72 protein-coding genes, 1 tRNA gene, 1 other RNA gene and 4 pseudogenes (2 of these 78 cut by a window edge) are annotated in these 56,126 nt (G+C 36.0%); 35 read left to right on the top strand and 43 right to left on the bottom strand.

Annotated features, from left to right (window positions below; all coding sequences use genetic code 11):
• Together ruvB and MIDI_RS06545 are read left to right on the top strand one after the other, a co-directional pair.
• Window positions 1-782: the 3' portion of a Holliday junction branch migration DNA helicase RuvB gene (gene ruvB, locus MIDI_RS06040; protein WP_013951710.1), read on the top strand. 238 nt of this gene lie to the left of the window's left edge; 782 of the gene's 1,020 nt are visible here — the last part of the coding sequence; its start codon lies off the left edge, out of view; its stop codon occupies window positions 780-782.
• Between the two features lie 187 nt (window positions 783-969).
• On the top strand, window positions 970-1,659 hold the full coding sequence (locus tag MIDI_RS06545) for a transglycosylase SLT domain-containing protein (protein WP_013951709.1): 690 nt from the start codon (window positions 970-972) through the stop codon (window positions 1,657-1,659).
• A gap of 410 nt (window positions 1,660-2,069) precedes the next feature.
• On the opposite strand, the gene MIDI_RS07595 is transcribed toward MIDI_RS06545, so the two are convergent.
• From MIDI_RS07595 to MIDI_RS06025, 4 genes are all read right to left on the bottom strand, one after another.
• Window positions 2,070-2,297 (bottom strand): transposase, encoded by a 228-nt coding sequence (locus MIDI_RS07595; RefSeq protein WP_237697371.1) that lies wholly within the window; start codon window positions 2,295-2,297, stop codon window positions 2,070-2,072.
• 72 nt (window positions 2,298-2,369) lie between these two features.
• Complete coding sequence (locus MIDI_RS10645) at window positions 2,370-2,915, bottom strand: transposase (RefSeq protein WP_052567748.1); 546 nt, start codon at window positions 2,913-2,915, stop codon at window positions 2,370-2,372.
• Window positions 2,916-3,063: 148 nt separating this feature from the next.
• Window positions 3,064-3,198 (bottom strand): hypothetical protein, encoded by a 135-nt coding sequence (locus tag MIDI_RS09985; protein WP_272940962.1) that lies wholly within the window; start codon window positions 3,196-3,198, stop codon window positions 3,064-3,066.
• A gap of 233 nt (window positions 3,199-3,431) precedes the next feature.
• A complete protein-coding gene (locus MIDI_RS06025; RefSeq protein ID WP_237697370.1) occupies window positions 3,432-3,641 on the bottom strand; it encodes a hypothetical protein in 210 nt (69 codons plus the stop codon).
• Window positions 3,642-4,205: 564 nt separating this feature from the next.
• Here MIDI_RS06025 and MIDI_RS06020 point away from each other — a divergent pair.
• The 7 genes and pseudogenes from MIDI_RS06020 (at window position 4,206) to MIDI_RS05995 (ending at window position 9,757) form a co-directional block, all read left to right on the top strand.
• The gene (locus MIDI_RS06020) at window positions 4,206-5,906 is read left to right on the top strand and encodes a hypothetical protein (protein WP_013951706.1); all 1,701 of its coding nucleotides are present in this window, start codon (window positions 4,206-4,208) and stop codon (window positions 5,904-5,906) included.
• Between the two features lie 103 nt (window positions 5,907-6,009).
• Window positions 6,010-6,441 carry an AAA family ATPase gene (locus tag MIDI_RS09980; RefSeq protein ID WP_013951705.1) on the top strand — a complete coding sequence of 144 codons (432 nt, stop codon included), beginning with the start codon at window positions 6,010-6,012 and terminating at the stop codon, window positions 6,439-6,441.
• A gap of 2 nt (window positions 6,442-6,443) precedes the next feature.
• Window positions 6,444-6,683: an AAA family ATPase gene (locus MIDI_RS09975; RefSeq protein ID WP_041185579.1), complete on the top strand. Its 240-nt coding sequence runs from the start codon at window positions 6,444-6,446 to the stop codon at window positions 6,681-6,683.
• Window positions 6,684-6,884: 201 nt separating this feature from the next.
• Window positions 6,885-7,022, top strand: a complete 138-nt coding sequence (locus MIDI_RS08790) for a hypothetical protein (protein WP_160162309.1) — start codon at window positions 6,885-6,887, stop codon at window positions 7,020-7,022.
• A 166-nt stretch (window positions 7,023-7,188) separates the two neighbouring features.
• Window positions 7,189-7,410: a hypothetical protein gene (locus MIDI_RS06005; RefSeq protein WP_041185578.1), complete on the top strand. Its 222-nt coding sequence runs from the start codon at window positions 7,189-7,191 to the stop codon at window positions 7,408-7,410.
• 596 nt (window positions 7,411-8,006) lie between these two features.
• Window positions 8,007-8,530 (top strand): annotated as a pseudogene (gene petA / locus MIDI_RS06000) (ubiquinol-cytochrome c reductase iron-sulfur subunit).
• 6 nt (window positions 8,531-8,536) lie between these two features.
• On the top strand, window positions 8,537-9,757 hold the full coding sequence (locus MIDI_RS05995) for a cytochrome b (protein WP_013951703.1): 1,221 nt from the start codon (window positions 8,537-8,539) through the stop codon (window positions 9,755-9,757).
• Window positions 9,758-9,775: 18 nt separating this feature from the next.
• Here the strand turns inward: MIDI_RS05995 and typA are convergent, their stop codons facing one another.
• The gene (gene typA, locus MIDI_RS05990) at window positions 9,776-11,596 is read right to left on the bottom strand and encodes a translational GTPase TypA (RefSeq protein WP_013951702.1); all 1,821 of its coding nucleotides are present in this window, start codon (window positions 11,594-11,596) and stop codon (window positions 9,776-9,778) included.
• 64 nt (window positions 11,597-11,660) lie between these two features.
• Between typA and MIDI_RS05985 the strand changes: the two genes are divergently transcribed.
• From MIDI_RS05985 to MIDI_RS08240, 5 genes are all read left to right on the top strand, one after another.
• Window positions 11,661-12,119: a cytochrome b gene (locus MIDI_RS05985; protein WP_013951701.1), complete on the top strand. Its 459-nt coding sequence runs from the start codon at window positions 11,661-11,663 to the stop codon at window positions 12,117-12,119.
• Window position 12,120: 1 nt separating this feature from the next.
• On the top strand, window positions 12,121-12,252 hold the full coding sequence (locus tag MIDI_RS10520; protein ID WP_148234211.1) for a hypothetical protein: 132 nt from the start codon (window positions 12,121-12,123) through the stop codon (window positions 12,250-12,252).
• Between the two features lie 422 nt (window positions 12,253-12,674).
• Entirely contained in the window at window positions 12,675-13,223 is a 549-nt protein-coding gene (locus MIDI_RS10640) for a transposase (RefSeq protein WP_041185503.1), read from the top strand.
• 72 nt (window positions 13,224-13,295) lie between these two features.
• The gene (locus tag MIDI_RS09970; protein ID WP_272940946.1) at window positions 13,296-13,427 is read left to right on the top strand and encodes a hypothetical protein; all 132 of its coding nucleotides are present in this window, start codon (window positions 13,296-13,298) and stop codon (window positions 13,425-13,427) included.
• On the top strand, window positions 13,385-13,630 hold the full coding sequence (locus MIDI_RS08240; protein WP_148234185.1) for an ankyrin repeat domain-containing protein: 246 nt from the start codon (window positions 13,385-13,387) through the stop codon (window positions 13,628-13,630). The genes MIDI_RS09970 and MIDI_RS08240 overlap by 43 nt, the downstream gene beginning before the upstream one ends.
• Window positions 13,631-13,861: 231 nt before the next feature.
• Here MIDI_RS08240 and MIDI_RS05965 read toward each other — a convergent pair whose 3' ends face one another.
• The 6 genes from MIDI_RS05965 to MIDI_RS10505 all read right to left on the bottom strand — a co-directional run bounded on the left by MIDI_RS05965 (window position 13,862) and on the right by MIDI_RS10505 (window position 17,755).
• Complete coding sequence (locus MIDI_RS05965; protein WP_013951698.1) at window positions 13,862-14,143, bottom strand: hypothetical protein; 282 nt, start codon at window positions 14,141-14,143, stop codon at window positions 13,862-13,864.
• Between the two features lie 17 nt (window positions 14,144-14,160).
• Window positions 14,161-14,727 (bottom strand): DMT family transporter, encoded by a 567-nt coding sequence (locus tag MIDI_RS05960; protein WP_013951697.1) that lies wholly within the window; start codon window positions 14,725-14,727, stop codon window positions 14,161-14,163.
• The gene (locus MIDI_RS05955) at window positions 14,717-15,538 is read right to left on the bottom strand and encodes a CvpA family protein (RefSeq protein WP_013951696.1); all 822 of its coding nucleotides are present in this window, start codon (window positions 15,536-15,538) and stop codon (window positions 14,717-14,719) included. The genes MIDI_RS05960 and MIDI_RS05955 overlap by 11 nt, the downstream gene beginning before the upstream one ends.
• Window positions 15,516-16,796, bottom strand: a complete 1,281-nt coding sequence (gene radA, locus MIDI_RS05950; protein WP_237697445.1) for a DNA repair protein RadA — start codon at window positions 16,794-16,796, stop codon at window positions 15,516-15,518. Before radA ends, MIDI_RS05955 begins: the two co-directional genes overlap by 23 nt.
• Window positions 16,726-16,896 (bottom strand): hypothetical protein, encoded by a 171-nt coding sequence (locus tag MIDI_RS09515; RefSeq protein WP_237697369.1) that lies wholly within the window; start codon window positions 16,894-16,896, stop codon window positions 16,726-16,728. Before MIDI_RS09515 ends, radA begins: the two co-directional genes overlap by 71 nt.
• Window positions 16,897-17,431: 535 nt before the next feature.
• Window positions 17,432-17,755: a baseplate hub domain-containing protein gene (locus tag MIDI_RS10505; protein ID WP_041185576.1), complete on the bottom strand. Its 324-nt coding sequence runs from the start codon at window positions 17,753-17,755 to the stop codon at window positions 17,432-17,434.
• A gap of 226 nt (window positions 17,756-17,981) precedes the next feature.
• On the opposite strand from MIDI_RS10505, the gene MIDI_RS05940 reads away from it, so the two are divergent.
• A complete protein-coding gene (locus MIDI_RS05940; protein ID WP_160162307.1) occupies window positions 17,982-19,415 on the top strand; it encodes a DASS family sodium-coupled anion symporter in 1,434 nt (477 codons plus the stop codon).
• On the opposite strand, the gene MIDI_RS09965 is transcribed toward MIDI_RS05940, so the two are convergent.
• From MIDI_RS09965 to MIDI_RS05930, 3 genes and pseudogenes are all read right to left on the bottom strand, one after another.
• Window positions 19,412-19,546 (bottom strand): DUF2460 domain-containing protein, encoded by a 135-nt coding sequence (locus MIDI_RS09965; protein ID WP_272940961.1) that lies wholly within the window; start codon window positions 19,544-19,546, stop codon window positions 19,412-19,414. The genes MIDI_RS05940 and MIDI_RS09965 overlap by 4 nt on opposite strands.
• 74 nt (window positions 19,547-19,620) lie before the next feature.
• Window positions 19,621-19,911 (bottom strand): annotated as a pseudogene (locus tag MIDI_RS09960) (DUF2460 domain-containing protein); the annotation flags it as partial.
• Window positions 19,912-20,017: 106 nt separating this feature from the next.
• Complete coding sequence (locus MIDI_RS05930; protein ID WP_041185575.1) at window positions 20,018-20,347, bottom strand: hypothetical protein; 330 nt, start codon at window positions 20,345-20,347, stop codon at window positions 20,018-20,020.
• 118 nt (window positions 20,348-20,465) lie between these two features.
• Between MIDI_RS05930 and MIDI_RS05925 the strand changes: the two genes are divergently transcribed.
• The 3 genes and pseudogenes from MIDI_RS05925 to MIDI_RS10500 all read left to right on the top strand — a co-directional run bounded on the left by MIDI_RS05925 (window position 20,466) and on the right by MIDI_RS10500 (window position 22,313).
• Window positions 20,466-20,542: transfer RNA gene (locus MIDI_RS05925), tRNA-Val, on the top strand.
• Between the two features lie 149 nt (window positions 20,543-20,691).
• Window positions 20,692-20,952: a hypothetical protein gene (locus tag MIDI_RS09505; protein ID WP_237697367.1), complete on the top strand. Its 261-nt coding sequence runs from the start codon at window positions 20,692-20,694 to the stop codon at window positions 20,950-20,952.
• Window positions 20,953-20,997: 45 nt separating this feature from the next.
• A pseudogene (locus MIDI_RS10500) lies at window positions 20,998-22,313 on the top strand (hypothetical protein).
• Window positions 22,314-22,335: 22 nt separating this feature from the next.
• Here MIDI_RS10500 and MIDI_RS05915 read toward each other — a convergent pair.
• On the bottom strand, window positions 22,336-23,142 hold the full coding sequence (locus tag MIDI_RS05915) for a DNA adenine methylase (protein WP_013951689.1): 807 nt from the start codon (window positions 23,140-23,142) through the stop codon (window positions 22,336-22,338).
• A 387-nt stretch (window positions 23,143-23,529) separates the two neighbouring features.
• Between MIDI_RS05915 and MIDI_RS09490 the strand changes: the two genes are divergently transcribed.
• The 4 genes from MIDI_RS09490 to MIDI_RS09475 all read left to right on the top strand — a co-directional run bounded on the left by MIDI_RS09490 (window position 23,530) and on the right by MIDI_RS09475 (window position 25,169).
• Window positions 23,530-23,880 (top strand): hypothetical protein, encoded by a 351-nt coding sequence (locus tag MIDI_RS09490; protein WP_237697364.1) that lies wholly within the window; start codon window positions 23,530-23,532, stop codon window positions 23,878-23,880.
• Window positions 23,881-24,092: 212 nt separating this feature from the next.
• Window positions 24,093-24,500: an ATP-binding protein gene (locus tag MIDI_RS09485; protein WP_041185574.1), complete on the top strand. Its 408-nt coding sequence runs from the start codon at window positions 24,093-24,095 to the stop codon at window positions 24,498-24,500.
• Between the two features lie 75 nt (window positions 24,501-24,575).
• Entirely contained in the window at window positions 24,576-24,929 is a 354-nt protein-coding gene (locus tag MIDI_RS09480) for an HD domain-containing protein (RefSeq protein ID WP_237697363.1), read from the top strand.
• Between the two features lie 39 nt (window positions 24,930-24,968).
• Window positions 24,969-25,169, top strand: a complete 201-nt coding sequence (locus MIDI_RS09475; protein WP_237697362.1) for a hypothetical protein — start codon at window positions 24,969-24,971, stop codon at window positions 25,167-25,169.
• Between the two features lie 36 nt (window positions 25,170-25,205).
• Here MIDI_RS09475 and MIDI_RS05895 read toward each other — a convergent pair whose 3' ends face one another.
• The 5 genes from MIDI_RS05895 to MIDI_RS05875 all read right to left on the bottom strand — a co-directional run bounded on the left by MIDI_RS05895 (window position 25,206) and on the right by MIDI_RS05875 (window position 27,334).
• Window positions 25,206-25,496: a conjugal transfer protein TraD gene (locus tag MIDI_RS05895; protein ID WP_013951688.1), complete on the bottom strand. Its 291-nt coding sequence runs from the start codon at window positions 25,494-25,496 to the stop codon at window positions 25,206-25,208.
• An 89-nt stretch (window positions 25,497-25,585) separates the two neighbouring features.
• Window positions 25,586-26,332, bottom strand: a complete 747-nt coding sequence (locus tag MIDI_RS05890; RefSeq protein WP_160162306.1) for an FAD-dependent oxidoreductase — start codon at window positions 26,330-26,332, stop codon at window positions 25,586-25,588.
• Between the two features lie 74 nt (window positions 26,333-26,406).
• A complete protein-coding gene (locus MIDI_RS05885) occupies window positions 26,407-26,760 on the bottom strand; it encodes a hypothetical protein (RefSeq protein WP_041185573.1) in 354 nt (117 codons plus the stop codon).
• Entirely contained in the window at window positions 26,714-26,905 is a 192-nt protein-coding gene (locus tag MIDI_RS05880) for an FAD-dependent oxidoreductase (RefSeq protein WP_013951686.1), read from the bottom strand. The genes MIDI_RS05885 and MIDI_RS05880 overlap by 47 nt, the downstream gene beginning before the upstream one ends.
• Before the next feature lie 192 nt (window positions 26,906-27,097).
• A complete protein-coding gene (locus MIDI_RS05875; RefSeq protein WP_013951685.1) occupies window positions 27,098-27,334 on the bottom strand; it encodes a hypothetical protein in 237 nt (78 codons plus the stop codon).
• Window positions 27,335-27,425: 91 nt separating this feature from the next.
• On the opposite strand from MIDI_RS05875, the gene rnpB reads away from it, so the two are divergent.
• The 7 genes from rnpB to MIDI_RS08780 all read left to right on the top strand — a co-directional run bounded on the left by rnpB (window position 27,426) and on the right by MIDI_RS08780 (window position 31,902).
• Window positions 27,426-27,797, top strand: an RNA gene (rnpB, locus tag MIDI_RS06560) — RNase P RNA component class A.
• Between the two features lie 28 nt (window positions 27,798-27,825).
• The gene (locus MIDI_RS08235; RefSeq protein WP_148234184.1) at window positions 27,826-28,110 is read left to right on the top strand and encodes a hypothetical protein; all 285 of its coding nucleotides are present in this window, start codon (window positions 27,826-27,828) and stop codon (window positions 28,108-28,110) included.
• Between the two features lie 7 nt (window positions 28,111-28,117).
• Window positions 28,118-28,417 (top strand): divalent-cation tolerance protein CutA, encoded by a 300-nt coding sequence (cutA, locus tag MIDI_RS05865; protein ID WP_013951683.1) that lies wholly within the window; start codon window positions 28,118-28,120, stop codon window positions 28,415-28,417.
• A gap of 173 nt (window positions 28,418-28,590) precedes the next feature.
• Window positions 28,591-30,486, top strand: a complete 1,896-nt coding sequence (gene dnaK, locus MIDI_RS05860) for a molecular chaperone DnaK (protein ID WP_013951682.1) — start codon at window positions 28,591-28,593, stop codon at window positions 30,484-30,486.
• A gap of 134 nt (window positions 30,487-30,620) precedes the next feature.
• Window positions 30,621-30,899 carry a DUF2610 domain-containing protein gene (locus MIDI_RS05855; RefSeq protein ID WP_013951681.1) on the top strand — a complete coding sequence of 93 codons (279 nt, stop codon included), beginning with the start codon at window positions 30,621-30,623 and terminating at the stop codon, window positions 30,897-30,899.
• A 373-nt stretch (window positions 30,900-31,272) separates the two neighbouring features.
• Window positions 31,273-31,434, top strand: a complete 162-nt coding sequence (locus tag MIDI_RS08785; RefSeq protein ID WP_160162305.1) for a hypothetical protein — start codon at window positions 31,273-31,275, stop codon at window positions 31,432-31,434.
• A gap of 324 nt (window positions 31,435-31,758) precedes the next feature.
• Window positions 31,759-31,902 (top strand): hypothetical protein, encoded by a 144-nt coding sequence (locus MIDI_RS08780; RefSeq protein ID WP_160162304.1) that lies wholly within the window; start codon window positions 31,759-31,761, stop codon window positions 31,900-31,902.
• Window positions 31,903-32,294: 392 nt separating this feature from the next.
• On the opposite strand, the gene MIDI_RS05850 is transcribed toward MIDI_RS08780, so the two are convergent.
• From MIDI_RS05850 to trxA, 7 genes are read right to left on the bottom strand one after another with little or no spacing between them, the layout of a single operon-like run.
• A complete protein-coding gene (locus tag MIDI_RS05850) occupies window positions 32,295-32,723 on the bottom strand; it encodes a hypothetical protein (RefSeq protein ID WP_041185570.1) in 429 nt (142 codons plus the stop codon).
• Between the two features lie 57 nt (window positions 32,724-32,780).
• The gene (locus MIDI_RS05845; protein ID WP_041185569.1) at window positions 32,781-33,092 is read right to left on the bottom strand and encodes an ankyrin repeat domain-containing protein; all 312 of its coding nucleotides are present in this window, start codon (window positions 33,090-33,092) and stop codon (window positions 32,781-32,783) included.
• Window positions 33,093-33,124: 32 nt separating this feature from the next.
• Window positions 33,125-35,044 (bottom strand): S9 family peptidase, encoded by a 1,920-nt coding sequence (locus MIDI_RS05840; protein WP_013951676.1) that lies wholly within the window; start codon window positions 35,042-35,044, stop codon window positions 33,125-33,127.
• Between the two features lie 20 nt (window positions 35,045-35,064).
• The gene (gene ftsA / locus MIDI_RS05835; RefSeq protein ID WP_013951675.1) at window positions 35,065-36,291 is read right to left on the bottom strand and encodes a cell division protein FtsA; all 1,227 of its coding nucleotides are present in this window, start codon (window positions 36,289-36,291) and stop codon (window positions 35,065-35,067) included.
• Between the two features lie 28 nt (window positions 36,292-36,319).
• The gene (locus MIDI_RS06540; protein WP_013951674.1) at window positions 36,320-38,047 is read right to left on the bottom strand and encodes a cell division protein FtsQ/DivIB; all 1,728 of its coding nucleotides are present in this window, start codon (window positions 38,045-38,047) and stop codon (window positions 36,320-36,322) included.
• 22 nt (window positions 38,048-38,069) lie between these two features.
• Entirely contained in the window at window positions 38,070-38,885 is an 816-nt protein-coding gene (locus MIDI_RS05825; protein ID WP_041185568.1) for a type I glutamate--ammonia ligase, read from the bottom strand.
• Window positions 38,878-39,201, bottom strand: coding sequence for a thioredoxin (trxA, locus tag MIDI_RS05820; RefSeq protein ID WP_013951672.1), 324 nt, complete (start codon window positions 39,199-39,201; stop codon window positions 38,878-38,880). The genes MIDI_RS05825 and trxA overlap by 8 nt, the downstream gene beginning before the upstream one ends.
• A gap of 278 nt (window positions 39,202-39,479) precedes the next feature.
• On the opposite strand from trxA, the gene MIDI_RS09955 reads away from it, so the two are divergent.
• On the top strand, window positions 39,480-39,608 hold the full coding sequence (locus MIDI_RS09955) for a hypothetical protein (protein WP_272940960.1): 129 nt from the start codon (window positions 39,480-39,482) through the stop codon (window positions 39,606-39,608).
• A complete protein-coding gene (locus MIDI_RS08990; protein ID WP_192805767.1) occupies window positions 39,593-39,799 on the top strand; it encodes a hypothetical protein in 207 nt (68 codons plus the stop codon). The genes MIDI_RS09955 and MIDI_RS08990 overlap by 16 nt, the downstream gene beginning before the upstream one ends.
• 266 nt (window positions 39,800-40,065) lie before the next feature.
• On the opposite strand, the gene zapE is transcribed toward MIDI_RS08990, so the two are convergent.
• The 8 genes from zapE to ykgO form a co-directional block, all read right to left on the bottom strand.
• The gene (gene zapE, locus MIDI_RS05810; RefSeq protein WP_052567743.1) at window positions 40,066-41,175 is read right to left on the bottom strand and encodes a cell division protein ZapE; all 1,110 of its coding nucleotides are present in this window, start codon (window positions 41,173-41,175) and stop codon (window positions 40,066-40,068) included.
• Window positions 41,176-41,204: 29 nt separating this feature from the next.
• Window positions 41,205-41,942 (bottom strand): 3-oxoacyl-[acyl-carrier-protein] reductase, encoded by a 738-nt coding sequence (gene fabG / locus MIDI_RS05805; protein WP_013951669.1) that lies wholly within the window; start codon window positions 41,940-41,942, stop codon window positions 41,205-41,207.
• Between the two features lie 22 nt (window positions 41,943-41,964).
• The gene (gene fabD, locus MIDI_RS06535; RefSeq protein WP_052567741.1) at window positions 41,965-44,712 is read right to left on the bottom strand and encodes an ACP S-malonyltransferase; all 2,748 of its coding nucleotides are present in this window, start codon (window positions 44,710-44,712) and stop codon (window positions 41,965-41,967) included.
• Window positions 44,713-44,813: 101 nt separating this feature from the next.
• The gene (locus MIDI_RS10495; protein ID WP_410517928.1) at window positions 44,814-44,933 is read right to left on the bottom strand and encodes an LpxL/LpxP family acyltransferase; all 120 of its coding nucleotides are present in this window, start codon (window positions 44,931-44,933) and stop codon (window positions 44,814-44,816) included.
• A complete protein-coding gene (locus tag MIDI_RS05795; protein WP_041185567.1) occupies window positions 44,929-45,708 on the bottom strand; it encodes a lysophospholipid acyltransferase family protein in 780 nt (259 codons plus the stop codon). Before MIDI_RS05795 ends, MIDI_RS10495 begins: the two co-directional genes overlap by 5 nt.
• A 20-nt stretch (window positions 45,709-45,728) precedes the next feature.
• The gene (gene metK / locus MIDI_RS05790; protein WP_013951665.1) at window positions 45,729-46,859 is read right to left on the bottom strand and encodes a methionine adenosyltransferase; all 1,131 of its coding nucleotides are present in this window, start codon (window positions 46,857-46,859) and stop codon (window positions 45,729-45,731) included.
• A 46-nt stretch (window positions 46,860-46,905) separates the two neighbouring features.
• On the bottom strand, window positions 46,906-47,580 hold the full coding sequence (gene lipB / locus MIDI_RS05785; protein WP_013951664.1) for a lipoyl(octanoyl) transferase LipB: 675 nt from the start codon (window positions 47,578-47,580) through the stop codon (window positions 46,906-46,908).
• A 6-nt stretch (window positions 47,581-47,586) separates the two neighbouring features.
• On the bottom strand, window positions 47,587-47,712 hold the full coding sequence (gene ykgO, locus MIDI_RS07555; protein ID WP_013951663.1) for a type B 50S ribosomal protein L36: 126 nt from the start codon (window positions 47,710-47,712) through the stop codon (window positions 47,587-47,589).
• Window positions 47,713-48,011: 299 nt separating this feature from the next.
• Between ykgO and MIDI_RS09950 the strand changes: the two genes are divergently transcribed.
• Both MIDI_RS09950 and MIDI_RS08775 read left to right on the top strand, forming a co-directional pair.
• Window positions 48,012-48,143, top strand: a complete 132-nt coding sequence (locus tag MIDI_RS09950; RefSeq protein ID WP_272940951.1) for a hypothetical protein — start codon at window positions 48,012-48,014, stop codon at window positions 48,141-48,143.
• Complete coding sequence (locus MIDI_RS08775) at window positions 48,124-48,264, top strand: hypothetical protein (protein WP_160162303.1); 141 nt, start codon at window positions 48,124-48,126, stop codon at window positions 48,262-48,264. The genes MIDI_RS09950 and MIDI_RS08775 overlap by 20 nt, the downstream gene beginning before the upstream one ends.
• A gap of 153 nt (window positions 48,265-48,417) precedes the next feature.
• On the opposite strand, the gene MIDI_RS08770 is transcribed toward MIDI_RS08775, so the two are convergent.
• The 4 genes and pseudogenes from MIDI_RS08770 to MIDI_RS10490 form a co-directional block, all read right to left on the bottom strand.
• Window positions 48,418-48,558, bottom strand: a complete 141-nt coding sequence (locus tag MIDI_RS08770) for a hypothetical protein (protein WP_013951661.1) — start codon at window positions 48,556-48,558, stop codon at window positions 48,418-48,420.
• Between the two features lie 275 nt (window positions 48,559-48,833).
• Window positions 48,834-50,481, bottom strand: a pseudogene (gene groL, locus MIDI_RS05780) (chaperonin GroEL).
• 23 nt (window positions 50,482-50,504) lie between these two features.
• Window positions 50,505-50,798: a co-chaperone GroES gene (gene groES / locus MIDI_RS05775; protein WP_013951659.1), complete on the bottom strand. Its 294-nt coding sequence runs from the start codon at window positions 50,796-50,798 to the stop codon at window positions 50,505-50,507.
• 520 nt (window positions 50,799-51,318) lie between these two features.
• On the bottom strand, window positions 51,319-51,546 hold the full coding sequence (locus tag MIDI_RS10490; RefSeq protein WP_410517902.1) for a double zinc ribbon domain-containing protein: 228 nt from the start codon (window positions 51,544-51,546) through the stop codon (window positions 51,319-51,321).
• Window positions 51,547-51,659: 113 nt separating this feature from the next.
• Between MIDI_RS10490 and MIDI_RS06530 the strand changes: the two genes are divergently transcribed.
• Both MIDI_RS06530 and MIDI_RS05765 read left to right on the top strand, forming a co-directional pair.
• Window positions 51,660-52,427, top strand: coding sequence for a methyltransferase domain-containing protein (locus MIDI_RS06530; RefSeq protein WP_052567740.1), 768 nt, complete (start codon window positions 51,660-51,662; stop codon window positions 52,425-52,427).
• Window positions 52,428-52,530: 103 nt separating this feature from the next.
• Complete coding sequence (locus MIDI_RS05765) at window positions 52,531-52,854, top strand: hypothetical protein (protein WP_013951657.1); 324 nt, start codon at window positions 52,531-52,533, stop codon at window positions 52,852-52,854.
• Between the two features lie 255 nt (window positions 52,855-53,109).
• On the opposite strand, the gene MIDI_RS06525 is transcribed toward MIDI_RS05765, so the two are convergent.
• The 4 genes from MIDI_RS06525 to MIDI_RS05750 form a co-directional block, all read right to left on the bottom strand.
• Entirely contained in the window at window positions 53,110-53,847 is a 738-nt protein-coding gene (locus MIDI_RS06525) for a sugar phosphate nucleotidyltransferase (RefSeq protein WP_013951656.1), read from the bottom strand.
• A complete protein-coding gene (locus tag MIDI_RS05755; protein WP_148234183.1) occupies window positions 53,840-54,727 on the bottom strand; it encodes a phosphotransferase in 888 nt (295 codons plus the stop codon). Before MIDI_RS05755 ends, MIDI_RS06525 begins: the two co-directional genes overlap by 8 nt.
• Before the next feature lie 446 nt (window positions 54,728-55,173).
• The gene (locus MIDI_RS08765; protein WP_160162302.1) at window positions 55,174-55,344 is read right to left on the bottom strand and encodes a hypothetical protein; all 171 of its coding nucleotides are present in this window, start codon (window positions 55,342-55,344) and stop codon (window positions 55,174-55,176) included.
• A 245-nt stretch (window positions 55,345-55,589) separates the two neighbouring features.
• Window positions 55,590-56,126 carry the 3' portion of a hypothetical protein gene (locus MIDI_RS05750; protein ID WP_148234182.1) on the bottom strand. It continues 945 nt past the right edge of the window, so only the last 537 of its 1,482 coding nucleotides appear in the window; its start codon lies beyond the right edge, outside the window; it ends in the stop codon at window positions 55,590-55,592.

Here is a 56,126-nt window from a genome sequence, read left to right as displayed (position 1 = left end):
AGGTGAATATTAGGGTAACATCCGGCCCAATGATTTCGAAGGTTGGAGAATTAGCTGCAATTTTAACTAACCTACAGCCAAACGACGTATTATTCATAGATGAAATCCATAGACTTAGTGCCTCAGTTGAAGAGCTTCTTTATCCGGCTATGGAGGATTACATAATAGATCTAATTATTGGTGAAGGCCCGGCCGCCAGAACGGTAAAGATTAATTTACCGCCGTTTACTTTAATCGGAGCAACGACTAGGATGGGATTGCTGTCTAATCCTCTGCGCGATCGGTTTGGTATTCCACTTAAATTAGAATTTTACTCTGTGGGTGGGTTAACAAAAGTTATAACAAGAGGAGCTACCCTTATGAAGATTGGTATAAGCCAAGAGGCTGCAGAAGAGCTTGCTAAATCTTCAAGAGGGACGCCAAGAATCGCAATGCGTTTACTTCGAAGAACCAGGGATTTTGCTCATTATGACAACAAAAGTGTGGTTGATTCGGCAATGGTAAAAAGTGCTTTGGTTGCTCTTGGAATTGACGCACTTGGTTTGGATAAACTGGATTATAGTTATATCAATTATATAGCTAGAAATTATAAAACTGGCCCAGTGGGGATTGAAACCATCGCTGCTGGTTTATCAGAGGATCAGGGTACTATTGAGGATGTGATTGAGCCTTATTTAATGCAAATCGGCTTTATCGCGAGGACTCCGAGAGGCAGGATATTAACGGAAACTTGCATACAGTATATAAATAATGCTAAGCCTCATAGTGATTTACTATCTTGATATAGATCAATTTTCATATTGATTGTTTAAATTTTTTAGTGATATGATTCCGATGTCAAACTGAACATAATATACTTATAAAATTGCATGGTATTTCGTCACAACTTTTACGATATCGATGTAGACTACCGGGATTTATTTCTGTAGAATTACCCTTCACTAATTATAATTATTTAGAAGAGTTGGGATGTACTTATTTAGATTGTTATTAGTTTTACTTTCTATAAATCTTACAATAAATAAAGCGGCTGCTGCAGAAAGCGATTATCTTCATTGTACTAAAGCTATCAATTTTTATGAAGAGAGATATAAGCTGCCGCGTAATTTGTTGCATTCAATTGCAACTGTTGAGTCCGGTAAATGGAATGAGAAGCATAAGAGGATATTGCCGTGGCCTTGGACTTTAAATGTGGCGGGGAAGGCACATTATTTTGCTACTAAACAAGAAGCAGTAAATTTTTTGAAATCTGTCTTGGCAAAAGGTATAGAACAAGTTGACGTTGGGTGCGCTCAGATTAATTGGTATTATCACGGTAAAAAACACTTCAAAAAACCAGAACACGCTTTTAATCCAGTTTTTAATACTGCCTATGCAGCTTATTTCTTATCGCAAAATTATGAGCGCACTAAGGATTGGGCTAAAGCTGTTGCTATATACCATTCACGCACCGAGGAGAAGGGGAAAAACTATGCAGCAAAAGTGCATAAGATATGGCATAATCACCGCTTAGGGTCAAAAGTTGGCTTTGATCGCAAACAAAAGATCGAGCCAAAAACTTATCACAGGGTCATAATCAGCAGAAATTTGAATAACTTGGATAGCGATATCATAGTGCGTACAAGCGCAAAGGACAGCAGTGTTACTATGTTGCCTTAGTGGTGGAAAGGGCTGGGGTCGCTAATGACAGAAGACTGCATGTATGCTTTTTTAATTTAAGGTATATCTTCCTCTGTTAGCCTAAATGGTTGATAGTAAGCAGATATGTAATTTCTCTCCAAGAAAGCTATATAAAGTGAATTTGTAACAGCGGAAATATGGCCTGCCTTCTGACTATTTGCAAGCTTCAATTGCAAGGCAGGCCATCGTGAAAACGAGCTTTGCAGCAGAAATCTCCTGCAAATAAAATTCGCCACTCAACATCTTGATGAGAATTTTCTATAGGCATGCTTCGTCTTCTTCGAGAATTGTTATAAATCAATGCATTGGCATTTGCATCACAAAATAATGTTAAAATATTATTAACCCCAGGTTTGAGGTAAGTTTTAAAGAAATTATCTGATATGGTTTTAAAAAAGCTGTGTAACCGTTAAATTTTTCTCAATTTTACGATAAAAAACCTCAGTTTGACGTAAGGAGTATGCCCATGAGCCTATTTTTCCATGAGATATATTGGGTTTGAAGACATAAGCCAAGAGCCCTGAGAAAGAGGTCTGCCAAGAAATTGTTTGGCGAGCGATGCCGTGGCGCTGGATTTGGCAAATCTCTTTCAATTGTCCGATGGCTGTTTCAATCAATCCACGCCCTGCAAGAAGCAGTTGTTTAAAAGCCGCAAGCGGGTTTTGTTTTTCTTAAGCCGTGTGATGAGCTCAATACCTTGATTGCTCAGTGTTTTTGCTTATATACCACCGATCTCCGAATAGAAGGCCTGTCAAATATTGAGTCAGTTTCTCGACAGCGGCTCGATCATCTGTATTACCCGAAGTCAGTGTGAATGACATAATCTCTCCTTGATCATTGAGGCCAAAGAACCATCCGGGTCGACGTTTTCCCACGCTGAGCGATGCCTTTAAGGACCTTATTACGGCTAATACGTAAGTTATGACAAACCTTCCAGCTTTTTGTTGAGTCAACGTACCTGTTTGTTTCCCTTTGCAGCAATTCAGCAGAATGACCAACGGGATGACCGCGTCTCGCATCAGCTCAACAAAGCGATTGTAGCTGATAAGCTTCGGCAATTCCTCTCTGAGAGAGATTTGAACACAGTTTAGGTAAAAATCTTTGAATCCGGTAATGCCCTCAAATGAAACAAAACGAGGATCGTTATAACTTCGGAAAGCATCATCCCAGACTCTCGTTCCCTTTGTCTCTGCGAGTTTCTTAAGGATCTTTGGTACGTGAGTTGTCGCTTGCAAAAATCATCAATCAAACAAAATATTTCTACTAGGGAAACCACTTTCCTTATTTATCGTGAAATTGAGAAGAACCTAACGGTTACACAGCTTCTTTAAAACCATATCAGATAATTTCTTTAAAACTTACCTCAAAACCTTTCTGGGGTTATTATAATTCCCTATCAAAAAGAAAAACATCTTCAGATCTTTTATCAACACGTAATTTTACTACCCCTATTAGCGATAATAAAGCAGCACCCATTAATAAAAAGGCGGGAGAATTTAAGTTATTGGTCTTTTCCAAAAGAAAAGCAGCAATCAAAGTAATAAGGAATAACTACTATACTGAATTAATTCAAATAAATTATAGGAAGACGGTAAAAACAAAACGCAAGGGGTTACTCTCTTTATATCAATCCTATCAGATAGAATGCCCCCCACCAAAGTAAAAATAGCAAACAGAACCATATAAAAAGTATTAATGTACTGGGCAGCACCACCTATTAGTATATTTTCAAAAGTAGGACGCGATAAAAATCACCACCATAAAAAAGCCAACTGCTGTAAAAAATCTATGAAAATAACATGCAACATCTTGATTCTATATTGATAGAAGAGATTATTCACTGATAACTTTACCAGTTTATTACGCCCCTTAGTATAGAGCTTCGGATCCATAACATTTCTTCTTATGTAACTACCAATTACACCACCAATAGCGCTCATAGAACCAATAATTACTCCCACCACCGTTCTAAAGGTTGCAATGCTGCCATAAAATCCCTTTTTATTATTTGGAGCCGTTCTCCACTAAAAAATATCATTGAGCCTGTAAACTCACCGCCTATAGCAAAGTCCCTGAGCAATTCGTAAACCTGTTAATATAATAGGCACCCAAATACCTATATTCTCATAAGTTGGCAACAACCCTATTAATGTAGTTGGAATGGCCATCATATATATTGTGATATAGCTAGCGCTTTTTTACAGCTGGAATTATCGCCTATTCTTCCAAATATTAAAGCTCCTATCGGTCTTGCTATAAAACCCGCAGCGAACGAACCAAATACCATAATAACCTGAGCAAGTATCCATATACAACAAAGTCGTACCACTCGATTGCGTTACCTATGCCACATGACAAAGCTATTTTTTCATAACTGCACAGATGCCTATATAACCTAAGTAAACAATTATATAATTCTGGATATTAATATATGATTAAAAACTCTTATTTTAATATTCTTATTTTTTTGCGTCGCAAAATACTATATACTACTCAAGGTATAATAGCTTTCTTACTGTTTAAACATGCCTTCCAACGAAAATAATAAGAAATCCATAATAATAGACCAAAACTTCATAAAAGATTTACTACTACACAACACAAAATCAACGACTTTGAGTAGTAACCGCGCTCAGCTCTCCATCGAGATAGAAATACAAAATCCTGATTTAGTGAGAGAAGCGTTAACTAGTGTTACAGAGACAGAACAATTATTACAAATTTTTCGAGAACATAATTTAAAGCTAAGGATAGATCGGGGATTTAAAAAAGATAATACTATAGCAGGCATTCCAAGCATAGTAGTAAAGGCCGGTTTAAATAGATTTTTCGATATCAAAGAAAAGTATGGTAGTGGAGAACAGCTAGAATATTATTTATTTCAGGAAGAGACAGAGAAATCTCCAGAAATTAGGATAGAACTATTTAATCAATACCTATTTGGCGAACCAACAGTTCGCTATTTTCCCCACGGACAAACACAAAACGAAAGTGAATCCATTGACCAGGAAATCCTCAACATAACTGACTTTGTTTTTCAAAAGGGCAAAGAAGGTGGAGCAAACGACGGAGGAAAAGAAGGCGGCATATATAAAAGAACTGGCAATACTTACTTAATAAAACAAGAAAATACCAGATATGGAGTATCAAATCACAGCAACATCTCTGAATATTTAGCTGGCCAAATATTTGCTAAAACCGCTCCAGGTTATGGAGCAGAAATAAAACTGGTTAGCACACTACCAGGGATGGTTACTCCTGATCAAACTGGAGAGAATGTATATGTCGCATCTAAGTTTTTTAATAATTATAAAGACTTATATGTGCATGCCTACGAAAGTATGGATTTACCCGCTCCAGCTGCAAGGCCAAGAAATGTAGGAACCATAAATAGAAGAATCTTTGAGCAAGCCCTAGCGAGGGATAATCATAAATATTACAGAGGATTTCCTCAAGCAATGGTTACCTCATTATTGATAGCAGATTACGATGTACATTGGGGTAATGTTGGGGTTGTTTCAGAAAATGGACAAAATAAAATGGTGAGAATAGATTTCGGCTGGGCATTTAAAAAACTAACTCCTAAGTTAAATCCTCATTCTATTATTGAGCACTTGCCAGGTTTTGGTCCAACAAATCACTTTAGAGAATATCCAAATGAAATGAAAATAACTCAAGAATTTGCTGACGAATTGAGACGGGTGGCAAGCTTTGATTTAACAGAATGTCTCGAAAGCTCTTTTCATACTCTTAAGCAATTTTATGGGGCAGAGCCGCTAAGAGAGTTCGCATACTCAATTGGTATTGAAGGGGCTCAAGCAGTTACCACGCAGGATAAAGATGCTCTATCGAAATTAATTTCCACTTTTCTATCAGATCGATTAAAAAATCGCCAAAAAGAAATGCAGCTATTTGCTGTGGAAATAGAACTTTCATTATGTGTTAATATAAATAAGAAAGATTTCGATATGAAAAAGGTAGAAGAATTTGTGAAAAACAACACTGAATATTGCAAAGGTGTAGTAGAAGGCAATCAAGCAACACATCTACGAACTGCAGAAAGTAAAAATTTATTCATAGAGTTACTTGAGATATTGGGAATTATTAAGCCACTCGCAAAAGTCCTTGAAGCAAAAATACCAACCGTTATACAAGAAGCAATGACTGCACAAGGTATACCTTTCGGTGCCATACCCAAAAAGGAAAACAATGTTTCTATTTACTGATATTGACGTAGAATAGTTTTTCGTTGCATGTAGCCCAAAAGTCTGTTAATGCTTTATCGCAATCTTTGAGGTGTGAGTTATTTAATTTTTTAGGTTTTGCGATATGGCGACTAGACGAAAAATATTTGTTGGCGTAAGCATTTTTAAGAAAATGGTCGCTGAAAGTGAAGTTTTTGTAGATAAAACTCTATTTATTCAAGAAATTATAGATGGAGCTCCAAAAGCTACTTTCATTACGAAACCGAGAAGATGGGGCAAGAGTATTAATCTATACATGTTTAAAAATTCTGATAAAATGCTTTTTACCGGTGAAGCAACTAGCTTAGATACTAAAAGCGCGAAAAATACAAAACCATTAAAAATTTCTCAAATAAATAATAGTGAATATATGGAGTACCATGGCAAATATCCCGTTATCTTCGCAGATTTTGAGGATGTAGTAGAAGACAACTTTGAGGCTATACAGGAAAAATTTCGTGATGTAATTAAATCTCTTTTTAAAAAACATGAATATCTAATAAAAGTAATAAGTTGACTGTGGATGATATTGCTCTCTCTAAACTACCATCAAGTCTTAAATTTTTAAGTGAGTTGTTATATAAGCATCATAAAGAAAGGGCATATATTTTAGTAGACGAATATGATAAACCGGTAAATCATTTATTAGAAGCAAACAACCGAGATAATAAATCTTATGGAAAAAACTATCAAATTCATATCAAAGACGATGTCCAGAGTGTGGTGAAGGTAACGAATACTTACAGAAGATCGTCCTAACCGGTATATATGACACTGTAAAAAGAGAAGGACAATCTAGTTTTAATAATGTCGTAACCCTACGGTATTGGCGACCCTAGATTTAGTGAGAGCTTTGGTTTTAGCGATGAAGGTGTATGCTCCATGGGCAAAGCTAAATTTAAGCGATGCTAAAGAAGGTAATCTACAGCCTGAGGATACTGGTCTGAAAGCACTGCTAGTGTGATACTAAAAAATCTACTACATAGCACCATTAATGATGGTATGATTGATAAACTAGCAATACTGGCTGCAGGTAAAGAAGCAGAATTTGGGATATCAACCACTCACCTCTTTAATCAAAATTTGAAGAAGATTTAAGAAAAGGTATTAACCTTGAAGAAGCATATTCTTATTTATTACTTAATTCCGGGTATTTAACTGTAAGAATAGAAAATGGCAAATACTTATTTAAAATCCCTAACCTTGAAGTAAAAAAAAGACTATGCAACAGTTATCAGAGATGAAATAGAAGAACTAGAGCTACGTGAAAAAGGCATTAGATTCAAAATATGGCAGAATCCTATTGAAATCTTGTAATAAGCTAGAACTCGGCAAGTTTCACAAAGCAGTAGAGCTTATTGTTGAAGAAGATAAAAGTGGATTAGGACAATTATTTAAAGGCAACGACACTCCTCAATGCGATAGCAAATATTCAAACTTTAATTTACTACAGCTTGGTTTTATGAATTTTATTCCTTTCTTATAAATAATAAGGACATATCATCTACATTACTGGCTCATTGCAGCATTAAGCTAGCAACCAAGGAGCACAAAGCCAATAGATTTTACATATTTATCTGGAAGCGTTAGCCATACTAGCGTCAACGGAGATAGGCCTTACCTTAGCTAAAGAGGTCCTAAATACTTAGGTAACGACAAATTTGATTTATGCAAAGATTATGACAAGTATCATAGTGGTGATAGCAGTTCTGATCCTGCTAAAGCCTTCATAAGGTTTGAAAAAGTATATGATGGAAAACAGTAGAGCATATGTGACGCCTGGTGATAAATGTAGAGACGGAGATACTCAAATTACTACTGCAGAAGTACCGGTGTTTGCTTATGACAGTACTGATACAGTCTTGTTTAATTTATGTGAACACGGGACATTCTGTTGCAGTTGAACTATAGTCTAATTCTATAAAGAGAAATAGCATATTTGCTATAAATACAATTTTTTATTCTGCTACTTGCAAAAAATTAATGCATCTATATTCTATCGGCATTATTATTAATGATTAACGGTAAGTTGTTTATAAGTCCTTATGACAGATATGAAAGTCAGTGATGCTGATATAGAAAGTGAAGACACTGAAAAAATCCACCAGAAGAGACTTTGTTGTCTTAGCTGCTTCTGCGGTTGCAGGGGTTGGAGCTATTGCAGCGGCTGTACCCTTTTTATAAGATCTCTTTCTCCAGATGCTAGCGTCTTAGCTGCGGGCAGTACCGAAGTTGATTTATCAAATATTAAAGAAGGTGAAACAATAACCGTTATGTGGCGCGGCAAACCTATTTTTGTCACTAAAAGAACTTCTGCCCAAATTGAAGAAGCTCGTTCTGTAAATCTTGCTGAATTGAGAGATCCACAAAGTGATGAAGAAAGAGTTAAAAAAGGCAAAGAGCAGTGGCTAATTACTATTGGAGTTTGTACTCACCTGGGGTGCGTTCCAGTTAGTGGCAAAGGTGATCATGATGGCTGGTTCTGCCCCTTTTGCCATGGATCACACTATGATTCTTCTGGAAGGATTAGGAAAGGTCCAGCACCAGCAAATTTGGCTATACCACCCTATGAATTCTTAAGCGACAATAAAATTAAAATAGGTTAATCAAAGATGATGAAATCTGATTCTAGTATGGATAAGAACAGTCCCATTGATAGAGTAATAGAGTGGGTTGAGTATAGACTGCCAATATTTAGCTTCTTAAAACATTTCTCGGAATATGGAACCCCTAAGAATTTAAATTATTTATGGAACCTAGGTTCCATAGCTGGGATCATGTTAATTATACAAATACTTACCGGCTTGTTTTTAGCAATGCAATATACTCCCCACGTCAAAATGGCATTTGACAGCGTGGAAAACATCATGAGGAACGTAAATTATGGCTGGCTAATAAGATACACTCATGCAGTCGGCACCTCGATGTTTTTGCAGCTATATATCCATATAGCAAAAGCACTATTTTATGGCTCTTACAAATCTCCTAGAGAACTTTTATGGTTTTTAGGGATCATAATATTTATTATTATGATGGCGACCGCATTTATGGGGTATGTCCTACCTTGGGGACAAATGAGCTTTTGGGGTGCTAAAGTGATTACTAATTTGTTTTCAGCTACACCCTTTTTCGGTGAAGATATAGTTATCTGGCTTTGGGGCGGTTTTTCTGTAGACAATCCAACTCTAAATAGATTCTTTGCCCTGCACTTTTTGTTGCCATTTTTGATAGTTGCTATAGTTATGATCCATTTGGTTGCCTTGCACAAGCATGGATCAAACAACCCAACTGGAATCGAAGTTAAAACAGAGCACGATACTATTCCCTTCCATCCTTATTATACAGTTAAAGACTTTTTTGGCTTTGGAGTATTTTTTCTAATTTTTTTGGTATTTGTTTTTTTCAGTCCAAATAGCCTAGGTCATCCAGACAATTATATACCTGCTAATCCTTTGGTTACTCCACCACATATAGTACCTGAGTGGTACTTCTTACCGTTCTATGCCATTTTGCGCTCTATTCCTGATAAATTGGGAGGAGTTATGGCTATGTTTGGTGCAATAGTTATATTATTTCTTCTTCCTTGGCTTGATAGCTCCAAAACCAGAAGCGCTAATTATAGGCCCTTATTTAGAATATTTACATTAATATTTATAGTTAACTTTATAGTACTAGGCTATATCGGAGGCATGCCTCCAGAGGAGCCTTATATCTCTGTAGGTCAATTTTGCACTACCTGGTATTTTTTACATCTGTTTGTTATCTTGCCAGTTATTTCTAGAAAAGAAAAACTTAAAGAATTACCTGAGTCTATAAGCGCGAGTTTCAAATAAATATTAGGCAAGACAGCCTTATTTATCAGATTTCCGTGATTCTCTTTTTCTTTCATGAGGGCATAAGTGATGTTTACGCAATCTAATATTTTTAGGAGTCACTTCGACTAACTCATCATCTTTTATATAAGATATCACTTCTTCTAATGTGAAAACACGAGGAGGAGTCAGCTTTGTATTCTCATCACTACCAGCAGCTCTCATATTAGTTAACTGTTTCCCTTTGATAGGATTGACCTCTAAATCATTATCTCTATTATGTTCTCCAATAATCATCCCCTGATAGACTTTAGTTTTCGGATGTATAAAAAGAGTCCCTCGCTCTTCTAAATTCCACAAAGCATAAGCTACTGCTTCTCCATCTGAATTTGAAATTAGGACCCCATTATGACGAGTTGTTATTTCTCCCTTATACTTTTGATAACTATTAAACAACCTACTAAGTACACCAGTCCCACGAGTATCATTCCTAAATTCGCTTTGATAACCGATTAACCCACGAGATGGAACTAAAAAAACTAACCTGAGTTTACCACTACCGGAATGCTTAATTTCAAGCATTTCACCTTTTCTTATTGACAGTTTCTCGACAACTATACCGCTATATTCTTCATCAACATCTATTACAACTTCTTCAATTGGTTCTAGCCTACTTCCATCTTCACCTTCTTTAAATAAAACCCTAGGCTTCGAAACAGAGAGCTCAAATCCCTCACGTCTCATCGTCTCTATTAAAACTCCTAACTGTAATTCGCCACGGCCTCCTACTTCAAACGCCTCGCCTGAAGCAGAAATTTTTAAAGTGATTGCAACATTAGTTTGAGCTTCTTTCTCAAGTCTATTTAAAATCATACGAGAAGTTACCTTTGAACCCTCCTGGCCTGCTAAAGGTGAATCATTAACACTTATCGTTACAGCCATTGTCGGAGGATCTATAGGAGTAGAAGTTATTGGTTCATTAACTGATGGAATACAAATAGTATCCGAAACAGAAGATTTAACAACTCCAGCAATCGCCACTATATCACCGGCTTCGGCCTTTTCTATATTAATCCTTTCAATGCCTTGGAAACCAAATAATCTTGTTAATTTTGTCGATTCAATAACTTCACCACTTAGACTAATGCTTTTAACAGCCGTCCCGATTGCAGCGGAACCAGAGTATACTTTACCTATTAAAACTCTACCCACATATTGATCATGAGTTAAAATACTTGCAAGCATCTTAAAAGGACTTTCCTTATCCACTTTAGGCTCCGGTATATGATTTTTTATCGCCTCAAATAACGGCTTCAAATCAACTCCTCCTTGAATTTCAGCCTCAGTCGTTGCCCATCCACTCCTTCCAGAAGCATACAATACTGAAAAATCTAGCTGCTCATTTGTTGCGTCCAAAGATACAAACAAGTCAAAAATTTCGTTTAAAACCTCATTTATTCTTCTATCTGGTCGATCTACCTTGTTAATTATAACAATTGGCTTTAGTCCTAATTTCAAAGCTTTCATTAGTACAAATTTGGTTTGCGGCATTGGCCCTTCAGAGGCATCAACAAGCAATACCACACCATCAACCATAGAAAGAACGCGCTCAACTTCTCCACCAAAATCAGCGTGACCTGGAGTATCAACTATATTGAATTTAATACCTTCATAAAAAAATGACGTACATTTTGCAATAATCGTAATGCCCCGCTCCTTCTCGAGTTCTCCTGAGTCCATTGCCCTTTCAGCAATAACTTGATTACTGCGAAATATACCGCTTTGTTTTAACATTTGGTCAATTAAAGTTGTTTTCCCGTGGTCTACGTGAGCTATAACTGCTATATTACGAAATTGCATTTTTCTATTTGTCCAATATTAGTAAATAAATATATTCTTGCTTTTTTAAAAAACTTGCAAAAATATGAAAAGGGATTTTATATTAAATTATGTATTTTATCAACATAGGAATTTAGGGGGTTATTCTATGCGTCAAATCCAAGCTGAAAAATATAGCAAGAATATGCGAATTATACATTGGATAGTTGGTGCGTTTATCATAACTGAGTTAGTATGCGGATTTTTAATGGGTGGCCTCGCCGTACCATTTAAATTTTCTGTGTATAGTTTACACAAATCCATAGGGGTTCTTATTTTTCTGTTTGTGGTCATTAGGATATTTAATCGATTTAACTCTAAAATACCAGAATTACCTACTGCTATTAACAAATTTGAAAGGATCGCAGCTAAAATTGCTGTATTCATCCTTTACTTAGGCATGATTGCTATGCCAGCTAGCGGCTATCTTATGTCAGTATACTATGACTATAAGGTTTTATTTTTCGGCTTAGGTTTTCCTATGTTTGTAGAAAAAAAATCCTGAGATTGCAAATATATTTTCAAGTATTCACTCTGCTACTGCGATTATCTTAAGTAGCTTAATCATAGGGCATGTTTTACTAACATTTAAGCATATGTTAATTGATAAAGTGAATCTCTTAAAAAGGATGATCTAACAGCTTAAGTAATCAAACACATTTTCAACATTTATCATGATCCCTAGATCATCATAAATACGAAATTCAGGATCTGGAGTCTTGAACACTTCGTTGCTACAGGTTTCGTTAGCGCAACCAATCATCCCACTTCCACATAGATGAAGTGAGACGTTATTGTTTGATAACTCACTAACTATTGCAGTCTTTAACTCACCATCTTTATATTCAAGCCTATACTTTCCCTGAACAATAACTTTAATGAGCCCAATGGGAGTAAGCGTACCAAATATAATAACCCCAGAAAGGTTTTTAGGTAAGTTTTAAAGAAATTATCTGATATGGTTTTAAAGAAGCTGTGTAACCATTAAGTTTCTCTCAATTTCACGATAAATAAGGAAAGCGGTTTCCCTAGTAGAAATATTTTGTTTGATTGATGATTTTTGCAAGCGACAACTCACGTACCAAAGATCCTTAAGAAACTCGCAGAGACAAAGGGAACGAGAGTCTGGGATGATGCTTTCCGAAGTTATAACGATCCTCGTTTTGTTTCATTTGAGGGCATTACCGGATTCAAAGATTTTTACCTAAACTGTTTTCAAATCTCTCTCAGAGAGGGATTGCCGAAGCTTATCAGCTACAATCGCTTTGTTGAGCTGGATGCGAGACGCGGTCATCCCGTTGGTCATTCTGCTGAATTGCTGCAAAGGGAAACAAACAGGTACGTTGACTCAACAAAAAGCTGGAGAAGGTTTGTCATAACTCACGTACTAGCAGTAATAAGATCCTTAAAGGCATCGCTCAGCGTGGGAAAACGTCGACCCGGATGGTTCTTTGGCCTCAATGATCAAGGAGAGATTATGTCATTCACACTGACTTCGGGTAATACAGATGATCGAGCCGCTGTCGAGAAACTGACTCAATATTTGACAGGCCTTCTATTCGGAGATCGGTGGTATATAAGCAAAAACACTGAGCAATCAAGGTATTGAGCTCATCACACGGCTTAAGAAAAACAAAACCCGCTTGCGGCTTTTAAACAACTGCTTCTTGCAGGGCGTGGATTGATTGAAACAGCCATCGGACAATTGAAAGAGATTTGCCAAATCCAGCACCACGGCATCACTTGCCAAACAATTTCTTGGCAGGGATCTTGGCTTATGTCTTCAAACCCAATATATCTCATGGAAAAATAGGCTCACGGGCCTACTCCTTGCGTCAAACTGAGGTTATAAGGGGTTATTCTCAAATAGCAACTATACTTATCGATGCCGCAGCCAAAGGTAATCGAGAATTAGTGGATAAACTTATTACAGCTGGTGCTATATATAAAGATTATGCCGGTAATGATGCCTTTACATATGCAGTCAGAGCAGGTTATGGGTCGATAGTTGAGTAGGATATTACATTGAAGCAAAGCTCTATAGAGGTCTAAAGATATAGCGCCTGATGGCCATCTAGCAATGATTAAGAACTTTATTTCAAGTAACAATAAAGAGTTGTTGCTCAATAACAACGTAGAAAAAACATCTTTTGAGGTATACAATGAGCGAATGGGACAAACCTCCAGACTATATGGAGCTTCACTGAAGGAAATTTAGATCAGGAGCTAAGGGGTTTTCAAGTAGACTCATAATTTTATTTTACCTTTGTATTGCTGCCAAAATATAAACCCGCTTGAAATGCTAATTATCAAAACTCCGATAATTGTTTCGATTTTTAACACCTCCCCAAATAACAGATAGGTTGCAATAGCCATAAACAAAAGCCTTAAGTAATAAAAGGGCATAAGTAAGATCAATGGTGCAAGTCTGTAGGCTAAAAATAGAATCACTACATTGGTTGCACTTAATATACTTATCACAGATATCTCAAGCAAATTTTGAATCACAACTTCCTTCCACTCTAACATGCTCAAAGGCAGTAAGATCAAAGCCGTAAATAGAAAGTTAAAAAAACCTGTTTTAAATAATGTTCCGTTTTTGTTTGCTTTTTACAGATGATATCATAACACGCCCACATACAAGCAGAAAAGGCTGCATATAATATTCCCAAGGCATTAACATCAAAGCTCGGCCGTAGCACTATCAATGTTCCGATTATGCCAGAGAAAACTCCTATTAGGCATTTTCCATTTAGTTTTTCTCCACAGTAGAACCAAGCCAGTATACTAGTAAAGATGGGAATTGTATAACTTATAGCTGTTGCTTCATTAGCACCTATATGTCTGAGCGCTGAGACCCAGCTTATAATTCCTCCACAATTAAAAAATGCTCGTAATATATGCAACTTAAAAACCCGCCTAGTTAGCTTTAAGTTTATTTTTAAAAACAATACTGTCGGCAGCAAAAAAACCAGCGCAATTAAGACGATTAAAAAGCAGAACTGGGAAGCAGCAAAACCTTGGCCAAACTTAATTAATAAAAGAGAATATATCGTAATCAGCAATAAGTTTAATATTTTGAGCGCTATGCCTAAGGAATAATTAGTATTCATATTCTGGCATCACCTCAATATCAATAATTCTTTCTAATTTTTCTAAGCTTTTTGGATCTAATTTTTGCTCCCCAACTTTTTGCCTGTAGTAATCTAATACGGTTTTGGCCACCTGTTTCTCATCGTGATCGATTCCTCTTTGTTGAATTTTTCTTTCAATCTCATCAATCTCGAGCTCGCTCATATCTTGATACATCTTTCTTACCATGCCCCCCACAAATTTATCATCTATTGCATTATCAACAAAGGTATCAGCAATACTTTTTAATCTTTTATCTAGAGCAGAGGGCATAAAATCTAGCAGCACGGCGTTCCCTATTTTTAATAGCTTATAGGTTTGTGCTTTTTTTACTACCTCAGGTAAAACATCCTTTTCTATTTCATCACTAGAAGCTAAAAACGCAAAACTAAAATTAATGCACATGAAAATAAAAGAAGAGATTAGCGCGCCTCTAAACAAACCAAATAACAAACCAAGTAATCTATCAAAAAACCCCCCTCGCATACCCAAAGTCATGGCAGAAAAAAGAGAATTTAAAATCGCAAACGCCATTAAGCACACGATCAGTAAACCACTATAGCTCAAAATTAGTTGTAGTGTCTCTGAATGAAAATAGGCGGCCAAAATTTTTTTAAATAAAGGGGCATACCGATAAGTTACAACGATAGAGGCGACCCAGCCCATCAAACTGATTACTGATATTATAAACCCTCTAAAAATCCCAAAGATTATAGAAAGAGTAGTGATAGCTATCACACCCATATCTATATAATTCAAAGCATTATAATTAATACTCTTTAACAGGTCCATTTTTATGATCTCCTCTGTTGTTGATTACTTTTTTTAATTCAAGAATGTGCTTTATCCAAGATCTATTAATATTGCAAGTTAATACTTTTCGTTCCGATGGCATAACTGCTTTTTCAATTCCAAGCTTTATAGCTTCATTTAATCGGCTTTCATACTGTATAACTTGTCTCACCTCGCCAGATAGGCCAACTTCACCAAAAAACACCATCTCCCTTGGAATAACAATGTTTGAGGCAGCTGAGATTAACGCAGCAATTACTGCTAAATCAGCAGCAGGTTCAGTAATTTTCATCCCCCCAACCACGTTTAAATAAACCTCTTTATCTGATAAGTTAAGCCCATATCTAGCTCCAAGTATTGCAATCATCATAGCGAGTCGATTAACGTCCCAGCCGACCGCAGATCTCCTTGGAGTTGCTAAGAAAGACGGCGATACCAATGCCTGTATTTCAACCATAATTGGGCGCGTACCTTCAATACCGGCAAAAATGCAGGATCCACTTGTTCCAAGCCCTGAAGCTGGCATAAACATTGCAGAAGGATTTTTTACTTCATTTAATCCTGAGCTACTCATTTCAAAAATCCCTATTTCATTAGTTGGTCCATAGCGGTTTTTAATAGTTCTAACAACTCTAAATTGTTGAGTATTGTCTCCCTCAAAATATATTACAGTATCAGCCATATGCTCTAGAACCTTAGGGCCAGCTATTTGTCCATCTTTTGTTACATGACCAACTATAATTAAACTCGTTCCAGATTTTTTAGCATGAGCTATCATTTCCATAGTACAGCTCTTGACCTGAGTTACAGTGCCAGGCGCTGAATCGATCAAATCATTTCTCAAGGTCTGGATGGAATCAATTATAATAACTCCCATATCATTAACTTTTTTAGCGATATCCAGTATATACGTTAAAGATGAAGTAGAAATTAGCAAAACACTAGCTTCTGACAAACCAAGCCTCGCTGCTCTCATCTGTATTTGCTCAATAGATTCCTCAGCGCTTACATATAAACAACTACGAGAATTTTGCGATATCAACGCTGCAAACTGCAGTAATAACGTGGATTTGCCTATTCCAGGTTCACCTGCAATTAATACTGCTGAGCCCTTGACCAATCCTCCGCCTAAAACTCTATTAAACTCATTCATGCCGGTATCTAACCTGTTAACCGCTGTGATAGGGCTAGACAAAGTTGAGACAATAGTCTCTTCTAATTTTAATGTATTGCCTTTTTTGGACCGTAACTTCTTCACCAACGATACTATTCCACGCCCCACACTCTTCGCATTTCCCAAGCCATTTAGTATACTGCGCTCCGCAGTCTTGACAAAAATATGCTAATTTCTTTTTCATCTAAAATTTATTGATAAAAATCCTATTGCAGATTACAAGAAAAACCCATTTATAGCAACTGTACTGAAATCACGAGAAGGTTATCTAACCCCAGTTTAATGTTAAGTTTTAAAGAAATTATCTGATATGGCTTCAAAGAAGCTGTGTAACCATTAAGTTTTTCTCAATTTCACGATAAATAAGGAAAGTGGTTTCCCTAGTAGAAATATTTTGTTTGATTGATGATTTTTGCAAGCGACAACTCACGTACCAAAGATCCTTAAGAAACTCGCAGAGACAAAGGGAACGAGAGTCTGGGATGATGCTTTCCGAAGTTATAACGATCCTCGTTTTGTTTCATTTGAGGCATACCGGACCTTCAAAGATTTTTACCTAAACTGTGTTCAAATCTCTTTCAGAGAGGAATTGCCAAATCCAGCACACCACGGCATCGCTCGCCAAACAATTTCTTGGCAGGCCTCTCTTCTCAGGGCTCTTGGCTTATGTTTTCAAACCCAATATATCTCATGGAAAAATAAGCTCACGGGCCTACTCCTTACGTCGAACTTGAGGTTAATTTGCATTTCACATTTTGTATCAGCACAAATGAGGCTCGACAGTTTTCAGAATAAAAACTACCTAGAGCCTGATCAAATAGCGATAATATACTTTTTACGTTAGCAGTTATTCGCTCACCTTGAATTTTGATTTCAGAAATAAGTCCTTTTTTAGTCCAAATTTTTTTATCTTGATTATTCAAATCAATCAAAAAGATTTCAACCCAAGCGTTATCATATAATCCAGCCATAATTTCAGACAATTTAATAGTTTCATGATTTAATATAGTCCTAAATTCAAATGAATTAAGGGGATTATTCAAGCTTTGAGCTATAGTACTAACCTCTGAAGAGTTGGCATATATTTATTACGATATCTTGATTGTGATCGTTGAAGCCAATTAATTTCCCATTGGTTAAGGTGTTAATAGCCAGCATTTTATTAAGATAGTGTTTTGAGCCATAGGATTAATATTTTTTATTACTAATAAAAAATTAATGTTGTTGCAGTAATCAGAAAATTTTATTAAATGAGAGAAAATTTAATTTTTGGGTTTAGCTATCATATTTATGCTTAATTTAAAAACGGGAAGCCTAAAGTTAGCACTTATATTTTTTATGGGAGCTATATTGTTTGTGATGCCAGCATCCGAAGGTTTAAGTGTCAAGTCATGGAATTTATTAATAATCTTTTCAGCTACAGTTGCGGGTGCGATATTGAATCCCATGCCAATGGGGGTGTTGGTGATGCTAAGTATATTAGTAAGCCTACTTACTGATACATTGACGTTAACTCAGGCTTTCTCAGGTTTTGGCTCATATATGGTATGGTTAGTTGTTTTTGCATTTTTTATCTCAAGGGCAATAATAAAGTCCAATTTGGGAAAAAGAATAGCATATTATTTTATAGCCAAGCTTGGTCATAATATAATTGGTTTATCATATGGTTTAATTTTTACTGAACTATTTTTAGCGCCGTTTATTCCAAGTGCTTCGGCTAGGGGAGGGGCAGTAATCTTTCCTGTAGCCCAGGCTTTAACTGACCAATATAACTTTGTTTCTGCTGGTAAACATGATACTAAGATTAGACAATTCTTGATGCAGTTATGCTTTCAAGCTAATGTGATTACTAGCTCCATGTTTTTTACTGCGATGGCTGGTAATCCTCTTATTTCTGGTTTAGCAAGCGGTATAGGTATAGATCTATCGATTACTAATTGGGCTCTAGGTGCCATAGTACCTGGTATTTGCGCATTGCTTATATTACCTTTCATTATAAAATTTGTAATCAAACCGCATGTTAATAATATGGTTCATGCCCCAATTCTAGCACAAACAGTTTTGAAAGATATGGGGCCTTTTTCAAGAAATGAAATCATGGTTTTGATAACTTTTGCAGTGCTTATAATACTATGGGTTGGAGGCAGTTCTTTTGGAGTGGATGCAACTACAACGGCGTTATTAGGATTTATTGTCTTACTTTTAACCGGTGTAATTACTTGGGATGATGCAATGAATGAAAAAGAAGCCTGGAGAACATTTATTTGGTTTGCAGGGTTTGTTATGCTATCAAAATTCTTGAGTGAGATGGGAGTAACAAAGTGGATCGGAGATAATATAGAGGAAGCTTTAAGTAGTTATAATGCTACCTTTGCTATACCAATACTGCTAATATTATTTTTTTATATGCATTACTTTTTTGCGAGTATTACTGTTTATGCTTCGGTGATGTATGTTACTTTTGCTATGCTTTTAATTGCTTTTGGAGTACCTCCTCTTGCTACAGCGCTTGTCCTTGCTGTTTTAGCGAATTTATCCGCTTGCTTAACACATTATGGCACCACCTCTGCTCCTATATTTTTTGGTTCAAGCCATATGAGCGTTAAAAGTTGGTGGGCTGCTGGCTTTATAATCGGTGTCTTCCACTTATTAATTTGGTCTACTATAGGGGTTTGTTGGTTGGAAACTTTAGGTTGGCTTTAATTATTAAATTTTATCTCTATAAGATTTATATTACTGCAAGAATGAACATGTGCATCATCAATTGAAATGTGAAGGTAATCGTTATCAAATCTAACAGGAACATCAAATTCGAAACTCGCAAAAATTTCCATCTCTGGATCTGTTGAGGTAACAGAAATTCGATTATGCCTTTATTGTAGTCAATTTTATAATCGCTGGAAGATATTATTTTATTCTGGAGGTAAATTTTTAATGTGTCGTTAACTGGCTTCGTTATAGTTCTGATATCATAGGCGTTTCCACTTTCATATTTCTTTATTAATTGAAATTTAGCATTGAGATTGTTGCCGGCTCCAATCATTTCTTTTTCGGCTTGATGATCGCACTAATCTTTAAATCTAAAACCTATAGCTCTTCCTTTTCTTGCTCTGAAAAATGATACTACCTTTTCAATTTGTTCTTTTGTTTTTATGCCATATGAGACATTATATTTAGACCTTGAACTACTCCATCTAATATTCCTATATTCCCTTCCACTTTAGAGGAAATAAATTTCTGTCTTGTATTCTGGCCCTCCTATGGCTCCTAAAGAAATATCTTCTGGAAAGCGCCCTTCAACAAAATCACTCTTCATTTTCAACTCCTTCTTTGTCTTGATTGTAATTAGATAAAAAATCTTTTATTAGTTGTATATCTGTGTCATTAAAATTAGTTTGAATTTTTTTATCATCAATCTTACTTTCTATAATTATTAATTTGCACAGCAGGGAGGAAATTTTTAGAAAAACGGTGATAATACTATCCTTACCTTTAATGTCGGCCATTATTTTATCAATTTCTCTAAAACCACCTATACTATTCTGGATTTTGCGCATTATATTGAGTGAAATTTTTTTCATTCTTTCCAAAATAACAGATGTGCTAGAATTTTCTTTTCCTTCTCTTAACTTCACTTTATATACCTTAAATCTTATTAATTAAAAAATTTATGGAGCTTGCTTATCTGCGATTTTTTATGTATAAGCGGCTAGACAGGTATAAGGTAATCAATCTGCATAAAAATATTAAAAAGGGCGGTTAGCTCAGCTGGTTAGAGTGCTACGTTGACATCGTAGAGGTCAGAGGTTCGAACCCTCTATCGCCCACCACCCTTAAAGTAAGGGTTTCTATAATCTGCTAATTTTGCCTTTAAACTCTATATGCTCACTATATGCTCCTCGCATTTTTAAAAATGATGCTTTAATTGTCTTGAGTTCCTCTTTTAAACTGATGTTTAAGTTGAGGTCTTATGCTCACTGTGTGCTGCACAGATTTTACTCCTGATTGTGTAACACATGATCATAGAGATAATAATCCTCCTATATTTTATAGTTTTGTTGGTAATTTTATCCCCCCTGAATGGAATAATCTCTCATCTCATAATGGTAAGATATTAAGTAAGACTTCAAGACAGCTATTGTCTCTAATAGTATTTCGCATGCAAATTTACTACAATAATAGTATCGATGAACTCCAAGAGACCTATGCCTTCTTTGAAGAAAACTTAAGAGTCTGCTAAGAACGTGTAAGACAGTGCTTACTTGAGTTAAAAAAAAGTGGTTTTATTGATATGCATAAAGCAACGATAGTTAAATATGGAATTAAATGCCGTAATACTCCTTGCATTAAGCTAGCTAGAAATTTCCAACCTGCCTCTAGTAAAATGACTCGCGATAATGAAAAAAATTTTTCACCTACTCCAAAAATATATAGATAGTAATAAAAATATATCTAATAAATCTAGATCTAGTGAAATTTTTAACAAAAATGAAATTGATCAAGATGAACAATTATTACAATCTGGACCAGAGCAAAATCTAGAACAAGATTTACAATTTACAGCAGAAAAATCAGCAAATAATAAGCAAGATAGCAGAAAAGAACCAGAATGTAAAAATTCTGTAAACCCAGTACAGGTAAATCAAGCATTACAAGCAGTTACTGATAATGCTAATTATTCAGGAGGCAACCACGTATCTGATAACAATGCAGCAGTAGAATCTAGAAACAATAAAGGCTGGTTCAAAAGAAAAAATTAGCAGATTTCTACCCATTAAGCCAAGAAGATGCTGATTTACTACGCATAAAATCTAATCGAGAGTTTAATCTATCAATAAGTTGCTTTTAAAGCTTGCAGGAGAGTATTCTAATCATCACTTTGGGTCATAAAGAAAGTTCTACTGAATTACATGGCCAAGGCTCTTGCTAACGAGCTAAGAGAAGTTACTAAAGCCAATGATGAGAGTTTTCAGTTTAACTATCACGATGCAGATAAAGCTAAAGAGCAGTATCTAAATGAGATAGAAGGTAGTACTGATACTAGCAAACAAGCTCAGCTAAAACGTAAAATTATTGGCATCTTTGATTCTGATACAGCTTATGAATTGTTAAGCTCCCGCACTTTTATTGGTGTAGTTGATAATCAGTATCAAGTCAAACTACTTCAAAATATTGAGATTTCAGAATACGCACAAGATAAACTACTACAGCAAGTGCAAATGATTTACGGTAAGAGTGTTGAGCAATTGGAAATTATAGCATTTACTAAGCTTAATGCTAATCAGCATAATACCCTAGATGAAAAACAAAAATATCTGCTGCAGCTCAGTAAACAATTAAACTCTGAATCAGTATGGTACAAAGTAAGAAGCTTTCTTATTCAGCGTTATAACAAATATATTGATTTTGGTGTATTAAGTAAATTAGTGGTAGTAGAGGAAGATACTCATCCTTAAATCAACATCAGCTTTCAATGATTATTATGTCAGGAATCGTTATATGCGAGATCCAGCAGAAGCCTTTGAATCTCAAAGCTTTACTTTTGAATTAATGAAATTTCAAGACAACCAAAACTTGGGTGCAGAAGCGAATAAAGCATAAGTGTTATATTAGGTGCAGTAGTTTAATCTATTACGTAATTGGTTACTATGACCTCATCAGCTGTTTTATTATGTTCAGGCATGGAATATTTAACTTTAATAGTACTAATATTGAAATTCTTATATAAGTCTCTAATAAAAGGAGTGTCACTGTTAGAAATCGTTATTTTAACTCCTTTATTGTTTAGCTCTAGGGCAAAATCTCTAAGTCTCGTTTGCTCACTTTCATCAAAAGGTAATCTGGTATAAAACTTCTCACCTGATTTATGATAAGGAGGATCAAAGTACACGAAATCATTTTGTTGTGGTTCAATGAAAGAAAAATCCGTAGCAAAAATAAATGTTCCAGCAAGCAGGTTGCTACATTGTTTTAATCTAGAGGCAATATCAGATTTGGCATAATTTCTGCCAGAGAAAGTTTGAGCTGGTTTATCGTTGATATTAACTCGGTAAATGCCTTTAAATGAATATCTATTCAGATAAATAAACCTGCAGTAATTTTTTGCTGGATCATTACTATCATTGTTACTCCTAACTTGATAATAATGTTTTTTAGAGTGTTGTTCTTTATGGGAGTCTAGTAATTTACTGACCTCATCAAGATTTTTCTTTATCATATTGTAGGAGGTCACTAGCTCTAGATTAATATCAGATAGATACAATGTTAACTTATCTTTTACATGGAAGAATAAAGCCCCACCACCAAGGAATGATTCATAGTAGTTATTTACATTTACAGGGATAAATTGAACCAATTGATCAACTATTTTTCTTTTGCCTCCGACCCATTGTAAGAATGGTTGAGGTTTATCTGTTTTGTTTACTGACATAACTGTGATTGATCTTAATTATTTCTACTAAAGATTATATTATAAAACAGCCTCAAATGCCACTGTAATACTGCATTTACAAGGTTTTATAGATGTTTTTTTGGTATAGTAATTTTACTAATTTCAATTATATGTGGTGATACAGAATTGAGGCAGTATATTTTTAGTATTTTATCAGTGTCTCATTTGTGCAGCTGTTTGTCATATTATGAAAAAATCTGTCAAAAAAGCTCTCAAATCCTCTGTACTTCCAAAAACAGCTGGGATATCTGTGACTTGACGTTATATGAGATAACGTTAAGCATAGAGGTTAAATTATAAAACTCTAAAATTCTAACATTTAACCTCTAGCTACTATTTCACAACATAAAACAGCAGAGGCAGAGTATGACAATTAACAACGAGAATCAAGGAAAAGATATCAATCAGCTTAAAAATTCTATCAAACATAACTGGCAAATCCAATTATCACCAATATCTGTTACATTAATACCATCATTTGAATCACTATCCAATGAAGGAGCCAATGTAGATTACTTAGCAGCAGATTATTCTGATATAGTTAAATACAAGTCAGAGCTGCAAGAGTTAACAGGTAGGTTAAAACAGGTGGAATTGATTAACAAAAATCTCATTCAAAATATAGTCTATAATTTAAAGATACCCTGTAATACGATTTTTGCATTAGTAGCAGTACTGCATGAATTAGAAGATGATGTGCAAAAAGGAATTATATAGCCAGTATAGTAGATTATACCGAAAGTCTTCTAAGTTACTATGATAAATTAAGTAAGGATTTACATAGTAGCACTGGTCTTCCTCTTATAGAGTTAAAGAAATTTCATCTAGAATCACTAGTAAATAAGATTATAGATAAAGCAAGACCAGTTGCTAAAGATAAAGGAATAAATCTCTCTTATAATTTTCAGTATCAAATTACCAATGCAGTAGTGAGTGACAGCCATAGAATAGAGTCCATACTTGAGCAATTAATAGATAATGGAATCAGATTTACCAATAAAGGTACTGTAGTGGTAACAGTTAATATGTTTGCAATGAGCCCAGCATTATCAGAATCAGAGCAGCACAAGAGAGAAATGGTGTTGCAATTTATCGTACATGATACAGGAATTGGTTTAAGCAGAGAACTACAGGAATATTTACGTAAAGAATTTGATGAATTTGATACTCAATGTGAAGAAATGGTATCAGGGTTAAAATTTGTTAAACGCCTAATCGATGAGCTACACGGGGAAATAGAGGTGACAAGTATGAAAGGTAAAATCTCTACTATCATCTGTAATTTACCAGTGAAATTACCTCTGCTCGATGATTTTATATATGATAATATTGGATAGTTAATTAACACTACAAAGTAGGATTATTATCGCCAATATAGATAGGAGCATCTAAAAATTGCAGAAGGGAAACTTATGGAAGCTAAGTCTGATGATATAGAAAAGCTTGCTATAGATTGTCGTTATAGCAAAAGGTTAATAGATAAGTTGTTGTCAAAGAATAGCAAGTCTCAAATTAAGGTTGATTGCGATAAAATAAGCAAAGCTCTTTATATAGCTTGCAAGTATCACAATAATCAAAGAAGGGCAACAGGGGAGCTGTACTTTTCTCATTCTATAGAAGTAGCATATATAGTAGCTGATTATTTATTTAAGACAGATATAATAATTGCAGCAATACTACATGATTGTATAGAAGATACAGAGCTTATGAAAGAAACAATTGCTAAAGAGTTTAATAATAAAATCACAGACTATGTTGCGGATTGAACCAGAATCAAACATGATAGGAAAATCAGCTCAGTAGAAATGTTAAGAATATTATATCAAGAAAATAAAAAAGATTTACTATTAATTAAGCTATGCGATAGACTACACAACATGCAGACTATATCTGCCAAACCTCTAGATAAAATACAAAAAACCACTTTAGAAACTCTACATACTTTTATACCTTTTGCTGGTTATCTAGAAACGCCAGATATTCAAAAACAGTTAAGTATTGTATAAATACGTGTTTAAATACAAAACTCAATAAGCTGAAACCTAAGATAACAGATTTTGATCATTTTTCTGATCAAAAATATTTTTGCCAGCTTGAGTCCATTGATCTTGAACATGTGGATGCTGAATCAACTCATTTTGTAAAGAAACCAAGGCTTCAAGTAAGCTATTGGCTGGCAGGCGGTCGAGTTTAGCTTTAACAACTAATCCTCCCAATTCAATTAAATGACGAGTACGAGCTTTTCTTTCTCTAATTTTCATTTTAGCCTCTTGCATAAGTATATCAGCTTTTTTTTGTTCTAATTTTAATCTTTGTTTTATGACGTTATCCATATTAAATAGTTTGAACCTCATATTATTATAACTATCATGAATGCTGAATAAATTTTAGCAGTCAACTCATTAATTAATGGAGATAGAAATCATTTTTTATATTTTTTTATAATCGCTTGTGCTACACGCTCACCTGATTCAACAGCAGCTTCTATTGTGCCTATACACTCTAAAATAGTTGTATGTTCGCCAACAAAAAATATAGTATCTTGAATGGGTAAAAACATTGTTTTATAGCATGTATCATCATGATAAGTAATGTTATCAAGTTCTTTGGAGCTTGAAGTAGAATATCCTGAATAGGAGCCCATGGAATAAATATCATGATGCCAATAATGCATAATAGGTTCTTTATAAACATTATAGTTTTGTTGTGTCACCTGTAATGGCTCGTTTACAAATTCCTGCTGTGGTATGCCAAAGCCTGTAGCAGTAATATTCATGAATTTCGATGGATTTGATATTGGTTTATGAGCATATACTAATTGTATAGTCTCATCATGATTTGTACTGTCTGTTACTACAGAACGATAAGAATTTGCTGTACTTAAATTAACTGGCATGGCAATTTTAAAGTTCTTGCCGTATTGAATTGCATTAATATCAGACAGTTTACTTTCAATATTGGAAAAATCTATAGACTCAAATGTAGAAGCAGGTATAGCTAATACTACTAAATCATAGTTACAACAAGATTGATCAGTAAATTCTATTTTTACAGTGCTATCATCAAAACTAATCTTAGACAACACCTTATTCAGGTAGATATTATCCTTTATAACCTCTGCAATAGACATTGGCAAAAGAGCATTGCCAAGAGAAATATAACTAGTCACGATATAATGATTTTCATCTGTATGTGATCTATGGAATTTTGAGAGCCCATTGGCTAGCATGTATTCTAAAGTCTCTAGAGGTTATGATAAATAGATTGCTGATAAGCATCCACACCTTCATAAGCAGTTACTCTGGTAATGAGTGCTTGCCTGAGAATTTTATTCTCTGCACAAAATATGTCTATTAAATTGCCTATATTATTTGCACTATTTGCTAGAAGTGAAAGATCTTTATAAGTTTTATCATGATTTTTCACCAGTTTATCAAAATCGTAGTAATAACCGTTAAAATATACATTTAAATTTAATTTGATTGGTTTTTCTTGTACCGTAAGATTTAATTCTTTTATCAACTTTAATAAATTTACAGCTTCTCCACCATCAGTAATATTTTGCCCTCCAAGTTCTACTTCTGTTTTTTTGACCAAGGTAATTTTCCATTAGTACTGTAAAAACTCTACCACCTACTCTATCTCTTGCTTCAAATACGTCAATATCCAGATTTGCCTTATGTAGACGATAAGCAGCGGTAAGGCCAGCAGGACCTGCTCCTATAATTGCTATTCTATCCATGTGTTATAACCTAAAATTTTAAGTAGGTAGTTAAATATCCCTAGTTTGAAGTAAACACATACTCATTTGAAATACAATCATACTAAAAACCCCTATGAATGGACCTGTGCTAAATTCTGATTCAATATGGTATGTCATCCTGATATTTGAGACGTAATCTTGAATTTATCCATCTCATTTATGCTATAGGTATCAACAACGATCCTTTGATAAATTATCAAGCAGAGCCTCTATTTTTTTATTTCTGTCACTACTTTCTTGATACCATTCTTCAATTTGTTCAGCGCTGTTGGCATATCCAATTTTAGATTGTTCTTTTTCCTCTATAGCAGCTTGTGCTTTATGTTTGGCGGCTGGGTCCATACCTTGACCTTTCTGCCAGTGATGCATACCAAATAAACCTACGGCACTACCATATGCATGCCACATATTAGACTCCTATCTATAAATATTAGGCAATGCCAGTTGTAAGTGTAGATAATTATGGCCTTTAACACAAAAATGGTATATTAATAAAGGCGCAGGTAGCTGGATGGTTGCTGTAGCTTTTTGCTATAGAGGAAAGTCCGGGCTTTAAAGAACAATGATGCCGGATAACGTCCGGCGAGAGTAATCTTAGGGAGAGTGCCACAGAAAATATACCGCTATCTTACATAGTAAGGGTGAAAAGGTGAGGTAAGAGCTCACCGGGCTTATAGCAATATATGTCGCATGGTAAACCCCATCATTAAGCAAGACTATATAGGCATATAGCGATGAATGATCGCACACAAGTTCTTAAGTGTATATATGCGGGTAAGTCGCATGATCACAGGTAGCAATACCTAGACCAGATGAATAGCCATCAAAGGTTTTTCCTTTACAGAACCCGGCTTATAGGCTACCTGTATATCTAAATAATATTAATTAGGTCTTCTTTTATGATACGGATTTTAATTGTGGTACTGGTCTCCTTGATACCAATATTTATATACTGTGTATTATATAATAAGGCTAAAAAGGAGGCAATCGCGCGGGCTCTTCCCGTACCGTCATTTATGAATGAAAATTTATTGAAAGCGTTTATACAGTTTTTAATACTTGCCAGTATATTCTTCATACTTTTTATTATATTCTCTCTGTACTTTGATTCTCCTGGAGAATATGTGCCTGCAACGGTAATAGATGGTCAAATTGTAAAAGGTCGTGTCATTAGAAAACAATAAATTAGCAATGTTTTATACAACTCTTTCCTCAAAAGAGGAGGCAGCTTTTATTGCTAGGAAGATTATTGAAAATCAGATACCTGTTTGTGTCAATATTATAGACAACGTCAGTTCGATTTATAAATGGGAGGGTAAACTGGAAAATTGTGATGAAGTAATTATGCTAGTTAAAACCTTGGAAGTGCATTCTGATAAAGTTTGTAAGTTAATTAAAGATTGCCATCCATATTCCGTTTCATGTCTCATTTCTTTTAATGTAGAGTCACATAATGTAGGGTTTAATAACTGGCTAAAAGGTCATTGTTAGGTTAGCCGCTATATAATGTTTAAGAGTGTTTAATCTTACTCATTATTTTTAGCATACAACCGTTCTTCATACTTCTTGAGGTTGGACGAGAATTTATTTTTGTCACCGCTCTTGTAGAACGCTATAGCTCGAACTATATGGGCAATTAAGCAATTATTAATTTGGTAATAGACATGAGTAAAATTATAGGAATAGATTTGGGAACGACAAACTCTTGTGTGGCTATTATGGATGGGAAAAATCCGAGAGTTGTCGAAAATGCCGAAGGAGCAAGAACCACTCCTTCAATAGTAGCATTTACCGGCAATGGTGACAGATTAGTCGGTCAAGCCGCAAAAAGGCAAGCTGTGACTAATCCACAAAATACGATTTTTTCAAGCAAAAGGCTAATGGGTTTAGCTTTTTCTGATCCTAAAACAAGTGAGCTTGTGGCCAAATCTCCTTATAAAATAGCAAAAGCAAAAAATGGTGATACTTGGATTGACGTCAAAGGAGAGCTAATGGCCCCTGGTCAAATTGGTGCCATGGTCTTACAAAAAATGAAAGAGTCAGCTGAGAATTTCTTAGGAGAAAAGGTCACTAAAGCGGTGATTACAGTGCCTGCATATTTCAATGACGCACAGCGCCAAGCAACAAAAGATGCTGGTAAAATAGCTGGTCTTGAAGTTTTAAGAATTATAAACGAACCAACAGCAGCAGCGCTTGCATATGGTCTTGATAAAGCGGGCAGTAAAACAATCGCAGTATACGACTTAGGTGGCGGTACCTTTGATATTTCCATTTTGGAAATAGGCGATGGTGTTTTTGAAGTGAAATCAACAAATGGTGACACATTTTTGGGCGGTGAAGACTTTGATCAACGCATTCTGGATTATTTAGTAAAAGAATTTAAAGCTAGTTCTGGTATTGATCTAATGAAAGATCCTCTTGCATTACAACGACTAAAAGAAGCGGCGGAGAAAGCCAAAATCGAGCTTTCAACTAGCATGGAAACAGAAATTAACTTGCCTTATATCACAGCAGATGCTAGTGGGCCTAAGCACCTAAATCTTAAGATGACGAGGTCTAAATTAGAAAGTTTGGTCGATGATTTAATAGAAAAAACAATTCAGCCTTGTAAAGCCGCATTAAAAGATGCGGCTTTAGACGCCAGCAAAATTGATGATGTAGTGCTTGTTGGTGGAATGACAAGGATGCCAAAGGTTATACAAAAGGTTAAAGAATTTTTTGGTAAAGAGCCACATAAGGGAGTGAATCCTGACGAAGTTGTAGCAATTGGTGCGGCAATTCAAGGTGCAGTTTTGAGTGGCGATGTGAAGGACGTAGTACTTCTTGATGTTACGCCCCTTTCTATTGGTATTGAAACCCTTGGGGGGGTATTCACTCCGCTTATTGAAAGGAATACAACCATACCAACTAAAAAATCACAGATTTTCTCAACAGCTGAGGACAATCAAAATGCGGTAACAATTAGAGTATTCCAAGGCGAGCGAAAAGAGGCTTCTGCAAATAAATTTTTAGGTCAATTTAACTTAGAAGGGATAGCGCCAGCGCCTCGTGGCTTACCGCAAATTGAGGTGGCTTTTGATGTGGACGCAAACGGTATATTGCATGTATCTGCTAAGGATAAAGCAACTGGTAAAGAACAAAAAATTACCATTCAATCTTCAGGTGGGCTAAGCGAAGATGAAATCAATAAAATGCTTCGAGATGCTGAAGAAAATGCAAGTGCGGATGAAGCCAAGAAGGCATTGATAGAAGCAAAAAACCATGCTGATTCTATGATTTATTCAACTGAAAAGAGCTTAAAAGAGCATGGAGATAAAATTCCAGCTCCAGATAAGTCGTCAATTGAAGATGCGATCAAGGCTCTTAAAGAGGTTATGGAAGGTGCAGATGCTGACTCTATCAAACAAAAAACCGAGGCTCTAACCGAACTTACGGTTAAAATAGGTCAGTACGTATATTCTCAAGATCAACAGCAAGGTGGCGCTGATCAAAATTCTTCAGCCGACCCTCAAGAAAAAGTTGTTGATGCTGAATATGAAGACTCAAATGATAAAAAATAATTTATAAAATATCACTCCCTAGTTTAGCAGTAAGCTGGGGAGTCGTTTTAAATCAAAAACGTAAAAATAAATTGTAGTTATTCATTAAAAATAATACCATTAGTCTATAAAAGATTATTTGATTTCATACTGTCATGAAAAAATTTGAGGTGCCTTGCTTTTTTGGGGGAAGTAGGTCTGTGGTGCCGCTCTATATAGGAAACCCTGAACCCACCCATAGCCCGATCCATTTCCAAGCAGATTGGCTTAGCAAAGAGCGCGGAGGGCAGGTTCCTCCTCAAATAGTAGAAAGCTTAATCAAAATACAGAAACTTGCAGCGGATAATAGCGTTGAATTCGAAGAATTATGTTATTATGCACTTGAAGCAGCAAACAATGAGCTTAAGCAAGAGAGTAGCGCAGAACCCTTCTGATGCGGAAGATAACACCCAAGCGCTGCCTCAAGAGACCAGTCCCAAAGTTGAGCCTAATGCTTAAGCTGTGAAACAAGCAGGTGGTAGGAAGTGGATATTCTTGGATCCCATTTTCTGCCCTTAATCTGTAAGTAGCATGTAAAAGGTTCTTGACTGAATTAACGATTTCTGTGTGCTCCGTGCTGCTTCGATACAGGGCTTGCGTGATAATCGTCGAATGTGTTGAGTTGTAATATCGATACCACTAATATATAGGAATATAACCAATTTAACACCAGTTCGAGGTAAGTTTTAAAGAAGCTGTGTAACCATTAAGTTTTTCTCAATTTCACGATAAATAAGGAAAGTGGTTCCCCTAGTAGAAATATTTTGTTTGATTGATGATTTTTGCAAGCAACAACTCATGTACCAAAGATCCTTAAGAAACTCGCAGAGACAAAGGAAACGAGAGTCTAGGATGATGCTTTCCGAGAGTTATAACGATCCTCGTTTTGTTTCATTTGAGGGCATTACCGGATCAAAGATTTTTACCTAAACTGTGTTCAAATCTCTCTCAGAGAGGAATTGCCGAAGCTTGTCAGCTACAAATCGCTTTGTTGAGCTAATGCGGTTCTTTGGCTTTAAGGTGGTTCTCTCAATGATCAAGGAGAGATTATGTCATTCACACTGACTTCGGGTAATACAGATGATCGAGCCGTTGTCGAAAAAACTGACTCAATATTTGACAGGCCTTCTATTCGGAGATCGGTGGTATATAAGCAAAAACACTGAGCAATCAAGGTATTGAGCTCATCACACGGCTTAAGAAAAACAAAACCCGCTTGCGGCTTTTAAACAACTGCTTCTTGCAGGGCGTGGATTGATTGAAACAGCCATCGGAGAATTGAAAGAGATTTGCCAAATCCAGCGCCACGGCATCGCTTGCCAAACAATTTCTTGTCAGGCCTCTTCTCAGGGCTCTTGGCTTATGTCTTCAAATCCAATATATCTCATGGAAAAATAGGCTCGAGGGGTCTACTCCTTACGTCAAACTGAGGTTATAGTGGCATAGCCTGCTTTTGCCTTTGCTGAACAGCTGGCTGAGCAGCTGCAGGAATTGATTGCCTAAATATGAAGCGGAGAGGAGATATAAGTCCTTTATCCGCGCTAGTGGGCGGAGTTGGCTTTATAGGTGGTTATGCTAAAGCGTCCCTCTCTCTTATAGAAGGATCAACTTGAGTTGTTGCTTTAGAACCGCCACCAATTTCATCCATTTGAATCAAGATTAATCCTGTAATTCTTCCTTGTTCAATTAAATAGTTTAGCGGATGGAAAAAGGTTTTTTAGCTTCTTCAATTTGCTCTTCAGAGGCAGATTGTTGCAGTCTTTTTTTGAAGTCATCAATAATCCTTTGATCTAAATCACCCTTATAGTATTAAGCAAAACTTCTCTAAAAGCCTTTAAAGCATTTCGAAAACGAAAGCTTACCTCTGTCTTAAAAGGAAGCATCAGTCTATTACTCGAAAACAATTGTTGAACAAAAATATCTTCTATTGCAGCATTGGTTAGACTTAAGCCCTCTCTCAATAAATTTTTAACTGTTTCTAATCTCTTGTTATGTAGAGTACTACTGCTTAATAGCATTTCTGTTAATGCAATCTTTTTTTCTTGGGCAAGTGGTAATTTCTCAATGCCTGGTAGGTCGAACCTTACTTCTCTTAAGTTCATAATAACTTTTGTTTTTTGCTGCGCGGACCCTTGCTGATTCTCCGCCGCATCTGATTCGGGAGCGCTTAACAGGCTTATAGAGAAATCTCTTGGGTGTTTTTTTGTTAGTCCTAGCAATACCTTTCAGAGGTCCTTTGCAGTTATGCCGTTGTTTTGAATATATTTCTATGATAATTAATTTCTTCTATAGGACAGGTGTAAGGGGTTTCTCCTTGGATTATCCTTGCTAGTAATATCAGAAAACCTTTTCTTTAACAAAAAACTTATTATCTCTTCCTGCCCTTCTATAACTACTAAATTCAATAGAGTTTTTCCATCAACTCCTCGGAATAATTCTGGATGTTGAATTAACAACTCTTTAAACCCACTAATATTCCAAGTGCCGATTAGCTCTGCCCCTTGAGCAAACAATCTCCCAATCGCTACCTTATCCTCACGCATTCTTTTCTTTAATGATATATTGACAAAAAATGCAATATATTTCAATGCATTGCGGCTAATAAACTGTTATCGGCGCTTTACTTTAGATTATCTCCTGATAATATCTCAAAATTTGCTCCCTTCAGATCAGTACCAAATTCCTCGAATTGGCCGCCTAGATGTTGATTTAAAAATAATTCCGTCAGTGCATAAAACGACATTCTATTCTCAGGTTTAGCAAAACCATGACCTTCTTCAGTATATAAGATATAAGTAACTGGAATACCCTTTTGATTCATCAAATTCACTATTTGGTCTGATTCTGATCGCTTCACCCTTGGGTCATTAGCTCCTTGCCCTATTAACAAGGGTTTCGAAATATTATCAACAAAATTTATTGGCGATCTTGCCCTCAGTTCGTTTCTTCCTTCTTCTGTTGCTAGAGCACCACCAAGTTTTTTTTCTAAAGCAGCAACATGTGGCTTCCAATAAGGAGGAATTGTGGCCAAAAGGGTCTCTAAGTTTGATGGGCCTACAATATCAACCGCACATTTAAAGATTTCCGGAGTAAATGTAAGCCCGACTAATGCGGCGTAACCACCGTAGCTCCCACCACCAATTGCGACCTTATCTCTTGTGGTAATCCCTTTATCAATAGCCCAATCCACAGCATCTATTAAATCAGTATGCATTTTCCTGCTCCACTCGCCATTGCCAGCATTAATAAAATCCTTACCAAAGCCAGTAGAACCCCGGTAATTAACACTTAAAACCGCGTAACCACGATTAGCTAACCATTGATGAATTGCGTCATATCCCCAATAATCACGCGCAGTAGGACCTCCGTGCACCCATAAAATTAGAGGCACACTTTCCGCTTGAGGTAAAGCGTCAAGGGTAGATGAATCAAAGTCTCGAGGCAAAGTAAGATAACTCACCAGCTCCAGTCCATCCCTTGCCTTAACCATAACTGGATGCATTTTCACCAATTCACAATTTACAAGATCACCCCTATTATAAAATAAAAATTTTATTTCTTCTTTTGTTCTATCGTATCGATAATATGAAACTGGACCGTTATCTTTAATATCAGCAAATATCCATATAGTATCATCTAAAGACCTAGAAAGAATTTGCAAATCGCCAGCAATGGTTTCCTTTATCTTAGCAAATGCGAGGTCTAACGACCGATCAAAAACCTTTATTTCTTCCCGTAAGTGATTATATTTCGCAGCTTGCAAATATTTCTTAGTTGGATGCAGCATCAGTGAAGAGATATCTGCTTTATCATTTTCATAGAGTAATGTTTTTTGTTTAGTTTTTAGATTGAACAGAACTAAAGCTGCAGTATTTCTATCAGTAGAATCTATCATATATAGATTATTTTCTTCATCAAAATCTAAAATTGAGGTGGTATGAAGATCCCCAGCTTCAACTTGCATAAATTCGCTCACATTGCTTTCTTGATCAAATTCATAGATAGTTAGGCTACCATCAGGATTTAGCTTTTGAGCAAACCTCAATTTAAAATAATCATCAGTTATGAGGCTTGCATACTCTTCATTTCTAAAAAATTCTCTAACTGAACCGGAGCTTAAATCTAAGATATAGAGATCGAAAAGGTCCTTACGTCTACGATTCATCTCAATGATTACTTCATTAGGAAAATGCCGACTTAAGTTATTTACCTGTACACGGGTATCTGGAAAATCTGTAAGATTTTGGATAGTAAAGTCCTCAATATTAACTGAATAAAGATGCCAATTTTCATCCCCGTTATTGTCCTGCAGGTATAACAAATGCCTATCGTCATAACCCCAATAATATACTCTAATACCGCGACCCGTATCATTTGTTACTGGCTTCGCTTCATTTGGAGTATCGATTGCTGCAACATATACATTCAAAACCCCATCAAGAGGGGCAATATAAGAAATATATCGTCCATCATTGCTTATCTTAGCATTAGTTTTATCAGGGTTACCAAAAAGAACTTTACGTGGAATTAAACCAATCATATTTTTTCTTTAAAAATTAATTAGATAAAGTTATCCTTAAGCCACTGCCAAACCTTCTTGCTTGAAGAACCTTCATTAGCCTTTCCCATAGAGGCAGCTCTTATTGTTTGACTTATATGCGTTAGCATACCAACGGAAACAGCAAAAGCCATATTTTTTTCTTCACTTTCTAAGCCCATTATAAGTTTAGGGTAGCCTATTCTAACCTTAGCAGAAAACATATGACCTACTAGCTCTTTTAGCCCATTTAAATTTGCACTACCACCAGTTAGAACTATCTTATTACTAGCAATGGAAAAACCTGCATGAATTATTTTATGCTCAAGTAACTCAAGAACTTCTTCAGACCTAGCTCTTATAATTTCTGCAAGAATCGCTCTAGATATTAAATTAGGTTCCTCATTTTCGTCCTCGGCCGCTAGCTCTATATTTTCTTTAGACTCAATAGAAGTGCTGATTGCAGTGCCATATAAAATCTTGATTCTTTCTGCGTCTTCATAACTTATACTCAAGCCTTTAGCTATATCATTTGTAATGTGGTGTCCTCCGACAGGTATACCATCTGTAAAAATCATTTGAGAATTGGCAAATATTGAGATAGAAGAACAACCGCTTCCAATTTCAATCAATACGACTCCCATTTTCATTTCGTTAGGAGTTAAGCAAGCCATCCCTGAGACGTATGAAGAGGCAATATAAGCGTTTACATCAAGCTGACATTTGGAAAGACAGTTTGCTAAGTTAGCTATAATATTATTTGGCGTAACCAAAACGTTCACTTCACAGGATAGATTGCTACCGTACATGCCAAGTGGATTAGTAATTCCTCGGTTACCATCTAAAACATAATCGTAAATAAAAGAATGAATCACGCCGACCTGTTGATCTTTATATTTATCTAAAACTTGAAACAATAACTTGTTCATATCTTTAGAATTGATTTCACGTCCAGTTACATCAATTTCCGCACTTAATTGGTGTGAGATTAAATTATTAGAAGAAATATTTACATAAATATTACTCACCCTAATTCCCGAATTTTTTTCTGCTTCTTCAATTGCTTGTGCTATCGATTCAGTTGCAGCTTGAAGATTTGTAATGATGCCAGACCTAATCCCTTCAGAAATATGATTGCTATAACCTATCACTTCTAATTCGCTGCTTGATGAAAATTTAGCAATTGAGCATAAAATCTTAGAACTACCGATATCTAAGACCGCAATAACATTCCTACGTTGCTTAATCATATTTTATTGACCAAAAACCTATTTGATATTAAAATACTGCATATACCTTACCTGGAGCTAAACGTAAATCAATGATGTTGAAAGGTTTACTTGGACTATAATTTTCTAAAACTAAATCTAGAGCAACCAGCGCTTCCTTCACGTTATTTTCTGGTAGCTTAACAATTAATCCATTTTTTAGCAATATATTCCATCTCCTGTTACTGATTAACTGAACCGCAAATAATTTTTTTGATATACTATAGCCTTTTAATTCATCAAGTAAATTCTGCAGCTGATTATTAGAATCGGTTCCTGCAGCTATTATATATTTATTCTCCTTCTCTTGAAATTCTACGCAGGCTTTTACTATAAATCCTTCTTCGTCTATTAAGTGGAACTGTTTCTGATCAAACCAAAGAGCAAACGGCTGGCGCTCCGTTACTAATAAACTTAATATGTTAGGCAAATTGATTTTAACCTCAACATCTTTAATTAAAGGGTTTTTCAAAAGCTCTTCTTTAATATGCGAGGCGTTTATGTAACTGACTTCTAGTGGTAACGAGAGATCAAGAGTATTGATTATTTCTTCTTTACTCACCTGAATATTACCGCAAATGTTAAGCTCAGAAATCACTGTCTTGTTGATTAACTTATCAACAAATTGATCAACTTCGTTAGTACAAAGCTTAGTTAGAATATAGAAAATGGCTGCAACACCTAGCAAAAACAAAATATATACTCGAATTATTTTCTTAAAAGGTTTCTCACGAGCAGGTTGCAAAAGAGAGCTTATTTGCTTACCGTAATGAACATCTGTATCAAGATATGTATATTTTGCTATTTTTACAGCATTATTTCGCATTTTTGCGTCTTTGAGAAGTTGTTCTATTATTTGTTCAAAACTAATTCCACGACGAGAGGCTATATCTGGAACTATCGAAAGATTTGTAAAACCTGGATGGGTATTTATTTCTAAGAAAAATAATCCATCTGCGCTACCAATATTGTTATATCTAAAATCACTGCGGCTCACTGTCCTACAGCCAAGTGCTTTATGCATCTCCTCCGCTCTTTTCATGGCCTCCAGATAGACTTCTTGAGGGATCTCAGCTGGATGCACGTGTTCTGTCACTCCATCACTATATTTAGCAGTATAATCATAGAAATTCGTCTTAGGCCTTAATTCTAACACTCCAAGTGCTTTGTCATTTAGTACTGCTACACTTAATTCCTGCCCTGGTATGTACTCCTCAACTAGTATCTGCTCTCCGAAAGTCCATTCTGCTTTCTTTGGCTTATCGCTATTCTCATCTATAACGAGGTAAATACCTATGCTAGAACCCTGCTGCACTGCCTTAATTACATAAGGTTTCGGCATTGGGTCCTCCCCTTTTTCAAGCATTGTAAATAAAGCGCTTTTTTCAATTTTAACATATTTAGGAGTATTTATATCACAGGTCTGAGCCATTTTCTTGGTTAAAATTTTATCCATGGCAATTGCAGAAGCAGTAACCCCTGAATGAGTATATGGTATACGTAATAATTCCAGTAAGCCAGGTATTGAGCCACCTTCTCCAAATGTACCATGCAAACAATTGAAAACTATATCAGGTCTTAGCTTGATAAGCTCACTGGCTAAATTTTCGCTAGGATCAACAACAGTAACCCTATAACCAAGACTTAACAACGCATTACGAACGCTTTCTCCAGATATCTGAGATACTTCTCTTTCCCTTGATACTCCACCCACGAGTAGTACTATATGTTTGTTCATAAAAATTTCTTTCAATAATAATCTAAGATGTGTAATTAGCAATAATTTCAATAAAGCGAAAGCATTTTTTTGCTTCAATTAAATTTGCTAATAGAGGAGTGAGCCCATATTGCTTATCATAGGCACTGCCGTAAATCTTTTTATAGGCTTTTTTTATTTTTAAGCCTTCCAATGTTGCTGTTAACAGGAAAATGATAACTAGCTCTGGTGCTGCGTTGGAAGAGGGTAGTCTAAACTCTATTCTTTTATTTGCTTTTGGAGAGTTCGGGATTCTAAGCAATGTGGTCCTATTATTACCGCCCCAACTAATATTGACCGGAGCCATAAAATGCGGCACAAACCTGTCGAAATCATTAACAGCTGTTAACATATATAAAGATTGATTAGTAAGCTCTAAAATAGATGCTACAACCGATTCCATCATGTGCGTATTATCTTCTGTGCCAAAAATATTGCACCCATTATCATCATGCAAGCTCAGGTGATAATGCACCGATGAGCCATAGTCTTCTTTTATAGGTTTTGGATTAAAATCAATTAGCTGATTTAAGCTCGTAGCAGCAGATAAAAGTTTGTCCTTATTACAATGAAAGCTATCGCACACTCCAACTAAATCTGGAGACGGTTTTAGATTAATCTCATACTGACCTTTTCCTCGCTCTGGAATAATTGAATTTCCGTATAAGGTGGTAAACTTTTCTACGTTTAGGCAATTATGGAGATAAAACTCAACCTCAACACCAACTTCGGCTTTTAAACCAAAATCGCGGTATAAAATCGCTTCTAAAACATTAATTAATCTTCCAGGTTGCTTAAAACCTGATATCCCACTAGGCACTAACTTTAGATTGTAGCCAATCAATTAAAACAGTTTTGCTCTTAAAGCCTACTTGCACATCTACCTTTACTCCATCCTTAAATAGAACTAACGAAGGAATACTTTGTATGCTAAGTTGTGAGGCGGATTCAGGATTCTCGCCTATATTTAGTTTATAAACAGCTACCTTCCCCTCCATCATCTGCGATATTTCATCAATAATTGGGCTAAGCTGTCTGCAAGGTCCACACCATTCTGCCCAAAAATCTACCAATACAAAACCCTTTGAATTGGAAACTAATGAGGAAAAATTAGAATCTGTAACCGAACTCGCCATATACCTACCAAAAACTTAAAGCCTAAGACTAGCAAATATACTGGAACTGTCAATATATATATGACGATTATAAATGGCATTGCCTGGTAATTATAGGCAGCAATAAGAGGGTGTGATATCTTCGTAATAAAACGGGAGTAGAAATGACAATTAAGTGTAAATATTGCGGCTCTAGCGAGCAGGTGAAGAATGGCGTGGTATAGGGACAGCAGAGGTGGATTGCAAGAATTGCAAAAAGAATTACCGAGAAGGTAATAAGCGACAGAAATACACGATGAATGATAGACTTAAAACCTAATCTTGAGGACTGTGGGATTAGGACGATAGAGAGACTGACTGGAATCCATAACAGCCAAATATCTTCATGGATCGAAGGGACGGGGGGCGCTATGTGCAAGAAAAGTTAGATAAGAGCTGCAACGGCACAAAGTCACTTAAGGATATCGAGGTCCTAGAGATTGACGAGCTGTGCACATATATAAAAAAAGACCAAAGAATGGAAGTGGGGTACACCTTTATATGGATTGCTGTTGATAGAGGAGCGGGTGAAATTATTGATTTTGAAGGTAGGTTGACGGGAGCAAGGCAACCCACCTGAACCTGTCATTTAGGCTTTGAGGAACGTTATAAATGAGCACGTACAGATGATTACAGCGTTTATGAATGCTATAAAATCTCCACGCACCATCACAAAACAAAGGCTGAGACCTCATTGGTAGAATCAAAGAATTCTTTAAAAGGCATTATCTAGCTCGTTTTAATCGGAGAACAGAGCGCTATAGCAATCCCTGAGGATGCTTTGCGCTACTCTTACCCTCTTCTTCCATGGGCATTCGCTGGATTTGAAACTCCTATTACTAAATATTAGGCAATGCCTTTTAAATAATTAGCGCTCTGCATCTCATGTAACCTAGATATAGTTCTCTTAAATTCAGTTTTATGTTTAGTGCCAACATACAGGTCGTCTATTGCCGCCTCTGCTGTGCAGATAAGCTTGTTTTTATGCTCATATATACAATCTATTAGAGTAATAAACCTTAGAGCTTCATTATGATTTTCATTTTTCATCTGTGGTATGCCAGTAATTATGATTGTACGAAAATTCTTACAAACTGCCAAATACTCTAAAATCCCTAAAGGAATTTCACAAAGCTCTAGAAAAGAAAACATAGCGGTTTTTCCGTAGCTTTTTAATACGGTGAGGTAATTATTATCGTCAACTTTTATTGTGCGAGGGCTAAAATCATGTTCGCCAAGTAAAGTGCTTAGAACAAGGTATATATAATACGGAAGCTCCTCATCCAGTGGCCAATAATATAATTTTTCAATATTGCTTATCTTTTCTAGCCTATAGTCTATATGATTATTTAAGTTAAAAACGTCTAGCCTGGAATTGATTAATTGAATGCAAGGAAGAAAGTTTTCACGTTGGAGACCATCCTTAAATAAATCTTCAGGCCTAAAGTTAGATGTGATAAATAGAAAGATTCCTTTTTTAAATAGCCCATTAAATAATCTTTGCAGTACCATTGCGTCAGCTATATTGTTTACTTGTAATTCGTCTAAGCATATTACTTTTACACTTTTGGCTATATTCTCAACGACATCTGGTATAGCATTGCTTCGGGAAACGTTATTTTTAGAATGCCATTTTATCATGGATTTATGAAATTCTACCATGAACTGGTGAAAATGAGAGCGTTTTTTGGATATATTATGAGTATGGTTAAAGAAAAAATCCATAATCATGCTTTTGCCTCTGCCAACATCTCCCCATATATATACTCCCATTTTAGTTATAGGACAGGATTGATTTTTATTAAAAAATTCCTTGATTCTTTCGGTAAAAGTACAGCTTCTGCTAGACAAAAGCTTGCGCTGGTAACTTTGTAAGAGCCTGACGAGTTCAAGCTGGGAGGGGTCATCGATGAGGCCCATGGCCTTTAGCAAATTTTTATACGAAGCTTCTAACACCACACCCTCCCCACTAAAATTGTCTCAAATCAGACCATCAACATGCCTCCATTTATATGGAGAGTTTGGCCAGTTATATAAGCACTCTCCCTCAAAGCCAAAAACAAAACCCCGTTTGCTATATCACCCGGATGTCCCATTTTTGCCACTGGTATTTTCTTTATTATGGAGTCTTTTATTTCTTGAGGCAAGTGTTCTGTCATTGGAGTCTTAATAAAACCAGGAGCTACACAGTTTATGGTGATTCCACGAGTAGCAATCTCTGCTGCGAGTGATTTAGACATTCCAATCAAGCCAGCTTTTGTTGCTGTATAATTTGCTTGGCCGATATTGCCAGTGAGACCCACTACTGAAGAGATATTAATGATGCGCCCATACCCTCTTCTTATCATTTTTTTTATAGCAGCCCGGTTTAGTCTAAATACTGATGTGAGGTTAATATTTAATACGGTATCCCATTCTTCATCGCTCATTCTCATTGCTAGATTATCTCTGCAAAGCCCAGCGTTACAAACGACTATACTGATCTCTCCTGCAATTTCTTCTGCTTGATCTAATAGTGTTTCCGTCTCTGTTGGATTTGCTAGGTCACATTTAATGATGCTTAAACGCTCCTGGTATTCAGATTTTAATTTATTTAAATTTTCTAGTTTAGTGGCGCTTGCGATCACGTTTGCGCCAGCTTCATGTAGCTTCCTGACTATGGCAAGGCCTAATCCCCCTGTTGCGCCCGTTACAAGGGCGTTGGTTCCTGTTAAATTAAACATTCTTCCTCTTCTTTGTTAATAATTATAAGAAGTCAGAGAATTCTTCTATATTTTTTGGCGTATGTAAATTAAAAACATTAGATCCTGGATACATACGTTTTGCGATGCCAGATAACACCTGGCCTGGCCCTATTTCTATAAAAGTATCAACTTCATAATGAGTAGTGATTTTTTCCATAGTCTCGCGCCACCTGACGCTTCCAGCGACTTGGCTGACTAAAAGATCTTTAGTTATGCTTTCATGGTGCTTCTCAACGTTAAAATTAGCCATAACATCTATAGTTGGATTATGGATTGCTACTCCCTTCAATGCTTGTTCCATTTTAAATGCAGCTGATTGCATTAAACTTGAATGGAAAGGGGCACTGACTTTTAATTTTATTGCTTTTTTAACGCCAAAATTTGTTGCTGATTCTATTGCTTTATCAATGGCTATAGTGGCTCCGCTCAAGACGATTTGACCTGCGCCGTTATCATTTGCAATTTGACAAGCTCCATAGTTTGCAACATGGTTACATAATTTTTGTGCGCTATCGAGATCTGTGCCGATTAAAGCAACCATTGCTCCTTCTCCCGGATTAACAGCGGATTGCATAGCATCACCTCTAACTCTCAATAAACTGGCAGTATCTGTTAAAGAAAAAACTCCACTTGCAGCAAGTGCGCTATATTCTCCCAAAGAATGGCCGGCGGCAACATTGCATAAGTCCTGAATTGTCAAATTCAGCTGTTTTTCTAGAACAGCCATAACTGCTAAAGAAACAGCCATTATTGCAGGTTGTGCATTAGCAGTCAAAGTAAGTTCTTCCAACTCTCCAGAAAACATTAATTGAGAAAGATTTTGTTTTAAGGTTTCGTCTATAAGAGAGAAAACTTCTTTTGCTTCGTTAAAAGTGTTAAACAATTCTACTCCCATGCCGACGACTTGAGAACCTTGTCCCGGGAATAGAAGAGAGCTTTTATTTTTATCCATTTTTATACCCTTTTTTCCATTATCGTGTTCAGGCAGAAGTCCACTTTGCTGCATGTGCCATAGCATTGCGTAACGTCCCCCCTTAGTTAAAAGCTCTTCATGGGTTCCGTCCCCAACAATATTACCCTTCTCAAATACCAGAATTCTGTCAAGATGCAACAGTGTAGATAATCTATGCGCTATCACTATGGCTGTTTTGTTGACCATTAAATGTTGCAGGCTCTTCTCTATTAGTCTTTCGGTCACTGAATCAAGAGCTGAAGTAGCTTCATCCATTATAACAATTGGTGCATTTTTTAACATTGCTCTTGCGATTGCAATACGTTGGCGCTGACCACCTGACAACTTACTTCCTCTTTCACCAACTATTGTATCATATCCATGCTCTAAGTTCATTATAAAGCTGTCACATTCTGCTTTTTTAGCAACCTCTTTAACTTCTTCATCTGTTGCATTAATATTTCCATACCTGATATTCTCCAATACTGACCTGTGAAATAAAAATGGGTCTTGAGGTATAAATGCGATATTACTACGTAAAGATAGAAGAGAAGCTTGAGATACGTCTTGATCATCGATTTTTACAGTACCAGAGGATACTTCATATAAGCGCATTATTAAATTTGCGAATGTAGTTTTGCCACTCCCCGAAAAACCTACTAAACCGACTTTTTGTCCACCGTGTATTACCAAAGATTTATTTTTAAATATATTGCCATTGTTGTGATAGTTAAAGCTCACATTATCAAATTCGATTTTTCCTTGGGTAACCTTTATTTGCTTTAATGTACTTTCTGATATTTCAGTTGGTTCTTCTAGCAAGATTAGGGATTGTTTACACACTCCAATTTCATAGAACATATAGGAAATTTCATCTCCAGTAAACCAAAGATTTGTCATAAGCCCAAGTGTACTGTTAATAGTAAAGACTATATCTCCAATCGTGATCTGGCCTTGCTGCCACAGCTTGATCGCCAAATAGAGCAATAATGTTATATTTATTATACTAATGAGGCTTAGCAGCATTTTAAATTTTTCTATATAAATTAAGCTATATCTGTATTTTTGCAATTCATCAGCCTGAGCTTCTTTTATAGTTTGCATTTCATGTTGGTGTGCAGTAAATAATTTGACGCTAAGGTGATTAGTCATACTGTCAACGATTTTACCTTGTAGCAGGGCTCTGGCTGCAGATTGCACAGAAACACTGTTAGCTGCTTTCAAACAGAAAAAAACGCAGAGTGTAAAGTGTAAGCCAAGCCAGGTAAAAAATATTGCCGCAAGCAGTGGATGCATTGAAAGAAAAACTGAGGAAGAAGCAATAATTGATACAATTAATGGTATAAAGACTGTTAATAGGTCATCTATTACTAGTTTAGCGCTTTTAGGCATATCGCTAATTCTTTGAGCAATGCCCCCTACATGAGTTTGTACAAAATAAGAATGTGAATGATTACTGACATAATTAAACATTGAAGTTCTAATATTAGCTTCAAACTTCGGCATTGCAAACCCTAGGAGCACCCCTTTTGATCGTTGGACAAATTCAATGAAAACCCAAAAAGCAAGGGCTACAGCTAATGGTACAAGTATTATGTTAAGATCTGCTTCTGGAGCTGATGCATTTAACTTATTAAATGCATCAACTAAGTTGCCGGTTATGTAAGGCCAGATAGTGTTATTAGATAAAGTAGAGATTGTTGCAGTAATCGTTATGAAAGAAAAAGCCCAAGGCTGTCTTTTAAGAAAATACCATAAAAAAGCACCAATTTTTTTCGACATTTTGGTTTTTAGCATTTTTTACCCTAAAACAATGAACTCCATAAAGTGCGGGATTTGGTATTATATAATTCTTTACTGATATACAATCAACATTAATTTTATTGATTCTAATACAATTAAATATTTGGCCATCTGCGATGAAATAATAAACATTCTTCAGGCTTTTCTTTGATCCATTTTTCGAATTCTTTATTTATTAAAGTAGTGATATTTTTTACGTCTTCTTTATCATTAATAGTTTTTTTGGTAATTAATCGGGGGCAAGAATTCGAGCTTGAATGTATGTCTAGGATTTTGTCGGTAAATTCTAGCAGGCAATATAATACAATCGTAACGTATTGCTAGATTTGCAGTTAGAGTTGAGGTTTGGGACTCTAGTCCAAAAAATGGTACCGAAATACCATCTATAACTTTTTGGTCTATAATCATTCCTAGATACCCTTTTCGTTTGATTAAGCTAATAATATTTCTAATAGAATTCACATTTTCAATACTGGAGTTTCTTAATCTTCTCAAAAATTTTATTAAATAATAAAGAAGAATGTTGGGTGGTTTTTTATAGACAACTTGCAAGGGTAAATTAAGGTGAAATTTAACGAATAGTGATAGCATTTCCCAGTTGCTATAATGAGCAGAAACGAAGATTATTGGTTTGTTAGCTGCAACAGCTTTTCCAAGATTTGCGGTACCTATTAGCTCGACTAATTTTCCTATATTGTTCGTATCCCTGGATCTTAAATTTGTTAGTTCCGCAATGATGCGGCCAAAATTATTCCAAGCTTGTTTAATAATTTTTTCAATCTTATCTTTGCTTAAACTGGGGTCTATAATCTTTAGGTTCTTTCTGGCAACATTATTTCGCAAGCTTAATAAGCTACCAACACATTGAGCAAGCTTTCCTCCGAGTACAGACGCAAATCTGTAAGGGAGTATAGCAAACCATAAGAAAAATAGGAGCAAGAAGAGAGTCAAAAAGAAATATTTTATTGATCTTATTAGTCTTTTTTTCACCGCTAGCGCTCATTAATTACTTAAGCTAAAACATTATTCCAGTCTTCCCAGTTAAAGCCGCTTCTACCAAAATGGCCGTAATTAGCTGTAGCCCTATATATAGGACGTCTTAATTTTAAATAATCTATAATTTGGGCAGGCCTAAAATCAAATTTTTCCTTAATCAACTGTAGAATCTCTTCTTCTGGGATTTTATTAGTATTAAAGCAGTTCACATACATTGCAACAGGTTCGGTAACTCCAATGGCATAAGCAATTTGTATTTCGCAACGCGATGCAAGACCTGTTGCTACAATATTTTTTGCCACATGTCTTGCCATATATGCAGCCGACCTATCAACTTTTGTTGGATCTTTACCAGAGAAAGCGCCACCTCCGTGTCTTGCAGCACCGCCATAGGTATCAACAATAGTTTTTCTTCCAGTTAAGCCACAATCTGCAACTGGGCCACCAATAATAAAATAGCCTGTAGGATTGATTAAAAATTTGGTGTCTTTATGTAAAAGATGCGGAGGTATTACTGGTCTTATGATTTCTTCTATAACACCTTCTGTAATCTGTTTATGAGAAACTCCCACAGAGTGTTGTGTAGAAAATACTATAGTTTCTATAGAAATTGGCCGGTCATTTTCATATTTAGCAGTGATTTGAGCCTTAGCATCCGGTCTCAGCCACGGTAAGATTTTTTTATGTCTTACTTCTGCCTGCCTTTGCATGAGTTGATGAGCATAATATATTGGTAACGGCATTAATGCTTCGGTTTCATCACATGCAAAACCAAACATCATACCTTGATCTCCAGCACCCAGCTCTTTACCTGCTTTAGAGTTTACGCCTAATGCGATATCGTGTGATTGTTGTCCTATAGCAGATATTGGAGAGCAGCTACGTGCATCAAACCCTAATTCTGGATCGTTGTAGCCAATGCTTGCAATAACATTTTTTACAGTTTTTTCTATGTCAATCCATGCAATGGTTGTAATTTCTCCTGCTACTAGGATTATACTATTTTTTACTAATACTTCACAGGCAACTCGTGCATTATGATCTAGGGCAATGATTGCATCCAATATGGCATCGGAAACTTGGTCGGCGATTTTATCTGGATGCCCTTCTGAAACTGATTCTGAGGAAAATAACCTTAAAGGCATTGAAGTTTATTTAATGGATTCGGCACTAAGCTGCATTCATACCATTTTAATCATTAATATTAAACATAATTAAAAAGTTTTTTATTAATATCGACCTCAGTTTACTGATATCGATATTATGCCCCAGAGCTTCCAAAGAAGATATTGAATGCGACGAAAGGCCGCAAGGTTTAATGAAATTAAATTTCGACAAGTCTGGTGAAATATTGATAGCGACTCCGTGGTAAGTGACCCATTTTTTAAGTTTAAGGCCAATTGAAGCTATCTTTTTCTTATTTTGAGTTTCATCAAAGCACCATATTCCTATATTTTCTTCATCGGTGATACAGTGCGCTCCCACTTCCTTCAATGAAGCTATCAACCATTCACACATATCAGAGACGAATTTTTTTATATCGGGTTGATTGTGATAAAGAGCTTTTAAATCCAGCATCATATAAACTATTAGCTGTCCAGGGCCATGGTAAGTGTATTTACCGCCACGATCTGTTGTAAAGATAGGGGCTTGTGGGTTGGCTATAAGATCTGAGCTATTTGCTGAGGCTCCAGCGGTATATAAGTGATCATGCTCCAGGAACCAAAGCACACTATTATGATGCCTATTAAGGATTTGATCGACAACAGAAGCCATTGAAGAAATGGCAGCGGCATATGGAACTAGATTAAAAGAAGAAAAGCAACTAAGGAACGAATTCGAAAATAAGCACTCACTCCTCTCCATTCAAGCTCAGGCTTGTTTAGCTTTGAACTTAGGATTAGCTTTGTTAATGACATAAACCCTGCCCTTTCTTCTTACAACACGACAGTTTTTATCTCTTTTTTTTGCAGATTTCAACGATGATAAGACTTTCATATCAAAAACAAAACTTTATATTAATTATGGGAAGGCAAGCGTACCATATATTTAACTGCTATGCAACTTAAAAAAAGCGCCTTAAAAGGCATTGCCTGGTAAATTATGGACGGCAATAAGAAGGTATGATATCTTCGTAGTAGAATGGGTGGAGTAGGAAATGACAATCAAGTGTAAATATTGCGGCTCTAGCGAGCAGGTGAAGAATGGCGTGGTATAGGGACAGCAAGAGGTAAATAGGTGCAAGAATTGCAAAAAGAATTACCGAGAAGGTAATAAGCGACAGAAATACACTATGAATGATAGACTTAAAACCTAATCTTGAGGACTGCGGGATTAGGACGATAGAGAGACTGACTGGAATCCATAACAGCCAAATATCTTCATGGATCGAAGGACGGGGGGCGCTATGTGCAAGAAAAGTTAGATAAGAGCTGCAACAGCACAAAGTCACTTAAGGATATCGAGGTCCTAGAGATTGAGGGGCTGTGCATATATAAAAAAAGACCAAAGAATGGAAGTGGGGTACACCTTTATATGGATTGCTGTTGATAGAGGAGCGGGTGAAATTATTGATTTTGAAGGTAGGTGACGGGAGCAAGGCAACCCACCTGAACCTGGCATTTAGGCTTGGAAGAACGTTATAAATTGAGCATGTACAGATGATTACAGCGTTTATGAATACTACAAAATCTCCACGCACCATCACAAAACAAAGGCTGAGACCTCATTGGTAGAATCAAAGAATTCTTTAAGAGGCATTATCCAGCTAGTTTTAATCGAAGAACGAAGCGCTACAGCAAATTCCTGAGGATGCTTTGCGCTACTCTTACCCTCTTCTTCCATAGGCATTTGACGGATTTGAAACTTCTATCTATAAATGTTAGGCAATGCCCCTTAAAAAAACTTAAGGCGCCTATTTTTTGTAGGTTTTTTATGTAATGGAATGATATACTTGAAGGGCTTTATTTAAAGACCCAAGCAAGTATATTATCCAGCTTATCTACATATTGGATTACAGAGCTGATAGCATAGCGCATGTTAAGTCGTCATACAAATTAAGAAGGCGCCTTGAATTTTCAAGGCGCCTTCTTAGATTTTCATGTGGATTTCGATATAAGCTAGAAGCCCATACCACCCATATCGTCCATGCCGGCTGGCCCATGCGAATGTTTACCACCTTTTTCTTCTGGCTTATCAATGATTACAGCTTCTGTTGTGATAAGTAATGCAGAAACAGACACAGCACTCTGTAGGGCAGTTCTTACTACTTTAGCTGGATCAACTATACCAGAGTTATATGCATCTGCAAAGCTTAGGGTTTGAGCGTCATATATCTTACTTCTATTATTTTCTTCGATTAGCTTACCAACAATTAACGAAGCATCCACTCCAGAGTTTTCAAGAATTTTGCGTATCGGAGCGGTTAATGATTTTCTCACTATTTCAATACCAGCTTTTTCATCTTCATTCTTGCCTTGCAATTTATCAAGAGCTTTTACTGCATAAAGCAAAGTACACCCGCCTCCTGGTACGACGCCCTCAGCAATAGCTGCTTTGGTTGCATGATAAGCATCTTCCACTCTATCCTTTTTCTCTTTAACTTCGACTTCAGTTACACCACCAACTTTTTAGTATAGCAACGCCACCAGAAAGTTTAGCTAGACGTTCTTGGAGCTTTTCTTTATCATAGTCAGAAGTAGTCTCTGCGGCTTGAGATTTAATTTGGTCGCAACGAGCTTTGATTTGATTAGGATCACCCGCACCGTCAACAATTGTAGTATCATCTTTAGTGATAACAACTTTTTTAGCGCTACCTAGGTCCGCAACTGTCGTACTTTCCAATTTGTTTCCTATTTCTTCGCTAACTAATTGTCCACCTGTTATAATGGCAATATCTTCAAGCATAGCTTTTCTTCTGTCACCAAAGCCTGGAGCTTTAACTGCCGCGATCTTCAAACTACCGCGCAATCTGTTCACTACTAGTGTTGCTAGAGCTTCGCCTTCAACATCTTCAGCGATGATTAAAAGCGGTCTACCTTGTTGCATTACAGCTTCTAAAAGAGGAAGAACCTGTTGTATATTAGTGATTTTTTTATCGAATGCGAGTATATAAGGTCTCTCGAGTTCACAAACCATTTTCTCAGAGTTGGTCACGAAATAAGGTGATAGGAAGCCTCTATCGAAGCTCATACCTTCGACAATTTGTACTTCAAAATCATCACTCTTATTTGCTTCTTCAACGGTAACCACACCATCTTTACCAACTTTTTCAAAAGCTTCAGCTAATTTTTTACCGATATCTGCATCTCCATTTGCAGAGACAGTTGCCACTTGGGCTACTTCATCAGAGGACTTAATTGTCTTAGACATTTTTTTGATTTCATCGACAACGACTTTAGCAGCGGCCTCGATTCCTCTTTTTAAGTCCATAGGATTAGCACCTGCAGCTACTTGTCTAATTCCCTCTTGAGCTATAGCTTTTGCTAAAACCACAGTTGTGGTTGTGCCATCGCCCGCATTGTCATTAGATTTGCTTGCAGCCTCTTTCAAAATCTGGGCTGCAAGATTTTCATATTTATCTTCCAATATAAGCGCTTTAGCAACTGTTACACCATCTTTAGTGATTTTAGGAGCACCAAATGACGATTCTATAACGACGTTACGCCCTTTCGGGCCTAAAGTTGAGCTAACGGTGTCAGCCGCAATTCTTAAGCCTTTAAGTAACCTTGAACGAGCTTCTTCTCCTGAACTAATAATTTTTGCCATATTATTTTTACCTTCTTTATTTATTATTCAACAATTGCTAAAATATCTGATTCTTTCATAATCAAATATTCCTTTCCATCTATTTTAACTTCTGTTCCGCCCCACTTAGCAAACAGAATCTTATCACCAACCTTAACATCTAATTGATGAAGTTTGCCTGCATCGTCGCGTCTGCCGTTACCCACTGCCACAACATTGCCCTGCATAGGCTTTTCTTGAGCGGTGTCTGGAATTATAATTCCACCGGCGGTTTTTGTTTCTTGTTCTCCCCTTTCGACCAAAAGTCTGTCATGTAATGGCCTGATTTTTTGTGACATATTAATTACCTCGTTAATATTAGATACACCTTATATAGTGATTACTCTATATCTTTCAAGGCACGTTTTTAAAAAAAATTCTTCAAGTCCTGGCAACGGTTATTGCAGGAACAGATTATGCTCCAGCTTTTTTTAAAACTTTAGCGCACTCCCACTAATAGTAGAGCCTGTAGTTACCACGTCATCAACTAACAGTACACTATAGCCCCTTTTTCACTAAGTTTAATTTTCCAACTGCAACGCTCCCTCGATGTTACTGTAACGCATCTTTTGTGAAAGTGCCATTTGTTTTGGAGTATTTTTGATTCTTACTAAAATAATTTAAGTGATTTACTACATGTTCAGCAATAATAGCAGATTGGGTTGTATCCTCTTTCTCTGAGCCTAGATCTATGTAGAGGTACAGGGACAACAAGATCGATATTTTTATCAATATAGAACAAGGGTGTTTACTAAAAATTTATTTAACACTTTGAATATAGTGAGTCTTATCCTCACCTAGACTGGTGTATTATTGTTGCTATTGATTCATTATATATACAAGCAACTCGGATTGTTTTAAAAATCTTTTTGTTTTTGAAACAAGCTGTGCTCTGCAATACTCACGATACGAGAAATTGCCTATATCTGGCTTGCCATAGGATTTGCAAGTTTTTCCTGTAATAAAAATGATTTTGTTCCAACAATTGTGGCATGATGTATTATACTCGATGACAGATTTTTTTACATATAATGCAGTGTTTAGCAAAAATTAATGAATTAAAAATGTCGAGTAACCATGTGGTGTACTTCATTTTATGCTTTAGCTTATAAAAAAATTATTTTAAAAAATTACAAGACCTTTATCACGATACCGGAACAGTGCAACCATTAATTTTCGATTTAGTTAAACAAAAAGAGAATTTAGAAAGATTCCACACTCAGTTCATTACAAGCGATTTTTTATACGAACTGGGGGCAGAGATTATTTTCGATTGCGCTTTACGCTCTCGAGGCGAGGTCAATGATTTGTTATTGTTCGGCTATTTTGGCCAGTCTATTGAGAATTTATGGAGTCTTGGAAGTAACATAAGACATGGCTTTATAAGCCCCCTTCCTACCACTAATTTTCAGTGTTCTGAAGAAAATGTCTTTCCTTTTGCAGTTAATAACTTCGATTTGGCGTGCTCTAACTTATCATTGCATTTTGTGAATCATGTTCCGTTAGCTTTTTCTAACTATAAGAAAATATTAAAAAAAGATGGATTATTTATTGCTACAATAGTTGGAGACTATTCTCTCTTCGAGTTAAGAGAAGCTTTTACTCATGCAGATGAAAAGCTATACGGTGGACTCTTTTCGAGGATAATGCCCATGATCAAATCCGGATCTTTAGTTAATCTAGCTAATAACAGTGGTTTTAGAGGAGTGGTGATTCATACGGAAACTGTGAAGCTACAGTATAGTAGCCTAGTTGATATGCTAAGAGATTTACGGCAAATTGGTTTTAGTAATTTTTTAGCAAGCCCAGTACTGCCTGTTTCAAAAAATTTTTTAAAGATTGCTTCAGAATATTATTGGCAAAATTATTCCAGCAATGGCAGGTTAAATCTCTCTTTTGATATCATTACACTCTCCGCAGTAGCTTAATAAAGAGTAACGCATGCTCAATATATTAGCAATATTCCCTTGATATTTGGTGCTTTTTGATCAAATAATAATCAGTAGGTGTGAAGATAAAGGTTAGATTTTTATGAATATCAATAAAGTTTCAGTAGCCGTAATGATTGTAGCTGCGATGTTTGGCAACGTTTGTAAGGCTTCGGCTCCAGTAAGTGCGGCAACGAATCCAGCATATTCTTCGTTTGTTAATGAAGAATTTACTTCCAAAATTATACAGAATTGGAATTTGCAAGGCGAGGTGGCTATAAAAGTTAAAGATATTTTGAAGTTTTATTTTATTGATTTAGATAAAATAAGCCATTTAAATTTTGATCTTCGTATTCCAACTAATACACCGGTTAAAGTTTCCATTGGAGGTCAATTTGGGATAACTACGGATAAAACCCACTTCTAATCTTAGGGTAACTTCACGAGATAGTGTAGGGAATAATTCAACCACAACCTCTTACCCAACAGTCGGAGCAGAACTTGGAGTAACTTCAAATTAATTGCTATGTTTCGGCTGAAGTAGCGCTTAAAATGCAAAACTCAAAAAAATATGATTTAGCATTTAATCAGTATAGCCCTACTACCGCCGCTTCAAATCAAGTAGCTAAATCTGTTAGATTTGGAGTAAATTTTAGTTTTTAGAGGGGGACATGGTAGCTTATTATATTACCGTCAAGCCACTATTGGTAAAGACTATAGACCTAGCTTTGCTAAGGCTTTCGGGAGTACCTATATCGAACCATTGTGCCTCTTCTGGAAGAATAAGGCCGCGGTAATTATATTTCTTATAGTTATCTTTCTGAGATAAAAATAGCAACTTGCTTAAAGGGAAAGGTTCGACTTGATTTATATCTTTAAACAAATCTTTGGATAATATTCCACAACCGGTGTAGATATAGTCGTTTTCAGCACCTCTGAATATATAATTGTCTTCAGCCAATGAAAAATCACCAGTTGCTTTCAAACCATTTTTATTGACTAACATTAATAGAGCAGTAGGAGCCTTTTTATAAAAGTCGTGTATTAAATTCTCATAAAGAATAGTGCTATTTAGAAGTAGCACGTCAGCATTCTTTATTAAGAGATATTGGCTAGGGATTTTATTTAAGACATTTAAAATGCCTCCGCCTGTTTCTAATATTACTTCTTCTTCAACTAAATAAATATTTTTATCAGTATCAAGATTTTTTACGTGATCTCTAATTAGAGCAGCCTGCCAATGGACGTTGATATAAATGTTTTGGATATCTTTTAGCTTGTTTAAGGCCGCTATAGCAACTTCTAACATGGTTTTACCCGCAATTTTAACCAAGGGCTTGGGTAAATTTCCAATTATAGGTTGTAGCCTTTTACCAAAACCTGCGGCTAATATCATTGCATTTTTTATAGTATCAGTCATGAAGAGGAATTTGATGCTTATCTGACCACACTAATATTTCTTTAAAAATCGGATTTTTTAATTTATCCCTTACATAATTTTTAACTCTTGGTAAAAATTGTCCATATCTTTCCTTGCTAGGCAACTCCTTTAAATAAGAGAAGAGCCATAAAATTCTGAGACTTCTTTGCAGTCCAAGAACACCATATGAATAATTAAACTCGTTTATATCTACCGTCGGACATAACTGTAAAAAATACTCCTTACATTTTTTTACAACTTCGCTTGATACATCTCTTCTCGCGTCTTCTAGGAGAGAAACAAGGTCATAGACTGGGTGGCCAATTGAAGCATCTTGTATGTCAACTAGGCCGACTTTTTTATAGCCCTCTCTTTCCTCTAAGAATACCATATTATCTATATGATAATCCCTTAACACTAATGAATTCTTGACTGAAAGTTTACTGAAGAGCCGACTAAAAACATCGAATAGTTCACTACCTGCTTTCATTCTGGTTTTATAGCAGTTATAAAACGATTTTAATAAAGCTTTATTTAACGAATCAGCATCGTGATTAGGAAGATTTATATTAATTTGTACAGAATTAATTTTACCTAAGACTTGGATCGCTAAGTAATAAAGTTGTAGCTCCAGACTTGGATCATTTAATAATATATTCTTATAAGAATTATCGCCAAAGTCCTCGGTAATGACTAAACTTTGTTGCTTATTATAATCAAAGATTTTTGGAGCGCTAAACTCATTTAGATTCATAAAATTATGAACTCTTACTAATGAATCAGCAACACCGCTATCGCCCGAAGCATCCATTATAACGTATGATCTTCCATCCTTCAATGTTGCTCTATAATGACTTTTGGTGGAACAATCCCGACCCATTATGCTGATTTCAGCCCCTCTTAGCAAGTCAACTCGGTTACAGTATTCAATTATATGATTTGCAACGGGCAAATTCTTGAGTGCGAGCAATCACTACCTCTTTTCGACAACACATGGAGTTATATTATCATTAAATTTTTCAACTGTTAAGGGCCCCTGCAACGCACATTGAACATTTCCTTCTGCATCTAAAACAATTGTAACTGGGGATTTATACAGACCTAGCTTTACTGCCTCTTTATCATTTATTATGCCAACTTCTTCATAATGATTTCCATTGGATTGCAGCCAAGATCTTGCTTCTTCAGCACCTCGAGTCCAAACTAAGCCAGTAACCCTATAATTTTCTGCTAGTTTCCGAAGCTCAGGTAACTCCTTCTTACAGCAGCCGCACCATGTGGTAAAAATGTGTATGATTTTTTTATTATCAGCTGTTGGTAGTAAATCTACTTTTTTTCAACATTAAATAAGTCAGTAGCTTCTGTTAAAGAAACTTTCTGGTTGATTAGTGCGGGTACTTTTTCACTTGTAGTGTTATCTAAAAAATACATTTTATAACTGAAAATAGCTATAAGTCCTACAATTGGTACTATTAATAAAAACATTTTCCGTCTCATAAGGCATCCCCATTATTAGATTTTAATATTAATTTGTTATAACAAAAGTTACTCTATTACAATTAAATCAATTCGTAAATACTATAATTACATACCTCATGAAAAACGGTAAGAAAATTAGGACAGCACTGATTATTAGGAGCGCACCAGCATGAAGTGCAGCTATTGGTCTGACACCGAGTCCATCAAAATCCTGAGCATGGTTTACACACTGGTACTTCTAGGACTTGGTATTGCTCTATTATTTAGTATTCACAAAAACAATAACTGGTTTCTGTATGATCATTTTGCGGGTCATCTTTGTAGTCGTTGCTTGTACTAAAGTACTCCCAAGTTTTTTTACACACGCTATAGCTACTGTCTACTAGATAGCAAGCTCCGGAAAAAGCAGCAACTGTGGTGTTACAACCAATTTGTACTGCGGCTTCTATACCACAACAACTGATTTCTGCAGTTGTTTTAGCATAATCAAGCACGTGATATTTCTTAACTAGATACGCACTTACTGCAAACGCTACAACTCCGGCTACTACGTAGGGGTGATCTACTGCACAGAAAGTAGCGAAATCCTTAGCATAGCTTAATCCACTATAAGTATAGGCGACTACATCTTTTACTAAAGATGCTGTGGCGATGGCTAGACTATAAGTGGTTGCTGCAAAATTATATAGATAAGTATAACTATTATATAAAGCTGTACTTACTATATGACAGGCGTTAACCGCTAAACCATATAGATAACTACCACTATTATATAGATACTCCATGAAATTTTTTATAAA

The sequence above is a fragment of the Candidatus Midichloria mitochondrii IricVA genome, assembly GCF_000219355.1.
Lineage (GTDB): Bacteria > Pseudomonadota > Alphaproteobacteria > Rickettsiales > Midichloriaceae > Midichloria > Midichloria mitochondrii.
Note: the sequence above shows the minus strand (reverse complement) of the source record. Positions and strands in the feature narration are given on the sequence as shown.

Coding starts and splice junctions, on each gene's coding strand:
- MIDI_RS06545 (WP_013951709.1), top strand. CDS start 970: ATGTACTTATTTAGATTGTTATTAGTTTTACTTTCTATAAATCTTACA.
- MIDI_RS06020 (WP_013951706.1), top strand. CDS start 4,206: ATGCCTTCCAACGAAAATAATAAGAAATCCATAATAATAGACCAAAAC.
- MIDI_RS09980 (WP_013951705.1), top strand. CDS start 6,010: ATGGCGACTAGACGAAAAATATTTGTTGGCGTAAGCATTTTTAAGAAA.
- MIDI_RS05995 (WP_013951703.1), top strand. CDS start 8,537: ATGATGAAATCTGATTCTAGTATGGATAAGAACAGTCCCATTGATAGA.
- typA (WP_013951702.1), bottom strand. CDS start 11,596: ATGCAATTTCGTAATATAGCAGTTATAGCTCACGTAGACCACGGGAAA.
- MIDI_RS05985 (WP_013951701.1), top strand. CDS start 11,661: ATGAAAAGGGATTTTATATTAAATTATGTATTTTATCAACATAGGAAT.
- MIDI_RS05965 (WP_013951698.1), bottom strand. CDS start 14,143: ATGTTAGAGTGGAAGGAAGTTGTGATTCAAAATTTGCTTGAGATATCT.
- MIDI_RS05960 (WP_013951697.1), bottom strand. CDS start 14,727: ATGAATACTAATTATTCCTTAGGCATAGCGCTCAAAATATTAAACTTA.
- MIDI_RS05955 (WP_013951696.1), bottom strand. CDS start 15,538: ATGGACCTGTTAAAGAGTATTAATTATAATGCTTTGAATTATATAGAT.
- MIDI_RS09515 (WP_237697369.1), bottom strand. CDS start 16,896: ATGAAAAAGAAATTAGCATATTTTTGTCAAGACTGCGGAGCGCAGTAT.
- MIDI_RS09965 (WP_272940961.1), bottom strand. CDS start 19,546: ATGGAAATTTTTGCGAGTTTCGAATTTGATGTTCCTGTTAGATTTGAT.
- MIDI_RS05915 (WP_013951689.1), bottom strand. CDS start 23,142: ATGTCAGTAAACAAAACAGATAAACCTCAACCATTCTTACAATGGGTC.
- MIDI_RS09490 (WP_237697364.1), top strand. CDS start 23,530: ATGACAATTAACAACGAGAATCAAGGAAAAGATATCAATCAGCTTAAA.
- MIDI_RS09480 (WP_237697363.1), top strand. CDS start 24,576: ATGGAAGCTAAGTCTGATGATATAGAAAAGCTTGCTATAGATTGTCGT.
- MIDI_RS09475 (WP_237697362.1), top strand. CDS start 24,969: ATGTTAAGAATATTATATCAAGAAAATAAAAAAGATTTACTATTAATT.
- MIDI_RS05895 (WP_013951688.1), bottom strand. CDS start 25,496: ATGGATAACGTCATAAAACAAAGATTAAAATTAGAACAAAAAAAAGCT.
- MIDI_RS05880 (WP_013951686.1), bottom strand. CDS start 26,905: ATGGATAGAATAGCAATTATAGGAGCAGGTCCTGCTGGCCTTACCGCT.
- MIDI_RS05875 (WP_013951685.1), bottom strand. CDS start 27,334: ATGTGGCATGCATATGGTAGTGCCGTAGGTTTATTTGGTATGCATCAC.
- MIDI_RS08235 (WP_148234184.1), top strand. CDS start 27,826: ATGATACGGATTTTAATTGTGGTACTGGTCTCCTTGATACCAATATTT.
- cutA (WP_013951683.1), top strand. CDS start 28,118: ATGTTTTATACAACTCTTTCCTCAAAAGAGGAGGCAGCTTTTATTGCT.
- dnaK (WP_013951682.1), top strand. CDS start 28,591: ATGAGTAAAATTATAGGAATAGATTTGGGAACGACAAACTCTTGTGTG.
- MIDI_RS05855 (WP_013951681.1), top strand. CDS start 30,621: ATGAAAAAATTTGAGGTGCCTTGCTTTTTTGGGGGAAGTAGGTCTGTG.
- MIDI_RS05840 (WP_013951676.1), bottom strand. CDS start 35,044: ATGATTGGTTTAATTCCACGTAAAGTTCTTTTTGGTAACCCTGATAAA.
- ftsA (WP_013951675.1), bottom strand. CDS start 36,291: ATGATTAAGCAACGTAGGAATGTTATTGCGGTCTTAGATATCGGTAGT.
- MIDI_RS06540 (WP_013951674.1), bottom strand. CDS start 38,047: ATGAACAAACATATAGTACTACTCGTGGGTGGAGTATCAAGGGAAAGA.
- trxA (WP_013951672.1), bottom strand. CDS start 39,201: ATGGCGAGTTCGGTTACAGATTCTAATTTTTCCTCATTAGTTTCCAAT.
- MIDI_RS09955 (WP_272940960.1), top strand. CDS start 39,480: ATGATAGACTTAAAACCTAATCTTGAGGACTGTGGGATTAGGACGATA.
- fabG (WP_013951669.1), bottom strand. CDS start 41,942: ATGTTTAATTTAACAGGAACCAACGCCCTTGTAACGGGCGCAACAGGG.
- fabD (WP_052567741.1), bottom strand. CDS start 44,712: ATGCTAAAAACCAAAATGTCGAAAAAAATTGGTGCTTTTTTATGGTAT.
- metK (WP_013951665.1), bottom strand. CDS start 46,859: ATGCCTTTAAGGTTATTTTCCTCAGAATCAGTTTCAGAAGGGCATCCA.
- lipB (WP_013951664.1), bottom strand. CDS start 47,580: ATGGAGAGGAGTGAGTGCTTATTTTCGAATTCGTTCCTTAGTTGCTTT.
- ykgO (WP_013951663.1), bottom strand. CDS start 47,712: ATGAAAGTCTTATCATCGTTGAAATCTGCAAAAAAAAGAGATAAAAAC.
- MIDI_RS09950 (WP_272940951.1), top strand. CDS start 48,012: ATGATAGACTTAAAACCTAATCTTGAGGACTGCGGGATTAGGACGATA.
- MIDI_RS08770 (WP_013951661.1), bottom strand. CDS start 48,558: ATGGAAGAAGAGGGTAAGAGTAGCGCAAAGCATCCTCAGGAATTTGCT.
- groES (WP_013951659.1), bottom strand. CDS start 50,798: ATGTCACAAAAAATCAGGCCATTACATGACAGACTTTTGGTCGAAAGG.
- MIDI_RS05765 (WP_013951657.1), top strand. CDS start 52,531: ATGAATATCAATAAAGTTTCAGTAGCCGTAATGATTGTAGCTGCGATG.
- MIDI_RS06525 (WP_013951656.1), bottom strand. CDS start 53,847: ATGACTGATACTATAAAAAATGCAATGATATTAGCCGCAGGTTTTGGT.
- MIDI_RS05755 (WP_148234183.1), bottom strand. CDS start 54,727: ATGGGTCGGGATTGTTCCACCAAAAGTCATTATAGAGCAACATTGAAG.
- MIDI_RS08765 (WP_160162302.1), bottom strand. CDS start 55,344: ATGAGACGGAAAATGTTTTTATTAATAGTACCAATTGTAGGACTTATA.